Origin of the sequence: Acetobacterium sp. UBA5834, from assembly GCF_002435675.1 — a bacterium.
Lineage (GTDB): Bacteria > Bacillota > Clostridia > Eubacteriales > Eubacteriaceae > Acetobacterium > Acetobacterium wieringae.
Window position 1 is genome coordinate 1 of sequence record NZ_DJGY01000022.1, and the last position, 56418, is coordinate 56418.

Sequence of the window (56418 nt, forward strand, 5' to 3'; positions counted from 1 at the left end):
TATGAAAAAGCCTAATAATTTCACGTTGAGACGGTCGTATTGATGTCACGGGTTTAGAAATAGACCGCTGAAAAGCCCGAAACATAGGTAATTACGGGGTTTAAAGATTTTTGAATATAACCAATCTGCCAGAATCCCTTTAAATATTGATAATCGAAAAAATATCAATGGTCAGGTTGAGTTGACGGGATTATTTTTGGATAGGTTGTGTAGACAGCATTGATTTTACAAATATGAATATAGATTTTGATACAATATAGGCCGCCTTGTAATGAGGTGGCTTTTTCTGTTTGGACAGAAATGTCTTCATGATTGGGTTTGAAACCTGTGTCGATGTTCTCATATTTTTAGTGGTATCAAGAAGTTTAGTTGTCTTCTCACATTATTGTGAGGTTTTCTTCATTTGCGGTTGGTTTTGTGTTATAGTATTTGTAGTATTATTAGATGTATACAATGAAATATCAACGCTTTCATTGCCAAGGGAGAATAATGTATGAGGAGAATTTCAGAACTTACAAAAAGAGATATTTTTGATCTGACGATTCACGGTTTTCAGGAAACTGTACTCGTTCAAGATTTTCATCCGGACTTTAAAGAATTCTATAAGGATGAAGAAGCTAAATATGAAATGAATTTATATGGTCGCCTTGATGAAATTGCATTTTTAAAGCGATTGTATCCTTTAGATGAAATGGAATCATATGATAGTAGATTTTCAAATGCTGAGGATGATATATGGCAACACACAGTAAATAATGAAGACTATGAGATAAATTGGATATTTCAAGATGAAAGATTCGAACTGCTTAATGGCGATGACTCAATATTTCTTAATTTTATATCTGAAATTTTTCATCCTTCAGTTAGAAATGAAAGAGAGCCTTGGGAAGTTTTTCTAAAAAAGTTCAATGTACTACTTGGATATGATGGATATGAATTGTATGAGACAAAGAAAATATCTGGAAGGTCGGTTTATAGTTGGCGGTCGATTAATGATAACCTAATAATGGAGAAGCAAATTTCAGACATAAAAACAGAATTTAACTCCGATTACGTAAGCAGCCAAGTTACATTGATGTATGAATTAATTAATACGGCACCTAATTCAGCAATTGGTAAGGCAAAAGAGTTATTAGAAATTTGTTGTAAAACAATATTAGATCAACGCGAGGTAAGCTATGCAACTGAATCTACAGTTATTCAGCTGATGAAATATACCTGTGATACTTTAGAACTAAATGCAAAGAAGATACCCGAAGAAGTCAAAGGCAACGAAATTGCTACCAAAATTTTGGGAAACCTTTCCAACATTTCACAGGGTATGTCGGAACTTAGAAATTTATATGGCGATGGGCATGGTAAGAATAAGGATTTTAAGACGTTGCCGCCAAGATACGCTCACTTAGCGGTTGGTGCATCAGTAACAACTGTTCATTTTCTTTGGGAGACATATAAAGTTAGAAATGAAAAAATTATAAAAAATATCGAGTAATTGAGATTATTAATTTCTTAATATGATCATTAGCTATGATAAATTGTGGTAACTTTTGATCGACAAGAAGATAAATAAAACCGATTTAAAGGATAAAGCCGGTATTACTTATAATATTATCGCTCGCCTCAGTAAAGGGAAAACAGTGAGTATGGAGGGTCTGTATAAAATCTGCAAGTGACTCCAGTGTAATATCGGTGATATCATGGAGTTTAAATTCGATTGACATCATTTAAATAAAATGAAGGGGACTGAATTCATGGGGAAAAGACAATTGTCAGAAGAAGATATCAAAGCCAGATACATAACACCAGCGATTACTAACGCTGGATGGGATATTAAAAAACAAGTAAGGTTAGAGTATGCCTTTACCGCCGGTAGGATTATCCTGCGTGGCAATATCACGGCCAGGGGCAAACAGAAACGGGCGGATTATGTTCTTTTTTATAAGAACAATTTTCCATTAGCCATTGTGGAAGCCAAGGACAATAATCATTCAGTCGGTGCTGGCCTTCAGCAGGCGATTGATTATGCCAAAGCCTTAGATATTGATTATGTCTATGCATCCAATGGCGATGGCTTTGTGGAACAGAACTTAATCACCGGTGAAGTCAAACAACTTGATTTAGCAGCGTTTCCGTCACCAGAGGAATTATACAAGCGTTATCGAATCGATAAAGGCATCAGTATGGCAGAAGAAAAAGTCATGCTTGAGCCTTATTACTATATCCCAAATTACAAAACCCCAAGATACTACCAGCGGGTAGCGATCAACAGAACCGTAGATGCCGTAGCCAAGGGGAGAGAACGGATACTGGTGGTCAGCGCCACCGGAACCGGGAAGACCTATATGACTTTTCAGATTATTTACCGGTTATGGAAGTCCGGCCTTAAGAAAAAAATCCTTTTCCTGGCAGACCGGAATGTCCTGATTGACCAGACCATTTCTGGGGATTTCAAACCTTTTGGTGGCAAGATGACCAAGGTGCAAAATAGAAACCTGGACAGCTCCTATGAAATCTATCTGGCCCTTTATCAGCAGCTGGCCGGCGATGACGGCGAAGAGGCTTTTTTGCAGTTCAAGCCAAACTTCTTTGACCTGATCGTGATTGATGAATGCCATCGCGGCAGCGCCAAAGAAGAATCCGCATGGCGCAAGATACTGGACTACTTTTCATCAGCGACCCATGTGGGCTGTACTGCCACACCCGTTGAAACAAAAGAAGCATCGAGCTCCACTTATTTTGGCGAGCCGATTTATGAATATTCCCTTAAACAAGGCATTGATGATGGCTTCCTGGCTCCTTATAAAGTGATCCGCATTGGTCTGGATCGTGACCTTGAAGGCTATCGGCCAGAGGCAGGCAAAGTGGATATGAATGGCTATGAGATTGAAGACCGGGAATACAACGCCAAAGATTTTGACCGAAAATTAGTCATTGATGACCGTACCCGCGTGGTCGCATCGAAAATCACAGAATTTCTCAAAAAAACAGACCGGTTCAGCAAGACGATTGTATTTTGTGTGGACATTGAACACGCCGAACGCATGCGTCAAGCACTAATCAATGAAAATAAAGATCTATACGCCCAAAATGACCGCTATATTATGCGCATTACCGGGGATAATGATATCGGCAAGGCCCAGCTGGAGAATTTCATCGATGAAGAAAGCACCTATCCGGTCATCGCCATAACGAGTAAGTTAATGACTACCGGTGTCGATGCCAAAATGTGTAAACTGATCGTGCTGGAAAACAACATCAACAGCATGACCGAATTTAAGCAGATCATCGGTAGGGGCACACGCCTTTTAGAAGACTATGGCAAGACCTACTTTAGCATCATGGACTTCCGTAATGCCAGCCGACTCTTTGCTGATCCGGGCTTTGATGGCGAACCGGAAGTGGTCATTGACCTCGGTTCGGATGATCCCGTCGATGATCCGGGAACAGAAGATGGAGCTGAAGAGGATACTGGACAAGACACCGGCAACGATGGTGTTAAAGAAGATAATGCCGGCTACGGCACTGGCGATACGCCGCCCTTTAATGATGACGGTGAGGATAAGCCGCGAAAATATTATGTCGGCGATGTTGTTGTTAAGGTTCTTTCAGAACGGATTCAGTACGTCGATAAAGATGGGAAACTCATTACTGAAAGCCTGATTGACTACACCAGGAAAAACATCCTCCAGCAGTATGCCCGTTTGGATCAGTTTCTTCGCACCTGGACAGCAGCCGAGAAAAAACAAGCCATCATTGATGAACTTCAAGATGATGGTGTGCTGCTTGAAGCCGTAAGGCAGGAATTGGGTAAAACGGAGCTGGATGACTTTGATCTAATCTGCCACATTGCTTATGATAAAAAACCACTAACAAAACAAGAACGGGCAGCGAATGTGAAGAAAAGGCATTATCTATACAAATATTCGGATGTCGCAGAACAAGTGATTGCAGCACTTCTTGATAAGTATGCGAATGATGGCATTAAAGAGATTGAAGAAACAAAGGTACTTCAACTGGAAGAGTTTGCTAAGATCGGCAGTCCAATGAAAATTGTCAAAGCCTTTGGTGGTAAAGAAGCCTATCAAAAGGCCGTACAGGAATTAGAAAACGAGATATATTACGCATAAATAGATAAGGCAGGTAGATAAAATGGCAATTGGTAACTTTGTAAAGAGAATTCAAGATGTGATGCGAAACGACTCAGGTGTCAACGGGGACGCCCAGAGAATTGAACAAATCGTGTGGATTCTATTCTTAAAAATATATGATGCAAAAGAAGAAGCATGGGAGCTTTATAATGATCATTACACGTCAATTATCCCAGATGGTCTCAAGTGGCGTGATTGGGCAGTCGATAGAAAAGATGGCGAAGCCTTAACGGGCGATGCGCTCCTGGACTTTGTCAACAACACCCTTTTTCCAACCCTGAAGAATCTGGAAATAGATGAAGAAACCCCCATGAGTCAAGTCATTGTCCGTTATGCCTTTGAGGATGCCAACAACTACCAGAAAGACGGTGTTCTTTTAAGACAAGTGGTCAATGTCATTGATGAGATTGACTTCACCGAATACAAGGAACGCCATGAGTTTGGGTCCATCTATGAATCCTTCCTTAAGGATCTTCAAAGCGCCGGTAATGCCGGTGAGTTTTACACCCCAAGAGCGGTGACAGACTTTATGGTGAAAGTTGTTAAGCCGGTGTTGGGTGAAAAAATCGGCGACTTCGCCTGTGGTACCGGCGGGTTTCTAACTTCAGCTTTAAAGGAGCTGGAAACTCAGGTAGAGAATTCCCTTGAGAACCGGGAAATCTACAATAAATCTGTTTATGGGATTGAAAAGAAGGCCCTGCCACATATGCTTTGTGTCACCAATATGCTGATTCATGATCTCGATGATCCCAATATCCTTCACGGTAATGCCCTGGAGATGGACTACAAAGATATGCGAAAGATGGAACCATTCGATGTGGTTTTAATGAATCCACCCTATGGCGGCAGTGAGAAAGACAGCGTCAAGTCAAACTTCCCGACGGAGCTCAGAAGTTCCGAAACGGCTGATCTTTTTATGAATGTGATTATGTATCGACTTAAGAAAAATGGCAGATGCGCAGTGATCATTCCCGATGGCTTCCTGTTTGGAACAGATAATGCGAAGTTCAATATTAAGAAAAAGTTATTCAGTGAATTCAATCTTCACACCGTAGTGAGAATGCCACACAGCGTTTTCGCCCCTTATACAACCATTCGTACCAATATCCTGTTTTTTGACAATACCGAACCGACTAAAGAAACCTGGTTCTACAGAATGGATATGCCGGAAGGCTATAAAAACTTCTCCAAAACCAGACCGATGAAGCTGGAACATTTTGGTGCGGCCCTGGCGTGGTGGGATAACCGGGAAGAAATCGAAGTGGATGGTTTCCCCAAGGCAAAGAGATATACTACCAGCGAAATCATTGAAAGATGCTACAACATCGATCTCTGTGGATTTCCCCATGAAGAAGAAGTGATCCTTGAGCCAATGGATTTGATTCAAGTATATCAAGAAAAGCGGGCATCACTGAATGATGAAATTGATCATGTGTTAGAACAGATTACTGCAATGCTTGGTGGTAATTAATGAAGGCCCAGGACATAAAGAACAGTATTCTTCAACTTGCGATACAGGGGAAACTGGTCGAACAGCGGGCAGAAGAAGGTACTGCTAAGGAATTATTAGAAAAGATAGCAGTTGAGAAGAAACAGCTGATTCTGGAAGGTAAGATAAAAAAGCAGAAGGCTCTGCCAGCGATCAAGGAAGATGAGATTCCATTTGATATTCCAGAGAAATGGGAATGGGTTAGGTTATCTGAAATAATAGATGTACGTGACGGAACGCATGATACGCCCAAATATGTTGCAAACGGTATTCCTTTAGTGACGAGCAAAAATTTAAAGCAAGGCGAGATTGACTTTGATAACGTTAAGTTAATATCCTTGGAAGAATCAAAAAAAATTAATATGCGATCAGGTGTTGATGATGGCGATATTCTACTTGCAATGATCGGCTCAATTGGAAATCCTGTGCTTGTCAAAAAGACCAGAGAATTCTCTATCAAGAACATGGCATTATTTAAACCAATAAAAAGTGCGTTGTTCAATATGGAGTATTTACTTAACTTTTTACAGCTTGAACAAGAAAGAATGAAAAGAAAAGCTGCTGGTGGCGTACAATCATTTGTTTCATTAACATTTCTGAGAAATTACTTAGTCCCACTCCCACCACTGGAGGAACAAAAACGTATTGTATCAAAGATCGAAGAGCTGATGCCTTATGTCGAAAAATACAATGTAGCTTATTCTGAAGTGGAGAAGCTGAATAAAAAGTTCCCGGAAGATATGCAAAAGTCGATTTTACAATATGCTATCCAAGGCAAGCTGGTTGAGCAGCGAAAAGAAGATGGAACGGCAGAAGAACTTTATCAGCAGATTCAAGAAGAGAAGAAAAAGCTGATTGAGGAAGGAAAGATTAAAAAAGCCAAGGCGCTTTCCGAGATTACAGAGGATGAGATTCCTTTTGATATTCCGGAGAGTTGGAAGTGGGTTAGGTTGGGTAATCTGCTAAATAAATTAACTGACGGTACCCACAGCACCCCTAAGTACACTGTTACTGGAGTTCCGTTTATATCTGTTAAAGATGTAAGTGGAGGTAAGATGGATTTCTCCAATACCAAATTTATCTCTCAAGAAGAACATGACTCTTTATATAAAAGGTGTAATCCTGAAAGAGATGATATTCTCTTAACAAAAGTAGGAACTACAGGGATACCCGTAATTGTAGATAGCGATCAAGAGTTCAGTCTATTCGTTAGTGTTGCACTTTTAAAATTTAATACAGATTTGATTTTTAATAAATATTTTATGTATGCTATAAAAGCCCCTGTTGTACAGATTCAAGCTAGGGAAAATACCAGAGGCGTGGGTAATAAAAATTGGGTTATGAGAGACATTGCTAACACAATTCTTCCATTGCCTCCGTTAAATGAACAGAAGCGTATTGTTGATGAACTAGAAAAACTTCTACCTTACACAAAGCAACTCGTGAAATAGTTGAATTTCGCTCACTAGGATGGTTGGATCTTTACCACTTCTCGAAATGGTAACTGCGCCTGGGTCTTACGTGAAAAATCCCATAGTTTGATAGGGTAGATACATTAAATTAGCGCCACATAACCGTAAAGCCTTGATATTAAAAGGTTTATGGGTTATGTGGCTAATTTATTTAGCTGCCCCTGGATATGACAGTTTTCTCTATGCTTCCATCATCATCTCATAATGCTGTCCTTTCTTTAATTAAGAATTATTTCAAAAGTTTCTTAAAAAAGTTATTGTATTTTATCAGTTGTTGAGATACAATAAAGACACAGATCAAGCCTTAACCGTCCGCGGTGAGGCTATTTTCATTTAGGGGATGTTGTTTTGAAACCATTTCATACTTTAGACGAGCAAGTAGAAAAACTTAAATCTAGAAAACTCATTGTAGATGATGTCGATTTTGCGAAGAGTATACTTTCCAAAGAAAACTACTATAATGTAGTCAATGGATATAAAAAGCCATTTTTGAAAAGAGATCTTGGAGGGGCATTACTTCAACCGGAAGAATATGTTGAAGGTTGTAGATTTGAAGAACTATATAGCTTATATTGTTACGATAGGGACCTGAGGATGTTATTGTTAGGTGTATTGCTGAAATTTGAAACCCATTTCAAAACATCGTGTGCATACAATTTCTCAGATGAATATAGAGACTCATATGCATATCTAAACGTAGGGAACTATTCTCAGAAAAAAGAGGACCTTACTAAGGTATTGAAAAATATCTCTGTACTCTCTAGTGAGTTGAACAAGAATACTAATGGCAGTAGAGCAAAAAGTGTATACATCAGCCACTACATTGAAAATCATAAATGTGTTCCTTTATGGGTACTAGTAAATAGCCTAACAATTGGGAATATGTCATATTTTTACTCGGCCATTGACGAAAAAATAAGAGCGAAAATTGCTAAAGGATTTAGCAGTGATTTCAAAAAAGAATATGATTCCAATGAGAAAGTCGACACTAGTGAAATGGCCCAAATAGTAAAAGCCGTTAATCTGTTCAGGAATGTATGCGCCCATGAAGAAATACTATTTTTGTTTAAACTAAATACAAAGCTTAAATCAACCCTATTCACAAAGTATTTCAAATCTGAAGCGATCAATCAGGAAAAAATAGAAAAAAGTGACCTGTTTGCTCTTGTGGCTGTTTTGAAATTGGTTACGCAGAAAGAAGAGTATATAAGCTTTATTGACAATATAGATACTTTATTTAGTATATATCGCGAGAAATTTAAATCTGTGAATTTTGACAAAATAATTTTTCTATCCGGATTCCATCCAAATTGGAAAAATGAAATTCTGGAATCGATATAATATAATTTGGGATCTGTCAAGATTTGATCTCGGCAGACAGCTTCGAAAGGTAAACTTTTCGATATGCCACTATTTCACCAAAACATTCGCTTGGGGATAACCCGAAAAGCGTGAAACAAGTGCCACATAACCTTTTAAACCCTGATTTTAAAGGGTTTACGGGTTATGTGGCTATTTTTTTAATTCTTTTTTAAATTATCGGATTTAGCAGTTTATATAATAGTGATGCTGGAATAACCGCTAATGAAAGTCACAGAATGGCGGCTCAAGGCTTTGGAACACTACCTGCAGCGGTCCAGTGGTTGGCTTTTTATAATCTCTCCAAAATTCAATTTTTCTATGCACCCATCATCATTTTATAATGCTGACCTTGATCCATCAGATCAAAGATCATCTTGAAGGTTTCACGGCTCTGCCTGATATCAATACATTCATCGACATAATTGATTCCGTCGTTGAAGCCGAGCGCATTTGCACTGATGTAGGAGAGCATTGCTGAAGCCATTTGATATTGGGTATAATCTTCTTTACCATTTGCATCAACAGAAATGAAATTATTTTTATTATCATTACTTAAAATAGTTTTGCGAAGAACGGCACCGTCATATCCACACAATTGCAGAAAATAATATTCCAGGATTCGGCGGATAACGTTCATCAGTGGAATCGGTGAGGTGACCATTTTATATTCCTGCCACAAAGAAGCATAGGAGTTTTGAACCGGGTTATAATTGATCCGCTCGGTTTGAACATCCGGGTTCGTTTTAGCACAGAGACGAATTGACGATTTATTGTCGACTTTGCTGATCAGGTAGAAGTTGATATATAAATAGTGCTTTACTTTGTTGTAGGTGATTTCGCGGTGGAAATAGGTATTATGAGTGAGAATGAAAATCTGCTTGATAAATCTACCCTTCGCGACAGGATCACCGCCTACGGCATTGTTTTCACAGATTTCTATCATTTCACGGACTAAGGCACTGACGATGAACAAAGAACTACTGTCCATGCTGGAAACCGGGTCGTCGATGACCACAATGCGATCAAGTTGGCCACCGTCAGCGCTTTCACTGCCTTTGACAAGATGATAGAAGTAGAGGAAAGCAATGAAATTCCGCTCGCCTTCGCTGAGGTTTTCAGCAATAGATTCATCGGGGCGAATCACTTCATAAACATTAGGGGTGTCTTCTTTTTCCCTTAGGCTGAATCCCTGAAAGCCGGAATCTCGAAGCAAAGTATTAACATTATCAATGGTCGTAAGGGTGTTTACGATATTTTTGTTAAGTTCCGCAATTTCCTTACCAAGACTGACAACAGTTGCCTGGTGCTTTAAAATCTCGGCAGTAAGGGATTGGATTTCTTTTTCTAGGGTGCGTTTACTGGCGGTATAGTGTGCAATTTCATCCTTAAGAATAAAGGCAATCAATTCCCACACAAAGGTTTTGCACTCCGCTTGCTTCTTTGGTTTTTCAGCAAAGACTGAGTTATTCTCATTGATTAGATTATTAAATCCAGTAATAATCTGAGAAATTTCCTGGAGCAGCGTGGTAGTGTCCTCAATTTCGACAACTTTTGAAGGATCAGATTTTTTTTCATCAATGAGTTGAATATTTGAGGCAATTAAACCTTTCAGGGCAGCCAGCTTATCATTGTAAACGGTAAGGTCAATTTCGGGGTATATTTCCTGAGGTATTGATTGCAAAGGTATAAATAGCGTGTTGGCTTCATTCCTGTATGCGGTGTGAAAATCAGAAACGGTTTTGATCGAGTCTTGATATTGTGTGTCAAAACAGGCCTTAATATCCTCTTCAAAGCTATCTGGTAATTTTTGCTGACAATAAGGGCACTTGTCGTCTGGAGGGGAATTATAAATTTCATGGCCTTGTTGGACCCAGGTTGTCGCATTGATTGCTTTGACAAACTGGGCAAACGGTGTATCTGAACTACTTACGATAGATTCAGTAAGAATGTGCCTTCCTGAAAGGTTATCAAGAATGGCCGGGTCTGCTATTGGATTGAACAAATTATATTTTTTTGCATCCGCTGAATAGGTTGTATCATATAAACGTTTAAGAGTTTCCAGGTTGTGATCTTTCTTATTCTTTATTTCAAGTACTGCCTCAGCAAAAAGTTTCGCTTTCATTTTACCAGATAGTGCTTTTTTGAAAGTAGTACGTAAATCGGAGGTTTTATCCCAACAGGATTTTTGAAAGTTAATAAAAACCTGCTCTAAATCAGCTTTTTTTTGGGTTTCATCTTCAATCGCTTTATTGAAAGCGGCAGAGGATTTAATTTTTTCAGCAGTTTTTTCCTCAACTTGTTGTTGGGTAAGAAAGTTTATTTCATTAACCGTAAAAACTCCCGGCAAATTATGGTAAGTATGAAAGTTGGCATTGATGAAATCCTGGTTGTATACTTGGACGGTATAATCAGATGCAGATTTACCAGGCTTCCAGCATACACCATTGTCAATTTTTATTGCTTTGCCAATGGTCGATTTTCCAGTTCCGTTGTTGCCAAAGAAAAAATTTACAAGCGTGGGCTGAATCGAAACACAGCAACCTTTATAGGTCGTATCATTAAGTAAAAGCTCCGTAATTTCGGAAGGCATTTTTTCCCGCATAAAGTCCTCCTTATTGATTTAGGCCCATCAGACTGATATTGGCATCGGTTAGTTCCTCGATCAGATTGATACGTTTAATTGCCCAGTGGGTATGGTTCATTTCAGTGATGGCCCTATCCATATCTTTCATACCAAGGTTAAAACCAATGTCACTGATTTGTTGCATTGGTATTGGCCATACGAGTTGGCATTTGATTTTAATCCCATTATCCTGTTTACGGACATCATCAACAAAACCAAATATGGCTTGTTGTTCATCGCCTGCTTTAGCGTTATAATTATCTGCCTCTGGCATAAAAAGCGAAGGGAAGGTTTTAATTTCCTGGATGGCTTGTGCTGAAAGCGATGCATATTGGTTTCGCAAATCTTCTGATGAGTAGCCACGACAAAGTGATCGCTCGCTTGAAATGACAAAGTGATTTTGTTCGAAGATTTCACCACCGATTACGAAAAGGTTATAGAAGTTTTGATTGATTTTTCGAGAGGTTGGTTTTAACATTCCGCCTGGTAGTTGCTGTACATAAGGGAAGTTTAAAATTATTTGCTGGGTAACATTTTTTGCATAATCGACATGAACGTTTTTTTCACCGGTTTGATTTACCACAGTAGAAGCTGCCTTAGTGGCAGTGAAGTTTTCTAATTCATTCTTCATTCAAATTACTCCCATCATATTTTCAGATTTTCTACATAATCAATATGAATATTATTCTCCCCGTATTGATTCACAACGGTGGGGTTATTGATATACTGATTTACAATTTTTGTAGAGGAAGTGTCGGCTCTTTCATCGTCAATCGCATCCATATCTGGAGTTGAAAAATCGGTTTGAGTCTGTTGCGTATCTGCAACAGGCTCTTTTTCTTTTTGCAGATTAGTGACTGAGATACGGCGTTCAATGTCTGAAATAATGCCGTCATCAAAGGTGCCTACTAAATAGGTATCACGGGTAGGGTAAAAGGCATCATAAGTAGGTTTGCCGTGTTTGTTTTTGGTGGGCCTAGTAATTAGATAATGTAGGACACCAAGCAGGAAAGGCTGTAATTCAAAGGCAGTACAATTAATGATCTCAGCCTTGGTCATGGCAATTTCATTTTTATAAATGTAGAATACATCAGAGTCTGCGATTGAGGAATCTTTTTCGATTACAGCCAGCAGTGATTTAACAAGCCAGACCATGCGCCCGGGATTCTCAGAAAAAATACATGAGTCTGTAAGATCAATCATTCGATTAAGGACAGAAATGTACCTGTTCTTAAAGCTATCATCGAAACCAAAAATAACAGGAGTTTGATCGAATGGTACATTTTTACCACCATTAATCAGACAATTTCTGTACTCGGATACAGATTTTCTAAAAGGACCTCTGGTTGAATCAGGGAGTATTCCGGTTACAACGCGTATCAAGTTTGCCATCAGTACAGGATCTGAAATTCCATTATATCGATTATTTACCTTATCACTAGCAGTACCCTCGTATTTTACCTGTATCAACAAGGCAAAAAAAATGCCACCGCAAAGGTAAGGTACAGAGTCGTTAGCCATATGCTCCCTCGTTTCTGTTATCAGTAAGCAAAGTAACTGAAGTAAGCGACAGTAACTATTGCAAGTAACTTAAGTAACTATAAATTAATCCTTAGAGAAGAAAAACCTCTGAGGATTTTTTATTTTATCGAATGAAAAAGTGTAAATTGACACATTTTAGATACTATTATATCACAAAAAAATAAAAAAATTCGAAACTACAGAAATTTACACTCGAAATGATAATAAATAGTTCGACAAGTTAAATTTTGTCTTGAACGAAAAAATCCGGAGATTGAATCTTCTCATAAAAAATTATCTCAAAGCCTGAGATGCGCATTAGGGCGGCGGGATACATCAAGAGTCTTGAACACAGCTTAGCTGTGGACAAGCTACTGATGTACCCACCGTGCTTTATTATGCCATTTTTAGGTATTGGAGTCGGTGTGTATCAGTGCATTGGCTCTTTTTGTTTCCTTGTCGCCCAAACCATCCAGGGGAAAGGCAAGGAACTTTATGAGAAAGTTTAAAACCCCAGAGAAGAATCGGCCCAGCTACACCTATTACCCAGCCCGAGGGATAAAAATTGAAATAAACCCCGGCGAAAATGGAGTGACCAATGCACTGATTAATATGCTCCACGATTGGGATGATCAGGAAGTCGATGCGAAACGCAGAGAAGACTACCATGCTCCAGTCCATCTCGAATCATACCAGGTGGCAAGTGATGAAGATGCCACCGACCGCAATCCCTTTCTGATTGACACGGAACCAAACCCGCTGGCGTGCCTTATTCAGTCAATTGATGCCGATGAGCACGAGGATCGATTGGCAAAATTAAGATCAGCGATTGAAACTCTCCTTCCGCAGCAGAAAGCTTTAATTCAAAAAGTGTTTTATGAAGGCTGCACGTACGTGGATATCGCAGCCGAAGAAGGTGTCAGTGAAGCAGCGATTCGAAACAGGCTGAAAAAGATATTTAACAATCTCCGCAAAAAAATCTGAAAAAGGGGGTTCGAATCCCCCCAGATTTTCGCATATGGACAGAGGAATGATTAACATTCCCGGAAAGGAGCGACAAAATAATGAGTCTGAAACACAAAGTGTCAATTAGTATTGCACAACCAGACGGCAGAACATCTTCCGTTATTAAAAGTGGGTCAATGCAGGTTCGAAACAAATTGCTGACATTTTTGTTTGGCGAAAAAGTAAATGTGCTGGTACTCACTCCCGGAGACTCTGTTGAAACGGTGGAAATCCATCAGATTGGAGGTAAAGGCCATGAGTCGAACAAAACTACTGCTTGACGTTATTTCCGATGTCCGATCCCTGGCTGACAGCCTGCAGGCAGTTGCTGATGCGATGCTAGAAAATGAGCCAGTTGAAGTGGCAAGTCAAACTGTTCCTGCGGAAGAACCGATCGTTGCGAAGCTTGAAGAAGCGGCAGAAATCAAACTGGAAGATGTGAGAGCTGTACTTGCTGATAAATCCCGCATGGGCCATACTGCATCGGTAAGAGAACTGCTGACGAAGTACGGGGCATCCAAGCTGTCGGAGATCGATCCGGAAAAATATCCGGCACTGCTAAAAGATGCGGAGATGTGGTAATGAAAAAGCAGCAAGTGATTATTGGCAAAGGGACACAAACTGTTGAACGGAGCCATGCCTTATTATCAGCTTCATCAAGCCATCGCTGGATCCGATGCCCGCCATCTGCCAGACTCTGTGAAAATTTCGAAGATAAGGGCAGCGACTATGCAAAACAGGGAAGCGAAGCTCACAGCCTTTGCCAGTTTAAACTGGAAGCGATGCTTGGCATGGAAACAACAGATCCATCGGGAGATCTTTCTTTTTACGATGAGGAGATGGAAAACTGTGCCGAAAATTATGCCCTCTATGTGATGGAGCAGGTGGCTAAAGCCAAAGAAACCTGTGCTGATCCGGTGGTATTAATTGAACAACGATTGGATTTTAGCAGGTGGGTTAAGGCTGGATTCGGCACTGGAGACTGTGTCATTATTGCTGATGGTACACTGTCCGTAATTGACTATAAGCACGGGAAAGGAATCCTGGTGGAAGCCGAGAAAAATCCACAAATGCTTTGTTATTCACTTGGGGCAGTTGAGATGCTTGATGGCATATACGATATTAGCTCAATTAATATCATAATTTTCCAGCCAAGGCGGGAAAATATCAGCACCTATACGTTGTCGAAAGCCGAACTATTGCAGTGGGCTGACGATGTTCTCGCTCCAGCAGCCCGGCTTGCCTATGCAGGTGAAGGGGATTTTGAATCTGGAGAACACTGTTATTTCTGTAAGGCAAAAGCGACCTGCAGAAAACGTGCCGAATGCAACCTGGAGCTTGCCCGTTATGATTTTGCGATGCCTTCCACCCTGGAAGATGATGAAATTGAAGCGATTCTACTAAAAGTGGATGATCTGGTGTCCTGGGCATCGGACGTCAAGGCGTTTGCCCTACAAGCAGCGATTTCTGGTAAAGAGTGGGCAGGATGGAAACTGGTCGAAGGCCGAGCCAACCGCAAGTATATTGATGAAACGGCAGTTGCGGATGCTGTTGCTGCAGCTGGGGTTAACCCCTATGAACAGAAACTGCTGGGTATAACCGCAATGACATCGATACTTGGCAAGAAACGATTTGAAGAAGTCCTCGGCCAACTCATCTGCCGACCCCAGGGCAAACCAACACTCGTGCCGGAGAGCGACAATCGACCGGCAATGAATACAGCCAAAAATGATTTTATAGAAGAATAGGAGAAAACTTATGTCAAATGTAAAAAATGCAAATCCCATGAAGGTAATTACCGGACCCGACACCCGCTGGAGTTATGTGAACGTCTGGGAGCCAAAGAGCATTAATGGCGGAACCCCGAAATACAGTGTCAGTCTCATCATTCCGGAGTCCGATACAAAAACCGTGACAAAAATCAAAGCTGCAATTGAAGCAGCTTATAAAGAAGGCGAATCTAAACTAAAAGGTACAGGGAAAAGCGTTCCAGCATTATCAGTGTTAAAAAAACCACTGCGACGAGGCAATGAAGAAAGATCCAATGACCCCGCCTATGAAAACTGCTATTTCCTCAATGCCAACAGTACCACTGCTCCCGGCATTGTTGATGCTGATCGCCAGGAAATCATCGACCGATCTGAAGTCTATAGTGGCGTTTATGGGCGGGCCAGTATTAGTTTCTATGCATTCAATACCAACGGAAATAAAGGCATTGCCTGCAACTTAAACAACCTGCAGAAGATTAAGGATGGAGAAAATCTGGGTGGAAAAGCACGTGCTGAGGACGATTTCGCAACCGAAGACGATGATGACTTCCTGGCCTAAAACGGATAAATAATCAGTATGGTGAAATTGGTCAGCAAAAACAAATATAGAAAGCAGGTAAAACAATGGTTAATCAGATTTTAACAGTTCTATTGGTGGGACTCGCCGTTATTTATATGAGCGGCAGTGCGTATATGTTTCTAACCTTCATTCGTGACGATATCCGTTCCGAAGGAAAAAAGAAGAAAGAACAGCAAAACCAGTAGCAAAAAACATCACCAGGCGGCAGTGGGATTAATCCCAGCCGCCTTTGTTTATAAAAGGATGGAGATTTGGAAATGAAAAATTTATCAATTGATATTGAGTCGTTCTCTGATGTGGACTTGTCAAAAGGTGGTGTATACAAATATTCAGAGTCACCTAATTTTGACATTCTGCTTTTCGGCTATGCGATGGGTGGCGGCGAGACCCAGGTGATTGATCTGGCCAGTGGTGAAGCGATACCCCCACAAGTGATTGCCGCACTGGTGGATGACACCGTGATCAAATGGGCCTTCAATAGTCAGTTCGAGCGGGTCTGCCTGTCGGTATGGCTGAGACGGAATTATCCCCAGGATTTTTGTAGTTACAGTATTGTATCCGATACAGTCAGCGGTTATCTGGATCCGTCGGCATGGCGATGTACGATGGTCTGGTCGGCCTATATGGGGCTGCCACTGTCGCTTGAAGGGGTTGGTGCGGTACTGGGCCTGGAAGATCAGAAGCTGAAGGAAGGAAAAGATCTGATCCGGTATTTTTGTATGCCATGCAAAAGCACCAAAGCTAATGGAGGCCGTATCCGCAATATGCCGGAGCATGACAGCGAAAAATGGGAACGCTTTAAAAGTTATAATCAGCGGGACGTTGAGGTTGAGATAGCTATCCAGAAAAAACTGGCTAAGACGCCTGTGCCTGATTTTGTCTGGGATGAGTATCATCTTGATCAGGAAATCAATGACCGGGGTATTACCCTTGATATGTCATTTGTCAAACAGGCGATTGCGATTGATCAGCTTTCTCGAGAAAAACTGACAATAGAAATGCAAGAACTCACCAATCTGGATAACCCCAATTCAGTACAGCAAATGAAAAATTGGCTGGCTGATAACGGTTTGGAAACCGATACACTTGGAAAAAAAGCTGTCGCTGAAATGTTAAAAACGGCTCCGGAACACCTGGCAGAGGTGCTTTCGCTGCGTCAGCAATTGGCTAAATCCTCGGTGAAAAAATATCAGGCCATGGACCAGGCGATTTGTCAGGATGGCCGGGTGCGCGGAACCTTTCAATTCTATGGCGCTAACCGGACGGGACGATGGGCGGGCCGCCTGATCCAGCTTCAGAATCTCCCCCAGAATCACATCCCCGATTTGGAACAGGCTCGAGCCCTGGTTCGAAGCGGAAATGAGGATGCGCTTTCAATGCTTTATAATTCAGTACCGGAAGTACTATCAGAACTGATTCGGACCGCCTTTGTCCCAAGAGATGGCATGAAGTTTATTGTTGCCGATTTCTCAGCGATTGAAGCGAGAGTATTATCCTGGCTGGCGGGTGAAAGCTGGCGGATGGATGTTTTTGCAGATAACGGGGACATCTATTGTGCAACCGCAGGTAAAATGTTTCACTGCAATGTGGTCAAACATGGAGAAAATAGTGATCTCCGGCAGAAAGGGAAGCAAGCCGAGTTAGCCTGTATTGCAGAAGGGCAACTTGTCTTAACGAATGATGGTCTGGTGCCGATCGAAAAGATTTTAATCGATCATAAACTTTGGGATGGTAAAAAATGGGTGAGTCATGAAGGAGTAGTTTTCAAAGGAGAAAGAGAGGTCATAACCTATGACGGTCTTACAGCAACCGCAGACCACCTCGTGTGGGTTGAGGGGCAATCGCAGCCGATACAATTTGGAATCGCCGCCGCCAGCGGCGCACATCTCATACAAACCGGAGATGGTGGGACAGCAATTCGGTTGGGTGAAGATTATTTCATCCGAGAAACGATGGAACAAAAAAATGAATTATTGTTATGTGCTGACCCAGTGTACCGGCTGCGGAAGCATTCAGTGGCAACAGTATTGCAATTTAAAAAGCGGGAAATCAAAAGGATGTCAAAGTTGTTCTCAGCCAAGGCAGATTCCGCTCTGGTTGGATCGAAGACTTGCGGCAGCAAAACAACGTTGCGAAAATCCAAACGATGGAGGTTATCACAATTACGGTGCGAGAGGAATAAAATTCGCTTTTACAAGTGTTACCGAAGCCGGTCTTTATTTAATAAAAACATTTGGCTTGCCACCAAAAGAGTTGGAAATCGACCGGATCAACAACGATCTGGATTATGCATCGGGCAATCTTCGTTTTGTGACACATTTGGAAAACAACAGAAACAAAAGATGTACAGTGCTTAGTCATTTTTCTCAGGAATATTGGCCTTATGTAAGAAATGTGGTCGTTCGCAAATTATCGGTGGGATTAAGCAGGGACGAAATAATCCAGGATGCAGAAACAGCAGTATTCGAAAAAAGAAAAAATTGGAGATTAATCAGTGCAAGGCTCGACTTTATGACATACGAAATGCCGGACCACATCACCGTTTTACCGTATCGGGGAAACTCGTCCACAACTGTGGGTATGGCGGATCAGTAGGCGCTCTAAAGGCCATGGGAGCGTTGGAATCTGGGATGCAGGAAAATGAGCTGAAACCTCTGGTGGATGCCTGGCGTCAGGCCAATCCCAACATCGTCCGTTTCTGGTGGGCGGTGGATCGAGCGGTTAAAGAATGTATCAAACAAAAAATACCAACAGAAACCCACGGTATTTACTTTTCTTATCAGAGTGGATTTTTGTTTATCACCCTTCCTTCCGGCAGAAAACTGGCTTATGTAAAACCCCGGATTGGGGAGAACCGTTTTGGCGGGGAATCGGTGACCTATGAAGGGGTGGGTGGCACAAAGAAGTGGGAGCGGATTGAGAGTTATGGGCCAAAGTTTGTTGAGAATATCGTCCAGGCAATCAGCCGGGATATTTTGGCCGAAGCGATGAAAAGACTCCGATATTGTTTTATTGTGGCCCATGTCCATGATGAAATTATTATTGAGGCGGATATGCGTATGTCTCTTTTAGCCATCTGTGAGCAAATGGCAACAACACCGACCTGGGCTAAGGGACTGCTGCTCCATGCCGAGGGTTATGAATGCAGTTTTTATAAAAAAGATTAATATTTCTTAATCATGGGGGTTCGATTGATGCGGATTCTTCGCTTATAGGCAGAGGTGATGATACCTCTGTCTATTCTATTTCAGGAGGTAATTCGGATGAACGAATTAGTCAAAATCAGTTTTGACAGTGAGCGGCCCACAGTAAACGGCCGGGATTTACATCAGACACTACAGGTGAAAACACCCTATGATAAGTGGTTTCCAAGAATGTGTCACTATGGTTTTGTCGAGGGTTCAGACTTTTCGACATTTTTGTCGGAAAGTAATGGTGGAAGACCTGCCATCGAACATCAGCTGACACTGGATATGGCCAAAGAAATCTGTATGATTCAGCGCAGTGCAATTGGCAGGAAATGTCGCCAGTATTTCCTGGAACTGGAAAAAGCCTGGAATAGCCCGGAAGCGATTATGGCAAGGGCATTGCAATTTGCCGATTCCCAGCTGGCGTTGATGCGATCTAAAAATACAGAGTTGGCAGATACGGTAGCCATCCAGAATCAGCAGATTATCGAAATGAAGCCGAAAGTCAGTTACTATGATGTGGTTTTAAACTGCAAAGATCTTATCACAATATCAGTCATTGCCAAAGACTTTGGTAAGTCTGCCAGATGGATGAACCGCTATCTTCACGACAAAAAAGTTCAGTTCAAACAGGGCGAAATCTGGCTGTTGTATCAGAAATATGCTGAAAAAGGCTACACCAGCACGAAAACTCACAATTACGCCGGGTCGGATGGGGAACAGCACATCAAGCCTCACACCTACTGGACCCAAAAGGGACGATTATTCATCTATGATCTGTTAAAAGCAGACGGTATCATCCCACTGATTGAACAGGAAATGGAGGAAGCTTATGAATAAAGAATCAGTTAATCAGTCTGAAACGAGCATTGCAGCTGGTCTAACCGAATTGCTCGATTGGTTGTTACCGTTAAAGCTGACGCAATCGGCAGAGCTTGAAGCGACGATGGTCAGAGGTTTTATTGATGAGAATGGCCAGCTATGGCTTGAAACCGATGAGTTGGGCATTTTCTCAGTTGAGTTTTTTATAGCCCTTGTGATGGCAGAAAATTTAAGCGGTGGTTGCGATGAGCATCAGTAAGAAAAACGGCGAGGGCTATTATGACCCAACTGCCTATGACGCACTGAGCAATGTTATGAAATCAGAAGATCCTAAAAAGGGATCCGACTATAAACCGCTGGTATATGTCTGTTCGCCGTACTCTGGCGATGTGGATCAAAATGTCAAGAACGCCCGACAATTTTGCCGATTTGCCCTAGAGAGAAACTGCATTCCCCTGGCACCCCATCTGTTGTTTCCACAGTTTATGGATGATGATAACCCGGTGGAGCGGGATATGGCAATGTTTATGAATTACGTGCTGCTGGGCAAGTGTGATGAATTATGGGTGTTTAGCAGTCAGGTCACAAAGGGGATGGAACAGGAGATTGCGGTGGCTACAAAACGCAACCAGAAAATCAGATGGTTTGGGCGGAAAGCGAAGGGAGGACAGCAGAATGCGTGAGTTGCCAATCGCATACGGCAACAGCTGCTATGCGAAAAAATGGTCAAACAAGAAAATACCCTTTGATGATTTATGCCAAAGATTGGAGCATACCGTGCGTACCTCGGAAACGGTGGAAGAATACCCGAAACTCCCCAAGACTGAACGGGATAGGACCAAGGACAAGGGCGGCTTTGTCGGCGGCAGCCTTAAAAACGGCAGCCGTAAACGGGATTCGGTAGCCTGTCGGTCGATGCTGACCCATGATGCCGACCATGCGGATAAAGACTTTATTGAGCGCTTTGAGATGTTGTGCAAATATACCGCCTGTCTTTATACCACCCATGGTCATACCCCGGAAGCACCAAGAATCCGGATTATTATTCCCATGACCCGGGATGTAACGCCGGATGAATACACGGCCATTGCCAGATATTTTGCCGAAGAGTGGAACATGGACTGTTTTGATGAATGTTCCTATCGTCCCCATCAGCTGATGTATTGGCCCACCACCCCGTCAAACGGAGAGTATATTTTTAAGCGCATCGACGGGGAGTGGCTTGATCCGGACAAATTTCTCAGCTCCCGCCCCAACTGGCGTGACTGTTCGCTACTGCCAACCTCTTCACGGGAAAGCAGGGCTTCCGATCACAAGCAGCGTCGCCAGCAGGATCCGCTTGAAAAAGCCGGTGTGGTCGGAGCCTTCTGCCGGGCTTATAGCATCCAGGAGGCCATTGAGACATTTCTTGGTGATGTCTATGAAGCGTCAGCGGTGCCGGGCCGGTATGATTATATCCCAGCTGACAGCAGTGCCGGGGTGGTGGTGTACGATGATAAATTTGCTTATTCCCACCACAGCACCGATCCAGCCAGCGAAAAGGAACTCAATGCCTTTGACCTGGTGCGCATTCATAAATTCAGTGATGCCGATGAAAAGAAGTCCTTCCGCCTAATGGCTGAGTTTGCGGTGGCCGATGATGCAGTGAAATCGGAACTTTCAAAAGCGCGGGAAGCGTTGCTGGAGGAAGATTTTGCCGACACGGATGACTGGACAACCCGACTAAAATACCAGCCCAAAAGCAGTGTGCTGGATAATAGCGTCTGGAATGAAGTGCTGATTCTCAATAATGACCCTGATTTTTCAAATTTTGCATTTAACGAAATGGCCAATAGGATCCAGATTACCGGAGCTGTTCCATGGGATCGACCAAGCGGAAATCCATTCTGGAGGGATGCAGATACAGCGCAGCTAAAAGCTTTAATTGATGTACGCTATGTTTCGTTTTCAAGCAGAAACCACGATGTCAGTTTTGTGAAGGTTGCCGATGACCGGCATTTCCACCCCATCCGTGACTACCTTGATAAACTCCCGCAATGGGATGGAACGAAACGATTGGAGAATCTGCTGATCCGATATTTTGATGCGGCAGACACCCCATATATCCGGGCAGTTACCCGCAAGACATTTGCAGGGGCGGTGGCGCGAATCTATAAACCCGGCACAAAATTTGACTGCATTCCTGTCCTCGACGGCGACCAGGGGATCGGCAAAAGTACATTCTTTAAAGATCTGGTGGGCGAAGAATATTATTCGGATACGCTGTCACTCACCGATATGAATGATAAATCCGGGGCTGAAAAACTGCAGGGCTTCTGGATTGTCGAAATTGGCGAACTGGCTGGGATGAAAAAAGCAGATATTGAAAGAGTCAAAGCCTTCCTTTCGACAACCGATGACAAGTATCGGCCCAGCTATGGTAGAACCGTGGAGAGCCATCCAAGGCAGTGTATTATTATCGCATCCGTCAACGGAGAGCGTGGCTATCTGCGCGATATTACCGGTAATCGCCGTTTCTGGGTGGTGAAGTGCAACCGTAAAGAGCAGATTAAGACCTGGAATTTCTCAGAAGTCGAACGGGACCAGATCTGGTCTGAGGCAAAGCACTATTATCAAAGCGGCGAGAAACTGTTTCTTGAGGGCGAGATGCTACGTGCTTCTGAAGAAGCCCAGCGTGATGCCATGGAAGTGGACGAGCGCCAGGGCATGGTGGAGGAATACCTCGATACGCTGCTGCCAGAAAGCTGGGAAAGCATGGATGCGTATGCCCGCAGAAATTATCTGGCCGAAACGAACGCACCAACAAGCCCGTTAGGAACGGTGGAACGTCAGACGGTCAGTAATGCAGAAATTTGGTGCGAATGCTTCGGGCGGGGTCTTTCTGATCTAAAACCATCCGATTCCTATGCGATAGCGGCGTTGATGGCAAAGGTGGATGGTTGGGTAAAAACCGGAAAAGTCAGAAAGCGTCCCATCTACGGCAAGCAGCGCCTTTATGAAAGAAGTTGTTGTCAGTTGGAAAACGTTGATAAATAGAGGGTTTGACGGTGATAAGCAACAACTGTAACAACTATATCCCTTATATTAGTTATCGGCTTTAAATAATAGGGAATAGGTTTGTTGTGCCTGTATACGCCCGCGTAGAAATTATAGGAAATGGTGTTGCCAGTTGTTGCTTGTTGCTGAAAAAAGAAGGATGGAATGTATGAGAGAAAAAACAATCGAACGAAAACTGGTAGCAGCTGTAAAAAAGATGGGCGGTATCTGCCCGAAGTTTGTATCTCCGGGCTTAGATGGAATGCCGGATCGGTTGGTGCTTTTACCCGGTGGGAGACTGGCATTTGTCGAAGTGAAGGCTCCCGGTAAAAAACCACAGCCATTGCAAATGGTAAGGCATGAGATGTTAAAACGTCTGGGCTTTGCAGTTTATGTTCTGGACGATGTGGGAAAAATTGGAGAGATGCTAGATGAAATTATCAATTAAGTGTGATTGGTGTGGAAAAGAATTTGTGAGAGATTCTGCTGCTCTCAAAGGTAAGAAACATCATTTTTGCAGCAGACGGTGTCTTGCTGATTTTAGCAATAAAACAAAAAATCCAGATGGGTATGCTTCTCTGAAAGCTTTTTCGAACATCAGTAAAAATATGAAACAGATTAATCAGAAACTGAATTCTACAAGAATGACTAAGGAGACCAAAGAAAAGCTGCGTAATGCACATCTTGGCAAAGGAGAATGTAAGGGTTATTCAAAAATTTACAGTAGACTTGCGCACCGAGTAGTAGCAGAGAAAATGTTAGGTCGATCGCTTAAGCCAGAAGAAGTTGTACATCATAGGGATGGAAACAGATATAATAACGATCCTGAAAATTTAGTGGTATTCCCATCAGTTGGTGACCATACAAAATTTCATAATGAGTACAGATGGTTTTTGCGCCAAATAGAAAAACTAGAGGTGGAAAATGTTGAAACGGAGTGACTTTCATTTTTATCAATTTTATTGTGTAGAGTATATTAAAAGCAATGATATTGCTGCGATTTTCTTAGATTGTGGATTAGGGAAAACTTCCATCACACTAACTGCAATAAATGATTTACTGTTTGACAGCTTTGAAGTTCATAAGATATTGGTCATTGCACCTCTTCGTGTAGCCACTGTGACTTGGGGAGCGGAGATTCAAAAGTGGGAGCATCTGGATCTTCTGAAATATTCCATAGTAGTAGGCACGGAATCCGAAAGACTGACTGCACTAAATAGACAGGCGGATATTTATATTATCAACCGTGAAAATGTGCAGTGGCTAATTGAAAAGAGTGGTATCCCTTTCGATTTTGATATGGTAGTCATTGATGAGTTATCCTCTTTCAAGAATCATCAGTCAAAGCGGTTTCGAGCCTTGATGAAAGCTAGACCGAAAGTTAAACGTGTGGTTGGTCTAACCGGAACGCCAAGCTCTAACGGCCTGATGGATTTGTGGGCAGAGTTTAGACTGCTTGACCTAGGGGTTCGTCTCGGCAGGTTCATTGGTCAATATCGCACCACCTATTTTAAGCCAGACAAGCGTAATGGCCAGGTCATCTTTTCTTATAAACCGCTACCCGGTGCTGAAGAAGCGATTTATTCCAGAATTTCAGATATTACAATCTCCATGAAATCGACGGATCATCTAAAAATGCCAGAACTGGTTTCGTCTCAATATGAAGTGCAGCTGTCGGATTCTGAAAAAGAGCGCTATGAGGAATTAAAGCGCGATCTGGTACTTCAAACAACAGATGGTGATATTACTGCGGCCAACGCCGCCGCCCTTACTGGCAAGCTCTGCCAGCTGGCCAATGGAGCCATTTATTCTGATGATGGCGATACTATCGAATTCCACGACAGGAAGCTGGACGCTTTGGAAGATTTAATTGAAGCAGCCAATGAAAAGCCGGTACTGGTGGCCTACTGGTTTAAGCATGACCTTAACCGCATCAAAAAACGATTTACCGTCAGGGAGATCAAATCCAGCCAGGACATCGCTGATTGGAACGCCGGAAAAATTCCGGTAGCTGTGATCCATCCGGCCGCAGCTGGCCATGGACTAAACCTGCAGACCGGTGGATCAACCCTAATCTGGTTTGGGCTGACCTGGTCTCTTGAGCTATACCAGCAGACCAACGCCCGCCTATGGCGTCAGGGTCAAAGCAGCAAAACCGTGATCATCCTACACCTTATCACAAAAGGCACCATTGACGAGCAGATCTTAAAAGCCCTATCTGAAAAGAACCTGACACAGCAATCACTGATTGATGCAGTGAAAGCTGATCTGAAAATCTGAGACAATCAATGACAATCCGAGGAAACTATTATTCGGAGGTACGATTATGGAACCCTATCAAAGTTTAGTCAATGCGCTTATTATTCAGGCAGTTAAAGACTACCGAAAAGCAATTCGATTTTTGAAGCATCATCCCCACACACCAGAGCTTGATAACGATCCTCAACAAAATACGCTGCGAGATAAAGTTATCAAAAATGAGAATGAACGAGATGCTGCTGAGCGCTTCTTTCGGTCTGGATGGTTTGAGATGCTCTCCTCCCTGGATGGCGAGGTTCTGTTAAAAAAGGTTTGTGAAATGGAGGAGGGCTGAGATGACCGCTTTGGATTTTTTAAGCCAAGCTTACCGGTTGGATCTTCGCATCGACAGTAAACTGGAACAGATTAATTCTTTAAATGAACTGGCGACAAAATGCACCGCTACCATCAGCGATATGCCCCGCAGCCCCAACCAGAGCATTTCTTCGATGGCGGATACCGTTGCAAAGATCGTTGACCTTCAAATAGAAATTGACCGGGACATTCATCAGTTGATCGACATCAAGCGGCGGATTGTTGCCAGCATTAAAGCTGTGGACAATAAGGAATTCCAGACGTTACTTGAGCTTCGGTTCCTTTGCGGTTGTACCTGGGAGGAAATTGCCATCAAGATGGGCTTTAGCATCCAGCACACCTATCGGATGCGTGATCGAGCTTTGAAGAAAATCGTCGTCAACGAAAGTGGAGAGTAAATGAGAGTTGATGTTAATACCCAATGTGGTATAATGGTATTGTGAAAAAAGTAGGCGCAGGCCACCACGGGAGAAATCTCATGGTGGCTTTTCTTATGCCCAAAACGAGGTGAACATTATGCCGAGAAAACCTAAGCGTCCCTGCAGCTACCCCGGTTGTAAAGAATTAACCAATGGCCGGTTCTGCGAGGAACACCAGAAATTATCGGAGCAACATTACAATAAGTATCAGCGTGACCCAGAGACCCGGAAACGTTACGGTTGGTCATGGAAGCGCATCCGTGATCGTTACATCAGAAACAATCCCCTTTGTGAGATGTGTTTAAAAAAAGGAAAGCTGACCCCAGCCCAGGAAGTTCATCATATCAAACCGTTGTCAAAGGGTGGTACCCATGACGAAAAGAACCTGATGGCGTTGTGCAGCAGCTGTCACTCCACCATCACGGCTCGGGAAGGTGGCCGGTGGGGGTAGTCAAATCGCTAAAACGTGTTGCAAATGCAACGGGCATGGGGGCACGTGCGAAAAGTCGCAATTTCAAGAGACCATATAGGAAAAAGCAAAGAAAGGACGGTGTATTCAGATGGCCAACGGTCACGGCGGTTCCCGAGTTGGAGCCGGAAAAAAGAAGAAAGCATTAGTGGATAAACTGATGGACGGTAACCCTGGTAAACGTAAACTGACGGTATTGGAATTTTCTGACACCGCCAAGCTAGAAGGCCAGGACATGCCGCCACCTAAAGAATATCTTAGCGCCACCCAGAAAAATGGCAAGCCGCTGATGGCGGCTGACGTTTATGAAATTACCTGGCAATGGCTGGCCGAACGGGGCTGCGCCCAACACGTTTCAGCGCAATTAATCGAGCAGTATGCCATGGCGGTGTCCCGTTGGATTCAGTGTGAAGAATCAATTACTGAGTTTGGCTTTCTGGCCAAGCATCCCACCACCGGGAATGCAATCCCATCACCCTTTGTTGCGATGTCTCAAAGTTTCATGAAATTGTCAAATAATCTCTGGTATCAGATATACCAGGTGGTCAAAGAAAACTGCGCCCAGGAATTTAAAGGCAGCAATCCCCACGATGACGTGATGGAACGACTGCTCACTGCTAGACGCGGTGAATAAAATTAGGAGGAACCAGAATGGATATTCAAAAAATACCGGTAAAGAAAATTAAACACGCAAAATATAACCCGAGGAAGAATCTCAAACCCGGTGATGCCGAGTATGAGAAGCTAAAGCGATCTATTAAAGAATTCGGTTACGTCGAGCCGGTCATCTGGAACCAGCGCACCGGCAACATCGTTGGTGGCCACCAGCGCTTTAAGGTACTGACCCAGTTGGGTGAAAAAGAAGTGGATTGCGTGGTTATGGATATGGATGATGAAAAAGAAAAGGCTCTAAATGTCGCCCTGAATAAGGTTTCCGGAGATTGGGATATGCCGCTGTTAACAGATCTGCTAAAAGATCTTGATGATAGCGGCTTTGATCTTTCCCTGACCGGTTTTGATCTGGCTGAAATCAATGAACTTTTTGAAGTGGCGTGTAAAAATGATGTTGATGAAGATCAATTTGATATTGATAAAGCACTGGAGGAAGATTCTTTTGTGCAACAAGGCGATGTGTGGCTTTTAGGCCGGCATCGCCTTTATTGTGGGGACTCCACAAATGAGGAAGATGTCAAAATACTGATGGACGGTAAATTGGCGAATCTTTGTATTACTGATCCTCCCTACGCCTGTAACTATACCGGTGGCACTGGAATGAAGATTATGAATGATAACCTCAAAGGAGAAGCTTTTTACAGCTTCCTGTTTTTGGCTATTAAGAATGCCTATAATTCTCTTGCCGATGGGGCGGCGATTTACATTTTTCATTCTGATGCAGAAAAGGTTAACTTCTTCAATGCCACGGTTAATGCAGGATTTCATTATTCAACCACTTGTATTTGGGTAAAAAATGCTCTGGTGCTTGGCCGAATGGACTATCAGATGCGGCACGAGCCGATTATCTATGCCTTTAAAGATACCACGAGGCACAAATTCTATGGTGACCGTAAGCAAACCACAATATGGGAATTTGATAAACCTTCGAAATCAAAGTTGCATCCTACAACAAAACCATTGCCACTTATTGCCTATCCGATGAAAAATTCATCTCAGACAAATGGCATCGTACTTGACTTGTTTGGAGGAAGCGGTTCTACGCTAATAACCGCTGAACAGCTAGATCGTATTGCCTTCCTTATGGAACTGGACCCCAAATATGCATCTGCAATTGTTAGAAGGTATACTGCTTACAACGGCGATACGAGCGATGTGTTTGTTATTCGCAACGGCAAAAAATTAGATTGCAAGGATATCTATATACCAACAGAAAATGATTTAGTGTTAAAAGATGTCCGTGTTGATAATACGCAGAAAGGGAGAAAAAAAGGCAGCAGTGATGAGTAATATTTGTTACCGATTTCCAGCCGGAGAAGACGTTGGTTACGGCCAACTTCCAGATGGGACAGAGTTTAAGTTTGACGCTATTTATCATGAGAAAATAAAAGATGTAAAATTTTACCGAAGTGAAAAAAATGCACCCAATAGAAGAACTTACATCGTTGACCGCTGCGGCAAAAAAATCCATGCGTATTTACTTGGTGAAACACAAGGTTATGAAGTGGATCATATTAACCTGGACACCTTTGATAATCGAATGTGTAATCTTAGAGTGTGTACGCATCAGCAAAACCAATGCAATCAGCCGTTGCAGAAGAATAATACTTCTGGAATTACTGGGGTAAGTTTTTATGCACCCAGAAATAAGTACCGGGCAAGAATCAAAATCTGTCAGCATGATATTCATCTTGGATATTATGAAACCTTTGAAACGGCAGTCCAGGCACGAAATATAGGTATGGCATGTATGTTTGGAGAATATGGGATTTACAATGATACAGGAAATCCTTCTAAATGGTTAATCGAAAAAGTCATAAATATCTGTAAACGCTTTGTGAATTTATCAATTTGCGAAGCGTTTATTTTATCAGTAAGCGCTACAACGAAACCGTCAATTCCAATCAAAGAATTTCAGTTCTGCGAAAGAAGAAGGCCTTCCCGTATACTGGACTTTTACCGGTCGAATAACTCACCAACTTTGCAAAATACGACTTGCTAATTAGTACCTTTTGAGTCAGGAAGCAAGCGACCAGGAAGAAGTTGCAAAATACGACTTGCTAATTAGTACCTTTTGAGTGATATATAGACACAACAAAACTACATTTAAAGGAGATAAGATCATGAAAAAAGGTACATTACTTACAATCGGAAACGGAAAGAAAATCTATCAGGTGGTTGGCCGCTATGGTAAAGACATTGTCCTTGCGGCCACGAGCGAAAATGGTGATGAAGTGTTAATCTATGGACCTACAGAACTACAGGGGCTGATTGATGAAAAGCGCTTTGAACTGGTTGTCGAAGGTAAAATGAAATGTGGTGGCAAGAAATGAAACCTCAAAATTTAGCACCTGTCAAAAAAGGCGATCGAGTTCGGCTGATTTACATGTATGACCCTTACTCGACTCTGCCTGAAGGGGCCACTGGTACCGTGGACTGTATCGACGACATCGGCACCATTCACGTTTCATGGGATTGTGGCAGTCGCCTTGGGTTAATCGCTGGGGTTGATTCCTGGTTGGTGATTGAGAGCAGCAGTGCAGACGAAGGGGCGAAAGGTGAAAGACCATGACAAAAAAATACCAATTTACAGACTGTGATCGAAAAATCTTAGTAGCAGCCATTGGTGAAATCCTCCAGGTTCAGCCCGTCTACCAAGGGGTGCCATCCTTTGCCTACACCATTGGCGACTTTGAAGTTGATAAGCAAGGTACCCTGATTGTTGCTGAAGCGACTGCTGAAACGGCGGTAAATAGCCTACTTGAAAGCCTGCGGATAAGTGGATTCATGTATGAAATAGAAAAAACAAAAACTGAAATCCAAACCGAAGTCGAAACCCAAACTGATACCGAAAACCATGACATCCTGACCATTGAAATGCCTAAGGAAGGCTTCACCGATGAAGCCATGACTAACCTTGAAAACCTGATCAAAGGCAAAGGTGAGCTGATTAAAAAAGCCCTTGGCGTTGAAGCCCTACCGGTTGAGCTGTCCGTTGATACCATTTCCTTCCCCTGGTTTAAAGCCGATGCTGATCCCGAAGCCATCCAGGCCTACACCCGGTTCATTGCCGCCATTTGTGAGATGGCCAAAACGCAAAAGCGCATCTCGGCTACAGTAAAGACCGTCAACAATGAAAAGTATGCCTTCCGGTGTTTCCTGCTGCGGCTTGGCTTTATCGGGGATGACTACAAAACCAACCGCAAGATTCTGCTATCAAAGCTGTCAGGCAGTTCGGCTTTTAAAAGTGGTAAAAAAGCCGACACGGAGTAATTCTTTTGTGTTTCTTCCGAATTGACTTGCTATTAATGTCGTTTAGAGTGATATATGTACATGCAAACGGAACAAATACACTTTAAAGGAGAAGGAAACAATGTTAAGAGCAAAATTCGGAATCGAGATTGAATTTACCGGGATTACCAGAGAAAAGGCCGCAGAGATTGCCGCCAGCTTCCTAAACGGCACCTACGAGGAAGGTGGTACCTACTACGACACCAAAAAGGTCACTGCCCCGGATGGCCGGGTGTGGAAGTTCATGAGCGATGGCAGCATCAACTGCCAACGCAAATCACAAGGCCGCAGGGTCGCCGCTGGCAGAGACTACAGCGTTGAGCTGGTCAGCCCGATTCTTTCCTATCGGGATGACATTGCTACCCTGCAGGAGCTGGTGCGGCGGCTCAGACGCGCAGGAGCCTTTACCAACAGCTCCTGCGGTATCCACATCCATCTGGATGGCAAAGACCACTCACCCCGCAGTATTAAAAATTTCATCAACATCATCGCCAGCAAGAACGACCTTTTTTACAAAGCCCTGGAGATTGCTCCTCAGCGCATGGTCTACTGCAAAAAGATGGATGGCATCCTGATTGAAAAACTGAAAAAACAGAAGCCTACTACCATGGCCGAGCTTGAAGATATCTGGTATGACGGCTACAACGACAGCCGCCGGACTCACTACCACAACAGCCGCTACCATTTCCTGAACCTGCATAGCTTTTTTACCGGCCACCACACAGTCGAGTTACGGGGCTTCAACAGCATCCTCCACGCCGGAAAAATCAGAAGCTACATTGTTTTGGCCCTAGCCATCAACAACCAGGCCTTAACCCAAAAATGCGCTTCTGCCAAGAAGCCCCAGGTTGAAAATGAAAAGTTTGCCATGCGCACCTACTTAAACCGCATCGGCTTTATCGGTAGCGAGTTTGCCAACTGCCGTGAGCACTTAACTGCGGCCCTTACCGGCTCGGCAGCATGGCGGTATGGGGTGGCATGAGCTGCCCCCGGTTTAAAAGGAGGAAAAAGACATGAAGAATAAACTGTATTTGGCCTATGGCTCGAACTTAAATCTGGCCCAAATGACCAAACGTTGCCCCACTGCCCGGGTTGTCGAAACACTTACCCTCAACGGCTACCAACTGCTGTTTAAAGGCCCCCACGATGGCGCTGTGGCCACTATTGAACCCCAACAAGGCAGCCGGGTGCCTGTGCTGGTCTGGAAAATCACCCCCGAAGATGAAGCCGCCCTGGACCATTACGAAGGCTGGCCGATTCTTTATCGAAAAGAAACCATCACCGTCGCTATCGGTAAACGGCTTACCAAAGCCATGGTTTATTTGATGAACGAGAACCGGCCCTTGGGGCTGCCAAGCTGTTACTACTACAGCGTCATTCTGGAAGGCTACAAAGCAGCCGGGTTTGATCTTGGCATCTTGCGGCAGGCGGTCAGTGATTCAACCGAAATTTATACGGAATAGTAGCAATAAAATAATATAGTGTGCTTTAAAGGCGATATAACTTGCTATTAGTGTCACTTAGAGTTAATATGTACACAATAAAGAAAAGGAGGCAAACGCCATGAAAGAAGAAAGAATTAGCCAAAAAGACTACGAGAACCTTTTGAAAATCGCCAAACAAACACTACCGGCGATCAGAGAAAGAGGAGACCTTGAAACAAGGGACCACGATGCAGAAGACTTCATTGAAACCTCGGTTTGGAGCCTTAAGGAAGCCTTGATACAGGCTTTTGAAAGCGGAAGAAAACAAAAATAACAAGCTTCAGAAAAAGGCTGAAAACTAGCCTTTTTCTCGTAGCGATTATTGTCCTTTGAATTGAATATAAACTTTATACGCAGCTCTGCAAGGGGGTGCTTTTTTGTTGTCTTTTTTTATCGGCAACGAGGAAAGGGAAAAACATGGATCTTGAAATAGGAACCATGGGTACCGCTGTGGCCCAATTACAAAACGATTTGAATTTCTGCGCTTATGACGCTGGACCGGTTGATGGCGACTTCGGAAGGAAAACCGAGGAAGCCGTACTGGCGCTGCAAGCCTATCATGGTTTAGAACAGGATGGCATTTATGGCGACCAATCCGATGCCGCCCTAATGGGAGAAGTCCGGATAATTCAGGAAGCGCTAACAAAACATGGCTACCACCTCGCAATCGATGGCGCTGTCGGCTCAGAAACCCTGGCGGCCATCACAGATTTTCAGAAAAAGAATGGGCTGACTGTTGACAGGATTGTTGGCAACGAAACCCTGAAATCTCTAGGTATTGAAATACCTCGGGCTGTCAATCAGTCAGAAACGGTTGTACCTTCACCAACGGTTAAACCGCTGCCAGCCGGAAACGGCAAGGGTCAGTTGGTCTGCATCAACCCCGGCCATGGTGGATCCGATCCCGGAGCCTGCGGCAACCTGCAGGAGAAGGACATGAACCTGGTGGTGAGCCTGAGACTGGGTCAACTGCTGCAGGAACGGGGCTTTGAAGTCGTTTACACCCGAGTCGATGATCGCTGGATGGCTTTGAGTGACCGTCCAGCCATTGCCAATGCCAACAATGCCGATATTTTTGTCAGTATCCATCACAATGGATCAGCCAGTCCAGAATCCAGTGGTACCCTGGTCATTTGTTACCCCGGTAGTACCAATGGATTAAGACTGGCACAGCTGGTGCTCAATGGGATGTGCAATCGCATGGGGTTAAGCAACCGTGGGATTATCCAGCGTGATGATTCTGATGTCACTTACTCCCTGATGCCAGCAATTATCACCGAAGGGATGTTTGCCACCTCACCCAGCGACTGTCATTTCTTTAGTAATGGTGGTGCGGAGCTGGAAGCTCAAGGAATTCTAGAAGGAATCCTGGCCTATTTTAACAATTAAGAACATCAGTATTTCAAAGAAAGGAGCTGGCCACCATGCGCCATTTGGATATTTATCAGCAAACCCTGTTTAAAAAAGAAACTTCTATCTACGATCAAAACCGAGCCGATCTGGCGGTTTCATTTATCAATTGCCTTAAGCATACCAAAGGCCAATGGCATGGCCAGCCCTTTGAATTGATTGATTGGCAGGAGCAGATCATCCGGGATGTCTTTGGGATTCTAAAACCCAATCAGGCCCGGCAGTTTAACACCGCCTACATCGAGATCGCTAAGAAGCAGGGGAAGCAGTTGGCGCTTGATACAATTATTCCAACGCCGAACGGTTATACAACAATGGGTGATATTGCCGTTGGTGATACTGTTTTTGACGAGAAGGGCCAGCCTTGCTGTGTGGTTGCAAAAAGTAAGATCGATTTTTTCGAACAAGCTTATCGTATTACATTTAAAGATGGTGAAGTTATTGAAGCAGGGGAAAACCATCAATGGGTAGGGGAATACACTTATGGCAAACGCAAGAAGCGGATGATGACAACCGGTGAAATTTTTCGCATGCCCAAAGATAAAGGGTGTACTCGTTTTAGAATTCCGGTTGCCGATTGCATCAAAAACGACACGGCTGACTTGCCAATAGAGCCATATTTGATGGGTTATTGGCTTGGTAACGGCAATGCCGTCAAACCTGAAATCACGATAAAAACCGAAGACGTCGCCGGTGTGCTAAAGCATATCATCCCCTTTTACGAAGTCGTCAGCACGTGGAAAAATGTCGGTGATAGTCTGGTTTTTCGGATACCCGCACTCAGACCAATACTATTAAAAAGCTATCACGAAAAGGTAATACCGATTGATTATTTACGTTCTTCGAAAGAGCAACGAATACGATTGCTTTGGGGACTGATGGATTCCGATGGTTCGATCAATGTTAAAGGCCAGGCGATTTATACATCAACCGAAAAAGCCTTATCAGAAAGCGTCAGCGAGTTGTTATGGGGTTTGGGAATTAAAAATGCGATTACCGTTGCACCCTCAACGCAAAGAAAAGATTGGAGACAAAAAAGTAAAGAATGTGGCAGAATTGCCACCGGAGAAACACTATACTATGTAAAATTCACCGCTTTTAGTGACATTTCGGTCAGCGGATTGTATCGGAAACAAGCCAGATCTGTAAAGCGAAACCCTGAAACACGAAGTCACTACCGATACATCGATAAAATTGAGCCCATAACCAATAACGGAATGCAGTGCATTCAAGTGGATAGTCCGTCTCATCAATATCTGGTGGGGCGCTCTTTTTTGCCAACCCATAACAGTGAACTGGCGGCTGCGGTAGCCCTGCTCTTAACCTGTGGCGACTACGAGCATGGCGGTGAAATCTACGGCTGTGCTTCGGATCGTCAGCAAGCCTCGATTGTTTTTGATGTGGCCGTCGATATGGTCGATCAATGTCCAGCCCTTAAATCCCGAATCAAACCAATCTTATCCCAAAAGCGACTGGTCTATAAACCGCTGGGTAGCTTCTACCAGGTATTGTCTGCGGAAGCATATACCAAGCATGGACTTAACGTCCACGGCGTTGTCTTTGACGAATTACATGCCCAACCTAATCGAAATCTCTATGACGTCATGCTCCATGGCTCCGGTGATGCCCGAAAGCAACCCCTCTACTTTTTAATCACCACCGCTGGAACCGATCGACATTCCATTTGCTGGGAAGTCCATCAGAAAGCCGAGGATATTTTGGCTGGACGGAAGATTGATCCCACCTTTTATCCAGTAATTTATGGTGCTGGAGAAAATGAGGACTGGACCGATCCCAAGGTCTGGCAAAAAGCCAATCCATCAATGGGCATCACCGTTGACATCGAAAAGATCCAGGTTGCATGTGAAAATGCCAAGGAAAACCCGGCTGAAGAGAACCTTTTCCGACAGTTGCGACTCAACCAATGGGTCAAACAATCCGTCCGGTGGATGCCGATGGAGAAGTGGGATCAGTGCGATCAGATGATCGAACCGGACGATTTGCTTGGCCGAGAATGCTATGGCGGCCTGGATCTTTCCAGCTCGATTGACATCACCGCCTTTGTCTTGGTCTTTCCCCCGAAGTATGATGATGAGAAATATGTCATCATGCCCTTTTTCTGGATTCCTGAAGAAAACATCGAACAGCGAGTCCGTCGGGATCACGTCCCATACGATGTGTGGGAAAAGCAAAATCATATGCAGACCACTGAAGGAAATGTCGTTCATTACGGTTTTATCGAAAACTTCATTGACGCATTGGGCACCAGGTATAACATCAGAGAAATCGCCTTTGACCGCTGGGGCGCGGTTCAGATGGTGCAAAACCTGGAAGGATTAGGTTTTACCGTCGTTCCCTTTGGACAGGGATTTAAGGATATGTCGCCACCAACAAAAGAGCTCATGAAACTGACGCTGGAGGAGAAGATCGCTCATGGCGGACACCCAGTTCTGAGATGGATGATGGACAACATCTTTGTTCGGACTGATCCGGCGGGAAACATCAAACCGGATAAAGAAAAATCCACTGAGCGGATTGATGGCGCCGTGGCCACCATTATGGCGCTGGACCGGGCAATACGCTGCGGTGGGAATATGGGTGGCAGTGTTTATGATGAGCGAGGGATATTAGTTCTATAGTTGTTTGCAAATTATTCTTGACAAAATTCCACAATAGGAATACAATAAAGACAATTCCAGATAAGGAACATATAAAGAATACATTTGCGAAGGAGATTAAATTTGGAAAAGGAACGATATGCATCTGTTCGACCTAATGCTGAATTACTAATAATTTTTGAATCAATTAAAAGAGTTGAGTGTGCACAGGATAGAGATAGACAAGCAATTTTTGACAGAGCAATGCGATATGTTGTTGGTTTAAAGGATAAGAATATCCTTAAGAGCATCATGAGAAAAAAAACGGAGGTCATAAAAATAGAAGACATACCTGCATCTTTGAAAGTGAGGGTTAATGAAGAATTATTTGAAAAAACAGTTAAAGTATTTCGTGAAGTTTTCAAAATTGAGAGAGTAAAAACCCGTTATCTTATGGAAGTGACATTGATGGCTTATTTGAGTTACATTGAAAAAGAAATGAATTTTTCTAATGAACCAGAAAAAAACAAAATTGATATTTTACATCCCATTAGGATTAAACTTGAAGAATGGATTAATTATGAGATTAATAGCCCCAAATGTTCCTATGCAGGAAATGAAACGGTTCATGATATTTTTAGAGCTTTGAACGATACTGATTGTAAATTGACGGGTGGGAATTTATTAGCTGATACCATATTTTCTCTTTGGAACCCATTAAAAATGGTGTTAGATTTTTTGAATTCAGGAGAAACGTTTTACAAAATTGATAAATATGGATCAGATAAGAATTTTTATTTAAAAAAGATAAAAAATAATCTTGATAAATATTTACCTGTCGAAAACGAGCTGGTTAAAGAATTATGTATATTTGCTAAATTGTCAATGCAAAGGGAAAATGTCATGCTTTTACCAGATAGAAAGATGCAATCAAGAGGAAAATGTTTTTTAGATCAAATGCCCAAAACGCTTTTTGAGTGTTTTGGTAACGGAAAGTATGCTTCATACTTTCAAACAGAGGATGTCACATCGTGGATTAAAAGAGAAAAGCTTGAAATGTTTTTTTATGATAATGAAGTTGATAAAGATAAGATTAAGCCACTAATTAAAAGAATGAAAGCCAATGAATTTGAATGGTTAAAAGATGGAGAAGAATTACATGAAATGATTAAAAGCTTTAACAACATTTTAATATTGAGACAGACGGAATTTAATAGATAATGAATTTATTTATAATTAAGGCATCTCACCCGAGGTGCTTTTTTTACGCCCATTTTTAAGGAGGAACCCATGAGTCGATTAAGAGACCTATTCCATTCCCGCGATAAGCCAAAAAATTATCTGGATAACAACCCCTTCAGTTTTTTCTTCGGTGGAACAACCGCTGGGAAAACCGTCAATGAACGAACAGCCATGCAGACGACAGCCGTATACTCCTGTGTGCGGATCCTGGCCGAAACCATCGCCAGCTTACCGCTTCATACCTATCATTACACTGACAATGGCAAAGAAAAAGCTGAGGAGCATTCTTTATATCGGCTCCTCCAACATGAACCAAACCCTGAGATGACTTCTTTCGTGTTTCGAGAAACACTGATGAGTCATCTTTTGCTTTGGGGCAATGCTTATGCTCAGATTATTCGGGATGGAAGGGGACAGGTGTTGGCGCTGTATCCCTTAATGCCAGACAAAATAACGGTTGATCGAGCCGCCAATGGTGAGCTTTTTTACAAATATCAGAGTGATAAGGGCGAAGTGGTGATGCGAAAAGAAATGGTTCTGCATATTCCTGGCCTTGGTTTTGATGGTTTAATCGGTTATTCACCGATAGCCATGGCCAAAAACGCCATCGGGATGGCCATTGCCACCGAAGAGTATGGTTCTAAGTTTTTTTCCAATGGAGCAAATCCCGGGGGTGTTTTGGAGCATCCTGGGGTGGTCAAAGATCCCAAACGGGTCCGGGAAAGCTGGAACTCGGTCTATCAGGGCAGCAGCAACGCCCATCGGATCGCCGTTTTAGAAGAAGGGATGCGGTTTACCTCCATAGGAATCCCCCCGGAACAGGCCCAGTTTCTGGAAACCCGCAAGTTTCAGATCAATGAAATCGCCCGGATTTTCAGGATTCCACCCCATATGATTGGAGATTTGGAGAAGTCCAGTTTTTCCAATATTGAACAGCAGTCGCTGGAGTTTGTCAAATATACCCTGGATCCCTGGGTGATTCGCTGGGAACAATCGATGCAGAAAGCCCTGCTGAGTGACAGCGAAAAAAGCCAATACTTTATCCGCTTCTCGGTGGATGGTTTATTACGTGGGGATTACGCTTCCCGCATGGCCGGGTATGCCACCGGGCGACAAAACGGCTGGCTATCCACCAATGATATCCGGGAGCTGGAAAACCTCAATCGGATCCCTGAAGATTTAGGTGGCGATCTTTACCTGATTAACGGTGCCATGACAAAACTAGAAGATGCTGGTGCCTTTGCAAATACCAACACAAATGAAAGTGAGGAAACAAATGAAGAAATTTTGGAATTGGATTAAAAATGAAGATGGTTCACGGACCCTGTACCTTAATGGTGCCATTGCGGAGGAAAGCTGGTTCGGTGACGAAATAACCCCCAAGCAGTTTAAATCAGAACTTGTCTCCGGTGAAGGCGACATTGATATCTGGATTAACAGTCCCGGAGGTGATTGTATTGCGGCCAGTCAAATTTACAACATGCTGATGGACTATAAGGGAAACGTCACGGTCAAGATTGATGGGATTGCGGCCAGTGCTGCCTCTGTCATTGCCATGGCCGGAACAACGGTCAAAGTCTCACCGACAAGTTTGATGATGATTCACAACCCCTTGACGGTGGCGATTGGCGACAGCACGGAAATGAAAAAAGCCATTCAAATGCTCGATGAAGTGAAGGAAAGCATTATCAATGCCTATGAGCTTAAAACCGGCCAACCCCGGGCGAAACTGTCAAAGCTGATGGATGGTGAGACATGGCTTAATGCCAATAAAGCGTTGGAACTTGGTTTTGCCGATGAGATGCTCTTTGAGAGAAACGAGACACAGGATGACGTGATGAATTACAGTTTTTCCCGGCAGGCAGTGACCAACTCCCTGCTAGATAAGCTGATACCCCAACCAATAACCCCTGTAGGAATACCGATCGACGTGTTTGAGACACGATTAAATTTGATTAAATAAGTGGAGGAAACTGATATGAAAAGAATTTTAGAATTACGTGAAAAACGGGCCAAAGTCTGGGAAGATGCGAAAAAATTCCTGGATGAAAAAAGAAATCAGGATGGTCTGCTTGCAGCTGCCGATATTGAAGTCTATGAAAAAATGGAAGCCGATGTGGTAAATCTCGGTAAGGAAATCGATCGTCTGGAGCGTCAACAGACCTTGGATTTGGAGTTTGCAAAACCGATCAATACTCCGATTACCGGGAAACCCGACGGAATGACTGAGCCCAGAACCGGTCGTGGCAGCGATGAGTACGCGGCATCCTTCTGGAATGCCATGCGCAATAAGAGCCTGAGCTTTGAAATTACCAATGCGCTGCAAATAGGCAGTGACAGTGAAGGTGGTTATCTGGTTCCCGATGAGTTTGAACGCACCTTGGTGGAAGGTCTGGAAGAAGAAAACATCTTTAGAACCATGGCCAAAGTCATCGCGACTTCCAGTGGGGACCGAAAAATCCCAGTTGTGGCCACTAAAGGATCCGCATCCTGGATAGAAGAAGAAGGAGCAGCTCCGGAGAGCGATGATTCGTTTGGACAGGTTTCCATCAGTGCCTATAAACTGGGAACCCTGCTTAAAGTATCTGAAGAACTATTAAATGATTCCATCTTTAACCTGGAAGCCTATATTGCCAAGGAGTTTGCCCGTCGGATCGGAGCTAAAGAGGAAGAAGCGTTTTTTATCGGGGATGGTGTCGGCAAACCAACCGGGATCTTCAATGCCACTGGCGGTGCCCAGGATGGGATCACGGCGGCCAGTGCCACCGCCATTACGGTGGATGAGATTATGGATCTGTTTTATGCCCTTAAATCTCCCTATCGGAAAAGTGCCACCTTTATTCTCAATGATGCCACCGTTAAGGCCATCCGCAAACTCAAAGATGGCAATGGCAACTATATCTGGCAGCCATCGATTACCGCAGGAACCCCGGATACGATTCTCAACCGCCCCGTTAAAACCTCGGCCTATGTTCCAAACATCGCCGCGGGCGCTAAAACCATCGCTTTTGGTGACTTTAGTTATTATTGGGTAGCAGATCGCCAAGGCCGGTCTTTTAAGCGGCTCAATGAGCTTTATGCCACCACTGGCCAGGTCGGCTTTATGGCCACTCAGCGGGTTGATGGCAAGCTGATCTTACCAGAAGCCATTAAGACCCTGAAACAAAAGGCATAGGTGGACCATGAGTTATACGACAAAGAACTATACAACCGACGGCGGCGATAAAACTGTGATTAGCGGCACCCTCGACATTAAAGAGGGTGCTATTTTATTGGGTTTACCCCAAGCCGCCAATCAAGCCGATAGCTCCGCTACGACCATTGCGGGACTGGTGACAGATTTTAATGTCCTGCTTGCAAAGCTTAAAGCAGCCGGTTTAATGAAAACTGAATAATGAAATGAGGTGGCAGACATGCAGACACTCCTGGAAAAAGTCAAAGCCAATCTGATTCTTGACCACAACGAGGATGATGCGCTTCTACAAAATCTAATCTTTACTGCCACAGCATATGCGGAAAGCTATCAGAAAAAGGAAGATGGCTTTTATGCAAAGCATGATATGCATCCCACCACCGAACAGGCGGTGATTATGCTGTCCTCCCATTTCTATGAAAGCCGGGATGGCAGCACCGGGGGCTTTTTTGCTGACAATGTTCAGGCCAGCAGCCAGGTTTGGTTAGTGGTCAATGGACTGCTTAGCATGAATAAAGATTGGCAGGTGTAACATGAGTTTTGGAAAAATGAATACCATGATCGATCTGATCACCACCCAGCCGATCAAGGATGCGGAAGGGTTTGCAAACAAAGGCGATACCACCATTGCATCGGTGCGAGCCTACAAAGAAGATCGCCATGGCAATGAAAGCTGGAAAAACAGAGCCATTTTTACCAAAGCTTCGGCACTTTTTAGATTTAGAGCCATTCCCGGCATTGCTGTTAAAACCAACATGATAATCGTCTGCGATACCGGACGCTACAACATCGTCTCTGCTGAGGATGTAAAAAATCGAGGGATGTACACCGAAGTGCTCTGTGAAAGGATGGAAACCAGTGGCTAAAATTACGATCAAAATGCCGGACGATTTTCTGCTTAAGATCTCTGCCCTGGCTGAAAAGTCCGATGAAATCATTCCGAGAGTTTTGAAAGCCGGTGGTGATGTCGTACTTGAAAAAGTCAAAAGTAATCTCAGTGCGGTCATTGGCAGTGAAACGAAACTTAAGAGTCGCTCCACCGGCGAGCTGGAAGCGGCCCTGGGGATATCCCCGGTGAAAAAAGACAGTGTTGGTAATTACAATCTTAAAATCGGCTTTTCCGAACCCCGATCCGGTGGTGAAAGTAATGCCAAGATCGCCAATATTCTGGAATACGGCAAAAGCGGCCAATTACCGAAGCCTTTTCTCAAACCGGCAAAAGCTAAGTCGCGAAAGGCTTGTGTTGAAGCGATGAAAAACAAACTAGAAAGTGAGATCGAAAGCCTATGAACAGTCTAATCGAACTCAATCAGATCATTAGTGGACTCAATATTTCGGTGGAAACCGGGAAATTTTCGGAAGAACCCGCCTATGAGTATATGGTGGTAACCCCGCTGACTGATACCTTTGCACTCTATGGCGACGATCTACCCCTGCGGACGGTTGAGGAAGTGCGGATTTCGATCTTTTGTAAGAATAATTACATTGCTTTAAAAAACAGACTCATTAAAAGTCTGCTCAATTCAGGCTTTGTCATTACCGATCGGCGCTATGTCGGTCATGAGGATGACACCGGCTATTACCATTATGCCATCGATGTGGCAAAAGACTATGAAGTGGAGGAAGAATAATGGCACAAATAGGACTTAAATATCTCATCTGTTCAAAACTGACAGAAACCGAAACCGACACCACCTATGCAGAAGGTCGAATTATGGCCTATGCGATTAAAGCGGATATGAATATCGAGGTCAATGAAGGGGTGCTACGCGGCGATGACCGGATTATTGAAAATGTCAAAGAGTTTAAATCCGGGAAGCTGACTCTCAACGGGGATCATCTCGATTATGAAACCCGTGCTCTGATTCTCGGACATACCCTAACCACCATTGAAAGCGGCACCAATAAAAAAATGACTGCCAAAGGCTCTGATGATGGGGCTTTTGTGGGAGTCGGCTTTTATGCCACCAGTATTAAAAATAACATCCGTGGTTTTCGAGCGATCTGGCTCACCAAGGTAAAATTCGGAGTCCCCTCTGAGAGTATGGAAACGCGTGGTGAAGCCATCAACTTCCAGACTCCGACCATTGAAGGAACGATCCTGACCAATGTTTTAGATGTCTGGAAAGAAGAAGCCACCTTCCCGACTGAGGCTGAAGCAAAGACCTGGCTAAATACCATGGCCAGTATTGGAGTGACACCATGATGATGGATACTGATCGAACAGCCGTCGTTACAATCGGTGGCGTGGAATATCCGCTTATTTTTACCACCAAAGCCACCAAGGAAATCGCCAAACGTTATGGCGGCCTTGCCAATCTGGGTGAAACCCTAATGAAGAATGAAAACTTTGAAATGGCGCTGGATGAGGTAACCTGGCTGATCGCTCTGCTGGCCAACCAAAGCATCCTGATTCATAATCTTCAGAATGACGAAAAGAAACCGTTACTCACCGAAGAAGCCGTCGAGCTGTTAACCACCCCGCTTGAGCTGGCTGATTATAAAAATGCCATCACCGAAGCCATGATCAACGGAACCAAACGCCATATTGAAAGTGAGGATAATACTTTTGATGGTGAACCCCTAAAAAACGTGAAAGTCGAGTAGATGATGACGCTTTGTTTACTCGACTTTTATATTATGGAACCGTCCATTTAAACCGATCAGAAGAACAGGTTTGGTTGATGCCCCTGGGTCATCTGCTTGATCTTTGGACCTGTCATAAACAGTTCTTGGGGATCGAGAAATCGAAACGAGAATGGACCATTGATGAGATTGTTCCATAAGATATTTAGTGTTTTAATCTTAATGATCATCGTTCATATGGTGGTTTTTTCATGCCTGAAATCAAGGAGGTGATGCATTGTGGCAGATAATTTTGGCTTAAAAATTGGGGTTGAAGGCGAAAAAGAGTTTAAGAACGCCCTCCGGGATATCAATCAATCTTTTAAGGTGCTAGGCAGTGAAATGAAGCTGGTCGAGTCCCAGTTTGACCGACAGGATAAAAGTATCGAAGCGGTCACCGCCCGGAACCAGCTGTTAAACAAAGAAATGGATGCGCAGAAGGATAAGATCAAGGCCCTGGAAAAAGCTCTGGACAATGCCGCCACCTCCTTTGGTGAGAATGATCGCCGTACCCAAAACTGGGCGATCCAACTCAACAACGCCAAAGCGCATCTCAATGGGCTGGATCGGGAAATCAGGAAAAATGAAAAAGCCCTGACTGAAATCGCAGATGAGTTTGATGATGCCGAAAAACAGGCCGAACAGTTCGGCAAGTCCCTTCATGATACTGCCACTAAAGCAGAAAGCTCCGGCGGTAAATTTAGTGCGTTAGGCGGGACGCTAAAAGGCATCGGTATCGCCATGGGCACAGCTTTTGTCGCCGTTGGTACCGCAGCCGTTTCCTCGGCCAAATCTTTAACCGATATGACAGTAGGAGCCGCCGCCTATGCCGATGAAATCCTGACAACGGCTACGGTAGCCGGAGTATCGGCTGAAAGCCTGCAAGCTTACAAATATGCCGCAGAGCTGGTGGATGTCTCGATGGAAACGCTCACTGGCTCCATGGCCAAACAGATCCGGTCGATGTCCTCAGCTCGGGATGGTTCAGCCGATATGATCGAAGCCTATGGCCGTTTGGGGGTGGCCATTTCCAATGCAGATGGCTCGCTCCGTAATGGCGAAGACGTTTATTGGGAGACCATCGATGCCCTTGGCAAAATGGAAGAAGGGGCTGAGCGGGATGCCCTGGCCATGAAGATTTTCGGGAAATCAGCCCAGGAATTAAATCCACTGATTGCCCAGGGATCGGCAGGAATTGCTGAACTTACCGACGAAGCCAAACGGATGGGCGCTGTGCTGAGTGATGAAACCCTGGCCCAGCTGGGGAAATTTGACGACAGTGTCCAACGCTTAAAATCCGGCAGCGATGCAGCCAAGAATGCCCTCGGCACGGTGCTGCTGCCCCAGCTTCAGATCCTGGCCGATGAGGGTGTGGCTCTGCTGGGTGATTTTACCAAAGGCCTTCAAGATGCTGGCGGCGACTTTACCAAAATATCCCAGGTCATTGGCAGTACCGTTGGCGGGATTGCCGATATGGTTCTGAGTAATATGCCAGCGGTGGTACAGGTTGGGATGGATATTGTTGGGGCGGTTGGCAGTTCACTACTTGCTAATCTGCCGATGCTGATTGATACCGCCAACCAATTAATCTTCACTCTTTTAGAGGGTCTGATCTCAGCCCTGCCGCAACTCACCGATGGCGCTCTGCAACTGGTGCTGGCTTTAACCCAGGGGATTCTCGATAATCTTCCGGCTATTTTAGAAAGTGCCATGGTGATGGTGGCCACCCTGATTACCGGGATCGCTGAGGCGCTGCCAGAACTGGTACCAAAGATCGTCGAGTGTGTCATCCTGATGGCTCAAACCCTGATGGATAACGCAGGGCTCTTAATTGAAGCCGCATTAGCTTTAATCATGGGATTGGCTCAAGGGCTGATCAACGCTTTACCGATTTTGATTGAAGCCCTACCGCAATTGATCAATTCGTTTATCAACTATTTTGTCAATAACCTACCACTGATTATTGAAACCGGGATCAACTTAATCATATCCCTGGTCACCGGACTGATTGCCGCCATTCCCACACTGATTGCGGCGCTGCCTGAAATTATTATCGCTCTCGTGAGCGGTCTAGGACAGGCAGCTGAGGCGATCTATGATGTGGGGATCAACATCGTCAAAGGCTTATGGGACGGGATCATGTCCATGGGACAGTGGCTTTCAGATAAGGTCACCGGTTTCTTTGGTGGCGTTACGGACGGTGTCAGAAATCTCTTAGGGATGCACTCACCATCGACAGTGTATGCGGATATTGGAGAAAACATGGGTGCTGGCGTTGGGATTGGTTTTGTCAGAAAAATGGCGACGGTCACCCGCGATATGCTCGGTGCCATTCCCACCACCTTGGATGTAAATACCCAATCAAACGGGTTAACCGGGAGAACATCAGCTGGAAACAGCTCAACCGGTATGCTGGATGGTGGCAGTACCGCACCGATTTATATCTACACCACTGTCGAGCTGGATAAAAAAGCAGTGGGCCATTCCATCACCCCGATTGTTTCTCGGGATCTGGCCTTTAGTTTGAGAGGAGGTAAAATCTGATGGCAGTTTGTGACATTACCAATGCTTCCGGGGCAGTCTTACTATCAACCTTCAATGCGACCTATGCCAACAGTCTTTATACGCCGGGTGATTACAGCCCATCTTATTTCTGGCCGGAAAATGCTGCGAAGCCGATCTATTTTAAAACCAAAGAACGATTCAGCAAGCTGGCTGTGGAATGCTATTTTAAAAATGGCAAGCTCACCGATATTGAAGCGTTAAAAAAAGCCCTGAAAAAATGTGTGGTGACCATTAACAATCGCTTTATTGAAGGCCAAAGCTTTGACTGTATGTTGGTAAGCACCCAGATCAATCAAGTCTCAAGCCGCCATTATAGTGCTGTGTTTGTTTTTGATTGTGTGATGATAACCACTGGGTAGAAAAAGGTGAAATGATGATATTAAGCTTACTCAATCAAAACAAAACGCCGATTGGTGAACTGGACCAGCTGGATAATTGTTATATCACGGAACTGCTGGAAACCGGCGAAGATACCCTATCCTTCGAAATCTATGTCAAACATCCGCTGTATAAAGATCTGATCGAAGAGAACCTGATTTTGACCGATCATAACCGCTATGTCATAAAAAGTATTGATGAACGGGGCCAAACCACCATCATCGGTTGTAGTTTGGATTTATCGGACTTTATGGTGGCCGGTTATCATCAGTTTCTATTAGAAGATATCACCCTGACTGGACTTTTGACCCAGCTACTTGTTGGGACAAGCTGGACGGTTACTGGTGCTGAAAATATTACTTCGACAAAAACCGTATCCCTGGAATCCGGAAATACTCTGAATTTACTTCGACTGGCTGAAAAAACCTATGGTGTGATCTTTCGCTATGATTGTATTGGGAGGGTTATCCGCGTCACGACGACTCAAGGATATACAAATAAAGGCGTTCATTTTTCCGACGAACTCAACATCAAAGAATGCGAACTCCGGGGTGACAGCTTTGATCTGGTTACCCGGCTGTATGCTTTTGGCAAAGATGGGCTTTCTTTTGAGGATATCAACGGCGGCAAAGCCTATGTCGAAAATTTTCAGTACACCAGCAAGGTGATCACCCAGGTCTGGGTGGATGAGCGTTATGAATTAAAAGAAGAACTGCTGGCGGCAGCTCAGAAAAAAGTGGCTGGTTTATCGATCCCCAATCGGGTCTATACTGCATCGGTGGTTGATCTGGCCAGCCTGTTGCCGGATGACTATGGAAACCTGGCCATTGCCATTGGCGATAAGGTCACTTTGATTGATCGGATTCGTGGGATTGAAGTGGAGCATCAGATTGTCAAACTGGTCAGCTATCCCGATACTCCAGAAAAGAATGTTGCTGAGTTAGGGCGGGTGGCTACCGACTTTGAATCGACCATCACCAAACTTAAAACGGAGGATATCAAAGAAGCGATTGATAAAACCGTCCCGCCAGCAGTGAATGAATACATGAATGAATACTTTGGCGGTCAAAAATGGCTTTGTGTTGAAGCCTATCCGGAAGTGATGGATCAAGGCACCTTGTACTTAAAATACGTTTCCGGATAAATGAGGTAAGCGATGGGAATTAAATTTAACGGTCGTGAAATCGAGAGCCTCAAAGCAAATGACCTTACGATCATTGAGGCGATGATCAATGGTCGGATTGTATGGCCGGAAGAAAGCGATTTTCACTGGCAGCCCAACCCCGATATGGTCTGGGCCAGAAGCCAATGGGAAGCCTTAGCACAAGGTCGAATCGGCTATCTGCGGATGCACTATGCCAAAGACCTGGTCAATGATTTCTTTTATGAAGCAGGCACCGTTGTCACTTCTGATGGACAAACCTATCAGAATTCAGCGGCGTCGGATGGGATTGAGCACATCTGGGATTATTCCAACAGCCGTATCAGCGAGGTGTACCCGAATACAAAAGTCGTCTGGACGATGGTTTTCCCCATCAATCCAGCGATTTATCCCGCTACCCTTGAATATGGCGAGACCTATTTCTGCTTTGATGGTGTCACAGCGGATTGGTATCCCTTTCTCTGGACAGACATCGCTTACTTTGATCTGTTAAACCAGGCATCCGTTTTTATTGACGATAGCAGTGTGGCGCTTTATCTCGGATTTTTTAATGAATGCCGAAAGCTCCAGGCTGTCCCTAAAGAATTCACAATGAAACTTAGCGCCTACCGCTTGCGGGGGATTTTTTCTGGTTGTGCCGCTTTGGTGTCGGTGCCATACCTGGATATGACCAACGCTGTGTATGGAATGGGAATGTTTGAGGGCCGAACCAATCTTAAAGAGTTGAAATTGGTCAATGTCAATATTTCCATTGACCTATCGCCCTGCATCAATCTAACCAAGAGCAGTCTGAGAAATGTACTGGCGGGGCTGACCAATCGTACGGGTCAAGATAAGCTGGCCATTGGTTTGGGCGCCGCCAATATCGCAAAGCTTTCTCAAAGCGAACTGAGTGTGGCAGTTAATAAAAATTGGGACGTGGTGGAGACCATCACCGACTGGCCAGTATTTCCAGAGGATGAATAATACCTGAAGGGAGAATTTTATGAAGAATTATAAAGTGACCGTCAAAGAGAAGCATCTTTTTTATGATGAGATGATCGTGAGTCAATACGATCATTTGGTTCAGTGTTTGGTATTTGAGATTCCCAGAATGAATGATGGCCTGAATGTGGATGATTTTAATATTCATATCGAAACCGAACTTGGTCGTTTGACCGATCGGATTCTGATGATACCGGTAATCGATGGTGATTTTGTTCGTTTTATTTGGATACTGACCGCTACGACAACCCAGGCATCCGGGCTTTTGGCTTTTGAAATCCAGCTGGAAGGTAAATCAGATCCCGGCATCCCGGTCTGGCAAAGTGAAAAAGGATTGATCCGGATCAACCAATCAATTAAGGCTGATACACCCCAACCACCCATCGAACCATCACTCCTTTTGCAATGGGAGCAGCAAATGGTAAAACTGGGTGAAGACGCCCAATCGGTAATGGAAAAAGCCGATCATGCCAGCAGTGAAGCATTAACCGTTGTGGAGCGCGCCAATGCCGGGGAGTTTATTGGCGCAAAAGGCGATCCCGGCATTCCGGGTGATGCTGGTCTTCAAGGTCCAGTCGGTGAAAAAGGTGAACCTGGATTGGAAGGCCCCCAGGGACTACACGGTGAGATAGGCCCCCAGGGCGTTCCGGGAATTCAAGGCCCCAAAGGGGATCCGGGCGATGCTGGCCTTCAAGGCCCCGCTGGTGAAAAAGGTGATCCTGGGTTACAAGGCCCCCAAGGGATACCGGGAGAAAATGGTGCTCAAGGAGAACCGGGCTTGCCAGGGCCAAAAGGCGATCCCGGCATTGACGGACAACCAGGAGAACAAGGCCAAAAGGGCGACAAAGGAGACCCTGGAATCCAAGGTCTGCAAGGCGCAAAAGGAGATCAAGGACTTCAAGGGCTGCCGGGTCTCACCGGTGAAACTGGTCCTCAAGGCGAGCCAGGGATCCAAGGCCCGAAAGGTGACCAAGGCATTCAGGGAATCCAAGGCCCGCCCGGTGCTAAAGGAGATCAAGGGATTCAAGGCTTGCAGGGCTTGACAGGCGAAACGGGACCTCAGGGTGAGCCAGGGATTCAAGGTCCCAAGGGTGATAAAGGTGATTCTGGAATTCAAGGACTGCAGGGTCTGACGGGAGAAACGGGTCCTCAAGGTCCGAAAGGTAATCAGGGCGTTCAGGGAATCCAAGGTCTGCTCGGCGCAAAAGGGGATCAAGGGATCCAAGGACTGCAGGGTTTGACCGGTGAAACTGGACCTCAAGGGGAACCAGGCATTCAAGGTCCCAAAGGCGATCCGGGTGATCCCGGAATTCAGGGACCGATTGGCGAGCAAGGGATTCAAGGTATTTCTGGCGAAAAGGGCGATACTGGTGATGTAGGGCCGATTGGCCCAGCCGGTGCTGCAGGTTATTCCCCGGTCAAGGGGGTGGACTATTTTACTGAAGCTGATAAAGCCGCCTGGTTTGATCCTTTGGGAACACGGCTGGACGCAGCTGAATCTGCGATTGACTCCATCACAACCCAATTGGGTACCCTCAATGATCAATTGGAAGGAGCGTTAAATGGCAACTAAAACCTTAAGTGAAAATATTCAAACGGCCATCACCGATCTTTCCAATATTAAAACCGCACTGGTCGGTAAAGGTGTCACCATTCCATCGGGAACGCCTACTAATAGTTTTTCTGGACTAATCGATGGTCTGCTAATCGGCACCCCGGCCAGTGCGGAGTTTAATATTCATTTTGGGGATGTCGCTCCAGAAGATACGACAAAGCTGTGGGTCAAAAGCACTCCGGTTTCAGATATTAAACTTGATAGCGACATTTCCAGTGTCCTCAATGCGACTACCCGGGTGAATGATGTCCTTGATGCTGCCACCAATGAAATTGTCAGTGGTGTCGGGGGTTGTGCTGAGCGGGTTGGTAATCTGGTTTATCTCTTAGGGGGTTATACCATGAGTCCTAAGATCCTGACTTATAACCTGGATACCCTCGTAACCGTATCAACGGGTGTGGCGATGCCATCCAATTACTTTAGATATGCAGCTACGGGGCTGGTTGGCGATTTCATCTATTTATTGGGCGGTCTAAAGTATTCAACCATGTCACTGGACATCTACAAATATGATATCCTTGAAAAAACGATGACAAAGCTAGCGGTTGCCATTACTAATGATGGCAATCATGGCTGGCAGTCATTTGCCTATGCGACAGTTGGAATGCGAATCTATTTATTTGGTGGCTATAATTCAACCAGTTTTTCCAACTCCAATATTGTCACGAAAGCGTATTACTTTGATACGGTATCGCAGACATTTACAATGATTGCGGCGCCATCAAATCATTTTATTGAAGCTGGTACTGCAGTTATTGGGACGGACATTTATCTGATCGGCGGTCGCAATTCAAGCGGCACTGCAACAACACGGATTACTAAATATGATACCCTTCTTGATACCTATACGATCGTGGCATATTTACCTGCAGCATACACCAACTGTCGAGCCGCAGCTGTTGGGACGGATATTTATATTTATTGGGATAAAAGTATTTTTAAGCTGGATACCCTGACGAATACCCTTTCAACGGTTTCAAGCGGACTGGCCTGGGATTTTAATGGCGGCACCATTATTTCTTATGGCACCGACGTTTTTTATTTCTGCGGCAGTGGTGCTGCCAACCGGGTGATAAAAACCACTGCTGATGTCACCTTGGAATCGAACCATCTGCTGATTTCCAGTCTCACATCCGGTCATCGCATTGCACTCTTTAACCAGCATGGCATTGACATAAAACTCCCGGTATCCAACGTGTATAAAGGCGATGCCAACAACAAAGCTCAAAAGGTCGAAGCCTACTATTATAATAACGCCCAGTGGAATCTGATCTAAAACAATTGTGAAGCCTTCGGGCTTTTTTTAATAGAGAAAAATACATTTAAAGGAGAAACTAAAAATGGAATATCTTGATAAGATTAAATTAGTTGTCGTCGTGGCCTTTACTGCTCTTTCAGGCTGGCTAGGCATGTTGGCCGTACCGGTCATCTTGCTTTTTGTCCTGGCCACCTTTGATTATATCACCGGTTTAGCTGCAGCCAAGTATCGGGGCAATAAGATCTCGAGCTACAAAGGCTTTCAGGGCATTATGAAAAAGGTCTGCCTATTTTATCTCATCGCAGTGGGTGCGATCCTCGATTACACCTTACTTTACGCCAGTCAGTATATCGGGGTCGATGCTCGAGTTAATTTTGTCATCGCATCATTTGTGGCGGTGTGGCTGATCTGCAATGAGATCATCAGTATCTTAGAAAACATGAAGGATATGAATGTCAACTTTCCGCCGTTTCTGGAGAAGCTGACCCAGAATATCCGCACCCAGATGGAGAGTGAAACAGATATTGATAGTGGAAAGATAAAATCAGGGAATGAGGATAATGCCGATAAAACCGGATTGAAACAATAAAATTGGTCAAGGTATCACGCAACCGTGAGGGAATGTTTCAGCCGGATGCCGCAAAGGTTAAGTTAATAACAATATTCTAGCAGTGCCCACTAAGGAGTTTTTCCTGGTGGGCATTATTTTTTTGTCCGGGGGTTCGATTCGTATGGATTTTTCGCTTATCGGTAGAAGGAAACAGATTAATCCTTCGGATGGGAGGAACAACCATGCAGGTAACAAAAATCACAGATGATCAGCCGATACCGGTAGTTGCCATAAAAAGATTCACAAAAGAAGAAATTCAACGGGAATACGACTATTTTCTTGCCCAGAAAATACTGGAAACGCTGCTGGCGGAAGGGCTGATCACCAGGGGCGAATTCGATCAAACAACTGTATTGAACCGCAGGACATTCTTACCTTATTTAGCTGAGATAATGCCCTGAATTCGTTGCTATTAAAGGCTTTCAGAGGTAACATGTGACCTACGGAAGGTGAGGTGAGTTGATGAAAAAGATAACAAAAATCGAACAAAACAGGGATTTCAAGGGGAAGAAAAAAATTCAGGTTGCAGCGTATTGCCGGGTATCAACGGCAAGTGACGAACAGCTGGTCAGCCTGGAAAATCAGAAAGTCCACTATGAGCATTACATCAAGGCAAACGGGGACTGGGACTATGCTGGCATTTATTTCGACAAGGGTATCACTGGGACAAAGAAAGATAAAAGGGATGGGCTGCTATCCCTGATTGCTGACTGCGAGTGTGGAAAAGTTGATCTTGTGATCACAAAATCCATCAGCCGATTCTGTCGAAATACGACCGATTGTCTGGAACTGGTCAGAAAACTTCTGGATTTGGGCGTACATATCATTTTTGAAAAAGAGAACCTGAACACCGGCTCAATGGAGAGTGAGTTGATGCTTTCGATTTTGAGTAGTCTGGCTGAAAGTGAATCGGTGTCGATTTCTGAAAATGAGAAGTGGAGTGTCAGGAAGCGCTTTCAAAACGGGACGTTCATCATTTCCTATCCGCCTTATGGCTATCAGAATGAGGATGGGGCGATGGTCATTGTACCTGATCAGGCTGAAATAATTAGAGAAATCTTCGCATCCGCATTATCGGGAAAAGGGACTGGAGCCATTGCCGACGATTTGAACGCAAGAGCAGTCCCCGCTAAAAAAGGCGGAAAATGGACTTCAGCAACAATCTGGGGGATTATCCGGAATGAGAAGTATATGGGGGATGTGCTCTTTCAGAAAACATACACAGATGATCGTTTTAACCGGCATAAGAATTATGGCGATCAGGATCAGTATCTGGTGCAGGGACATCATGAAGCAATTGTCAGCCATGAGGTTTATGAAAAGGCCAATGCTGTGATGAAGCAGCGGGGTAGAGAAAAAGGGATCAGTGATCAGACTGAAAAATACCATAACCGGTATGGCTTTTCAGCAAAAATAAAATGTGGGGAATGCGGCAGTAATTACAAGCGCCGAATTAACTATAAACCCAGTGGTTCTGAAATTGCCTGGTGCTGCTCCAGACATATTGAAAATGCAGACGAATGCTCCATGAAGTATATTCTGGATGATCGGATAAAAGCCGCTTTTTTAACGATGATGAACAAGTTGATATTTGGACAAAAGCTTATCTTAAAACCGTTGGCAAACAGTCTCAAAGGCCAGAATGACAACAGTCGGTTTGAAAAAATTAATGAGCTTGAGATAAAACTGGAGAAAAATATCGAGCAGCGACAGGTACTGACAAATCTGATGGCAAGCGGTTATCTGGATCCGGCGCTTTTCAATAAGGAAAGCAATGAATTGAGTCGGCAGGGAGAATTATTGTGTGACGAAAAGGAAAACCTGATCCGCTTCATCGGCGGAGATATGTCTCGGACGGAGGAATTGAAGAAGCTGATAAAATTTGTCTCAAAAAGTGAAATGCTCACCCAATATGATGATGAATTGTTCCTTTCCTATGTGGAAAGAATAACGGTGTTGTCGCGAAAAGAGCTGGTTTTCGAACTGAAATGTGGGCTGAAATTGAGAGAAAGGCTAGTGAAATAGATGGGGCGAAGCATACCTTACGGTTACCGGATCGAAGATGGCCAGGCTGTAGTGGCTGAAGAACAGGCGGCCAGAATCAGAGAATTTTTTAATGTCTATATTTCCGGCATGGCACTGACTGTTGCTGCCGAAACAGCCGGATTAAAACTGCATCATGGCTGTGCAGGAAGGATGCTGCGGAACAAACGCTATCTGGGCGATGCGTATTATCCGGCAATCATTGATAAAGAGATCTTTGAAAAAGCAGAAGAAAAGCGCATGGTAAGAGCCAGATCACTGGGGAGAATTCGTGAGCTGAATGATCAGAAAATGCCGGAATGTTTGATGAAATTCAAGATGCCGAAAGTGATTGATAAATTTGCGGATCCTTTCAAACAGGCGGAATACGCCTACAGTCTGATCGAAAGTGAGGTGGCAGTAAGCGATGGAATTAAGTAGAAATGTAACGGTTATTCCCGCAAGAAGACGGGTGGGGAATACGGTCAATCAGCAGGCGAAACCGAAATTAAGGGTAGCCGCCTACTGTCGTGTTTCGACGGATAGCGAGGAGCAGGCGACCAGCTACGATGCCCAGGTGGCCCATTATACCCAGTTTATTGAAAAAAACAGTGAATGGGAACTGGCCGGAATTTTTGCAGACGATGGCATCAGCGGTACGAATACAAAAAAGCGTGAAGAGTTCAATCGCATGATTGAAGCGTGTATGACAGGAAGCATCGACATGATTATTACCAAGTCCATCAGCCGATTTGCCAGAAACACCCTTGACTGCTTAAAGTTCATTCGGGATCTTAAAGAGAAAAATATACCTGTTTTCTTTGAAAAAGAGAATATCAATACGATGGATTCCAAAGGGGAAGTGCTGCTTACCATTATGGCGAGTCTCGCCCAGCAGGAGAGCCAGTCGCTTTCACAGAATGTCAAAATGGGGCTTCAGTACCGCTACCAAAACGGCGAGGTGCAGGTCAACCACAACCGATTCCTTGGATATACCAAAGATGAAGATGGGAATTTGGTTATCGATTCAGTGGAAGCAGAAGTGGTAAAGAGAATCTACTGTGAATACCTACAAGGAGCAAGCCTTGCGCAGATTGGTAAAAGTCTAGAGGCAGATGGCATTCTTACAGCGGCAGGTAAAGCAAGGTGGAGGCCAGAAACTTTGAAGAAAATACTACAGAATGAGAAATATATAGGTGATGCACTTTTACAGAAAACCTACACGGTGGATTTCCTTACCAAAAAGCGAGTGAAGAATAACGGAATTGTTCCTCAGTATTATGTGGAAAACAGCCACGAAGCCATCATACCCCGCGACCTTTATATGCAGGTGCAGGAGGAAATGGTAAGGAGAGCGAATCTTCACAGCGGTGAGAACAGAAAGAAAAGAATCTACAGCAGTAAGTACGCATTATCTAGCATCGTTTACTGCCCAAGGTGCGGAGACATTTACCGGAGAATTGCATGGAACAATAGGGGGAAGCATTCCTTTGTGTGGAGATGTGTCAGCAGGGTGGAACATGGTCCAAGCTACTGTGATGCACAAACGGTTCAGGAAACGGAACTACAAGAGGCTGTTGTAAAAGCTATCAATATAGCACTTGGGGGCAAGGATGATATGCTTATAGCCTTGGAGCAGAACATTGCATCGGTACTTGCTTTGGAGGACGAAGGTTCTATGGAAAGCATCAATGCCAAACTGGAAGAATTGCAAAAGGAACTGCTGAAACGAGCCAATGCCAAAAAGGATTATAATGACCTTGCTGATGAGATAGACCGTCTGCGAGAATTAAAGCAGAATGCTATGGCAGAGAATGCGGAACGAGAAGGCTTGAAACAGCGAATTGCCGAGATGCAGGAGTTTCTTGCAGAACAGGTGGAGCAGATAGAGGAATATGATGAATCTCTTGTGAGACGAATGGTTGAAAAGGTAACAGTTTATGAGGAAAAATTCTCGGTGGAATTTAAGTCAGGCACAAGAGTTGATGTGAAAAGATAAAAGAATAGGTTACAGGAATTAGCACCTTGCAGAAATGCAGGGTGTTTTCTGTTGCGAAAACTTCGTTTATCTATTACGTTGGGGTAATTGGAATTAATTGAAATTTCCAAAAAATTGTAGTACAATAAGTTATCTGATTTGTGAAATAAGTTGAGAGCAAACAAGCAGAGGTGTAGAATATGATTAAAAATAATATAGAACTAGATGTTAAAGTTAAGTGTATAGAGAATGGAACCACACAGGCAAAAATAGCGGAAGACGTCAATACTACGAAATCCTATGTGAATCGTATCATCAAAAAACAGGATGGTGTGGTAAACAAGACATTTGTGCAGATGATGGAGGCTCTTGGATATGATATAGTACTGACTTATGTGAAAAGAGAAGGGTAAGGTGGTGGATTACGGTGGAACTATTATTAAATGATGTATTGAATTTGACAGCGGCAGAAATAGATAATAGCAGAATCGAGTTGAATATGACGGAAGGTTCTGGAGGTATTGCATACATTGATAAGTGGTTATCTCTGGGGCAGGATGAAAAGGATAGTGGCATCACTGACTGTTCTTACTGGGGATGGTATGGAAATAAAAAGAATTTTAATATTGGACAGACAGTATTTAGCTTTATTAAAATGTCTTATGATGAGTGGCTCTTCATTTCTGCAGCTGAAATAGTAGATGTCCCTGTTGGTAGCAGAGCGAGAGTAAAAATTATTAAACGACTTATACCGCTGTTTGGACGGCTAGTTATGAAATATAAAAAAGGCAACACTGGAATTGTCAATAATAGTTC

61 protein-coding genes and 1 pseudogene are annotated in these 56418 nt (G+C 44.0%); 59 read left to right on the forward strand and 3 right to left on the reverse strand.

The window, feature by feature from the left end:
* Positions 1 to 493: 493 nt before the first annotated feature.
* The 6 genes from B3F51_RS04870 (at position 494) to B3F51_RS04895 (ending at position 8450) form a co-directional block, all read left to right on the forward strand.
* Positions 494 to 1492, forward strand: coding sequence for an abortive infection family protein (locus B3F51_RS04870; protein ID WP_286945769.1), 999 nt, complete (start codon positions 494 to 496; stop codon positions 1490 to 1492).
* A gap of 55 nt (positions 1493 to 1547) precedes the next feature.
* Positions 1548 to 1673, forward strand: a complete 126-nt coding sequence (locus B3F51_RS04875) for a helix-turn-helix domain-containing protein (protein ID WP_286945771.1) — start codon at positions 1548 to 1550, stop codon at positions 1671 to 1673.
* A 78-nt stretch (positions 1674 to 1751) separates the two neighbouring features.
* A complete protein-coding gene (gene hsdR / locus B3F51_RS04880; protein ID WP_286945772.1) occupies positions 1752 to 4127 on the forward strand; it encodes an EcoAI/FtnUII family type I restriction enzme subunit R in 2376 nt (791 codons plus the stop codon).
* Positions 4128 to 4149: 22 nt separating this feature from the next.
* Entirely contained in the window at positions 4150 to 5619 is a 1470-nt protein-coding gene (locus tag B3F51_RS04885) for an HsdM family class I SAM-dependent methyltransferase (protein WP_286945774.1), read from the forward strand.
* A complete protein-coding gene (locus B3F51_RS04890) occupies positions 5619 to 7088 on the forward strand; it encodes a restriction endonuclease subunit S (RefSeq protein ID WP_286945776.1) in 1470 nt (489 codons plus the stop codon). The genes B3F51_RS04885 and B3F51_RS04890 overlap by 1 nt, the downstream gene beginning before the upstream one ends.
* A gap of 369 nt (positions 7089 to 7457) precedes the next feature.
* On the forward strand, positions 7458 to 8450 hold the full coding sequence (locus tag B3F51_RS04895; protein ID WP_286945777.1) for an Abi family protein: 993 nt from the start codon (positions 7458 to 7460) through the stop codon (positions 8448 to 8450).
* Positions 8451 to 8787: 337 nt separating this feature from the next.
* Here the strand turns inward: B3F51_RS04895 and B3F51_RS04900 are convergent, their stop codons facing one another.
* The 3 genes from B3F51_RS04900 to B3F51_RS04910 are packed head-to-tail and all read right to left on the reverse strand — an operon-like array spanning position 8788 to position 12615.
* Complete coding sequence (locus B3F51_RS04900; protein ID WP_286945779.1) at positions 8788 to 11073, reverse strand: AAA family ATPase; 2286 nt, start codon at positions 11071 to 11073, stop codon at positions 8788 to 8790.
* Positions 11074 to 11083: 10 nt separating this feature from the next.
* Positions 11084 to 11725, reverse strand: coding sequence for a hypothetical protein (locus tag B3F51_RS04905; RefSeq protein WP_286945780.1), 642 nt, complete (start codon positions 11723 to 11725; stop codon positions 11084 to 11086).
* A gap of 14 nt (positions 11726 to 11739) precedes the next feature.
* Positions 11740 to 12615, reverse strand: coding sequence for a hypothetical protein (locus B3F51_RS04910; protein ID WP_286945782.1), 876 nt, complete (start codon positions 12613 to 12615; stop codon positions 11740 to 11742).
* A 495-nt stretch (positions 12616 to 13110) separates the two neighbouring features.
* On the opposite strand from B3F51_RS04910, the gene B3F51_RS04915 reads away from it, so the two are divergent.
* The 53 genes and pseudogenes from B3F51_RS04915 to B3F51_RS05175 form a co-directional block, all read left to right on the forward strand.
* The gene (locus tag B3F51_RS04915) at positions 13111 to 13599 is read left to right on the forward strand and encodes an RNA polymerase sigma factor (protein ID WP_286945783.1); all 489 of its coding nucleotides are present in this window, start codon (positions 13111 to 13113) and stop codon (positions 13597 to 13599) included.
* A gap of 80 nt (positions 13600 to 13679) precedes the next feature.
* Complete coding sequence (locus B3F51_RS04920; RefSeq protein ID WP_286945786.1) at positions 13680 to 13901, forward strand: hypothetical protein; 222 nt, start codon at positions 13680 to 13682, stop codon at positions 13899 to 13901.
* Positions 13876 to 14202 carry an rRNA biogenesis protein rrp5 gene (locus B3F51_RS04925; RefSeq protein ID WP_286945788.1) on the forward strand — a complete coding sequence of 109 codons (327 nt, stop codon included), beginning with the start codon at positions 13876 to 13878 and terminating at the stop codon, positions 14200 to 14202. The genes B3F51_RS04920 and B3F51_RS04925 overlap by 26 nt, the downstream gene beginning before the upstream one ends.
* Positions 14202 to 15368 (forward strand): DUF2800 domain-containing protein, encoded by a 1167-nt coding sequence (locus tag B3F51_RS04930; protein ID WP_286945790.1) that lies wholly within the window; start codon positions 14202 to 14204, stop codon positions 15366 to 15368. The genes B3F51_RS04925 and B3F51_RS04930 overlap by 1 nt, the downstream gene beginning before the upstream one ends.
* A 10-nt stretch (positions 15369 to 15378) precedes the next feature.
* Entirely contained in the window at positions 15379 to 15948 is a 570-nt protein-coding gene (locus B3F51_RS04935) for a DUF2815 family protein (RefSeq protein WP_286945791.1), read from the forward strand.
* A 65-nt stretch (positions 15949 to 16013) separates the two neighbouring features.
* Positions 16014 to 16154: a hypothetical protein gene (locus tag B3F51_RS04940; RefSeq protein ID WP_286945793.1), complete on the forward strand. Its 141-nt coding sequence runs from the start codon at positions 16014 to 16016 to the stop codon at positions 16152 to 16154.
* Between the two features lie 72 nt (positions 16155 to 16226).
* The gene (locus tag B3F51_RS04945) at positions 16227 to 18326 is read left to right on the forward strand and encodes a DNA polymerase (protein WP_286945795.1); all 2100 of its coding nucleotides are present in this window, start codon (positions 16227 to 16229) and stop codon (positions 18324 to 18326) included.
* A 219-nt stretch (positions 18327 to 18545) separates the two neighbouring features.
* Positions 18546 to 19136 (forward strand): annotated as a pseudogene (locus tag B3F51_RS04950) (hypothetical protein); the annotation flags it as partial.
* A 96-nt stretch (positions 19137 to 19232) separates the two neighbouring features.
* Positions 19233 to 19997, forward strand: a complete 765-nt coding sequence (locus B3F51_RS04955) for a phage antirepressor KilAC domain-containing protein (protein ID WP_286945797.1) — start codon at positions 19233 to 19235, stop codon at positions 19995 to 19997.
* The gene (locus B3F51_RS04960) at positions 19990 to 20238 is read left to right on the forward strand and encodes a hypothetical protein (protein ID WP_286945799.1); all 249 of its coding nucleotides are present in this window, start codon (positions 19990 to 19992) and stop codon (positions 20236 to 20238) included. The genes B3F51_RS04955 and B3F51_RS04960 overlap by 8 nt, the downstream gene beginning before the upstream one ends.
* Positions 20225 to 20662, forward strand: coding sequence for a DUF4406 domain-containing protein (locus B3F51_RS04965; RefSeq protein ID WP_286945801.1), 438 nt, complete (start codon positions 20225 to 20227; stop codon positions 20660 to 20662). The genes B3F51_RS04960 and B3F51_RS04965 overlap by 14 nt, the downstream gene beginning before the upstream one ends.
* Positions 20655 to 23015 (forward strand): virulence-associated E family protein, encoded by a 2361-nt coding sequence (locus B3F51_RS04970; protein WP_286945802.1) that lies wholly within the window; start codon positions 20655 to 20657, stop codon positions 23013 to 23015. Before B3F51_RS04965 ends, B3F51_RS04970 begins: the two co-directional genes overlap by 8 nt.
* Before the next feature lie 169 nt (positions 23016 to 23184).
* Entirely contained in the window at positions 23185 to 23463 is a 279-nt protein-coding gene (locus tag B3F51_RS04975; RefSeq protein ID WP_286945804.1) for a VRR-NUC domain-containing protein, read from the forward strand.
* Positions 23447 to 23956, forward strand: coding sequence for an HNH endonuclease (locus B3F51_RS04980; RefSeq protein WP_286945806.1), 510 nt, complete (start codon positions 23447 to 23449; stop codon positions 23954 to 23956). The genes B3F51_RS04975 and B3F51_RS04980 overlap by 17 nt, the downstream gene beginning before the upstream one ends.
* Entirely contained in the window at positions 23940 to 25295 is a 1356-nt protein-coding gene (locus B3F51_RS04985) for a DEAD/DEAH box helicase (protein WP_286945809.1), read from the forward strand. Before B3F51_RS04980 ends, B3F51_RS04985 begins: the two co-directional genes overlap by 17 nt.
* 46 nt (positions 25296 to 25341) lie before the next feature.
* Positions 25342 to 25608 (forward strand): hypothetical protein, encoded by a 267-nt coding sequence (locus B3F51_RS04990; protein WP_286945811.1) that lies wholly within the window; start codon positions 25342 to 25344, stop codon positions 25606 to 25608.
* Between the two features lies 1 nt (position 25609).
* On the forward strand, positions 25610 to 26026 hold the full coding sequence (locus tag B3F51_RS04995) for a hypothetical protein (RefSeq protein ID WP_286945813.1): 417 nt from the start codon (positions 25610 to 25612) through the stop codon (positions 26024 to 26026).
* 118 nt (positions 26027 to 26144) lie between these two features.
* Positions 26145 to 26498, forward strand: a complete 354-nt coding sequence (locus tag B3F51_RS05000; RefSeq protein WP_286945815.1) for an HNH endonuclease — start codon at positions 26145 to 26147, stop codon at positions 26496 to 26498.
* Positions 26499 to 26607: 109 nt separating this feature from the next.
* Positions 26608 to 27150, forward strand: coding sequence for a P27 family phage terminase small subunit (locus B3F51_RS05005; RefSeq protein ID WP_286945816.1), 543 nt, complete (start codon positions 26608 to 26610; stop codon positions 27148 to 27150).
* A gap of 17 nt (positions 27151 to 27167) precedes the next feature.
* Positions 27168 to 28478 carry a site-specific DNA-methyltransferase gene (locus B3F51_RS05010; RefSeq protein ID WP_286945817.1) on the forward strand — a complete coding sequence of 437 codons (1311 nt, stop codon included), beginning with the start codon at positions 27168 to 27170 and terminating at the stop codon, positions 28476 to 28478.
* Positions 28471 to 29190, forward strand: a complete 720-nt coding sequence (locus B3F51_RS05015) for an HNH endonuclease (protein WP_286945819.1) — start codon at positions 28471 to 28473, stop codon at positions 29188 to 29190. Before B3F51_RS05010 ends, B3F51_RS05015 begins: the two co-directional genes overlap by 8 nt.
* A 121-nt stretch (positions 29191 to 29311) precedes the next feature.
* A complete protein-coding gene (locus tag B3F51_RS05020) occupies positions 29312 to 29521 on the forward strand; it encodes a hypothetical protein (RefSeq protein WP_286945821.1) in 210 nt (69 codons plus the stop codon).
* Positions 29518 to 29760: a DUF4314 domain-containing protein gene (locus B3F51_RS05025; RefSeq protein WP_286945823.1), complete on the forward strand. Its 243-nt coding sequence runs from the start codon at positions 29518 to 29520 to the stop codon at positions 29758 to 29760. Before B3F51_RS05020 ends, B3F51_RS05025 begins: the two co-directional genes overlap by 4 nt.
* A complete protein-coding gene (locus B3F51_RS05030; RefSeq protein WP_286945825.1) occupies positions 29757 to 30461 on the forward strand; it encodes a virulence protein in 705 nt (234 codons plus the stop codon). The genes B3F51_RS05025 and B3F51_RS05030 overlap by 4 nt, the downstream gene beginning before the upstream one ends.
* A gap of 100 nt (positions 30462 to 30561) precedes the next feature.
* Entirely contained in the window at positions 30562 to 31461 is a 900-nt protein-coding gene (locus B3F51_RS05035) for an amidoligase family protein (RefSeq protein ID WP_286945828.1), read from the forward strand.
* Between the two features lie 31 nt (positions 31462 to 31492).
* Complete coding sequence (locus B3F51_RS05040; protein WP_286945831.1) at positions 31493 to 31942, forward strand: gamma-glutamylcyclotransferase family protein; 450 nt, start codon at positions 31493 to 31495, stop codon at positions 31940 to 31942.
* 100 nt (positions 31943 to 32042) lie between these two features.
* Positions 32043 to 32237, forward strand: a complete 195-nt coding sequence (locus B3F51_RS05045; RefSeq protein WP_286945833.1) for a DUF6900 domain-containing protein — start codon at positions 32043 to 32045, stop codon at positions 32235 to 32237.
* 143 nt (positions 32238 to 32380) lie between these two features.
* The gene (locus B3F51_RS05050) at positions 32381 to 33352 is read left to right on the forward strand and encodes an N-acetylmuramoyl-L-alanine amidase (RefSeq protein ID WP_286945835.1); all 972 of its coding nucleotides are present in this window, start codon (positions 32381 to 32383) and stop codon (positions 33350 to 33352) included.
* Positions 33353 to 33387: 35 nt separating this feature from the next.
* The gene (locus B3F51_RS05055; RefSeq protein WP_286945836.1) at positions 33388 to 36012 is read left to right on the forward strand and encodes a terminase TerL endonuclease subunit; all 2625 of its coding nucleotides are present in this window, start codon (positions 33388 to 33390) and stop codon (positions 36010 to 36012) included.
* Between the two features lie 102 nt (positions 36013 to 36114).
* Positions 36115 to 37191, forward strand: a complete 1077-nt coding sequence (locus tag B3F51_RS05060; RefSeq protein WP_286945838.1) for a hypothetical protein — start codon at positions 36115 to 36117, stop codon at positions 37189 to 37191.
* A 69-nt stretch (positions 37192 to 37260) separates the two neighbouring features.
* Positions 37261 to 38514, forward strand: a complete 1254-nt coding sequence (locus B3F51_RS05065; RefSeq protein ID WP_286945840.1) for a phage portal protein — start codon at positions 37261 to 37263, stop codon at positions 38512 to 38514.
* Positions 38489 to 39175: a head maturation protease, ClpP-related gene (locus tag B3F51_RS05070; protein WP_286945842.1), complete on the forward strand. Its 687-nt coding sequence runs from the start codon at positions 38489 to 38491 to the stop codon at positions 39173 to 39175. The genes B3F51_RS05065 and B3F51_RS05070 overlap by 26 nt, the downstream gene beginning before the upstream one ends.
* Positions 39176 to 39190: 15 nt before the next feature.
* Positions 39191 to 40387, forward strand: coding sequence for a phage major capsid protein (locus B3F51_RS05075; RefSeq protein ID WP_286945844.1), 1197 nt, complete (start codon positions 39191 to 39193; stop codon positions 40385 to 40387).
* 7 nt (positions 40388 to 40394) lie between these two features.
* A complete protein-coding gene (locus B3F51_RS05080) occupies positions 40395 to 40607 on the forward strand; it encodes a head fiber protein (protein WP_286945846.1) in 213 nt (70 codons plus the stop codon).
* A gap of 18 nt (positions 40608 to 40625) precedes the next feature.
* On the forward strand, positions 40626 to 40937 hold the full coding sequence (locus B3F51_RS05085; RefSeq protein ID WP_286945848.1) for a head-tail connector protein: 312 nt from the start codon (positions 40626 to 40628) through the stop codon (positions 40935 to 40937).
* Between the two features lies 1 nt (position 40938).
* Positions 40939 to 41271, forward strand: a complete 333-nt coding sequence (locus tag B3F51_RS05090) for a head-tail adaptor protein (protein ID WP_286945850.1) — start codon at positions 40939 to 40941, stop codon at positions 41269 to 41271.
* The gene (locus tag B3F51_RS05095) at positions 41264 to 41695 is read left to right on the forward strand and encodes an HK97 gp10 family phage protein (protein WP_286945852.1); all 432 of its coding nucleotides are present in this window, start codon (positions 41264 to 41266) and stop codon (positions 41693 to 41695) included. The genes B3F51_RS05090 and B3F51_RS05095 overlap by 8 nt, the downstream gene beginning before the upstream one ends.
* Positions 41692 to 42036, forward strand: a complete 345-nt coding sequence (locus B3F51_RS05100) for a hypothetical protein (protein ID WP_286945854.1) — start codon at positions 41692 to 41694, stop codon at positions 42034 to 42036. Before B3F51_RS05095 ends, B3F51_RS05100 begins: the two co-directional genes overlap by 4 nt.
* Complete coding sequence (locus B3F51_RS05105; protein WP_286945856.1) at positions 42036 to 42611, forward strand: major tail protein; 576 nt, start codon at positions 42036 to 42038, stop codon at positions 42609 to 42611. The genes B3F51_RS05100 and B3F51_RS05105 overlap by 1 nt, the downstream gene beginning before the upstream one ends.
* On the forward strand, positions 42611 to 43012 hold the full coding sequence (locus tag B3F51_RS05110; RefSeq protein ID WP_286945881.1) for a hypothetical protein: 402 nt from the start codon (positions 42611 to 42613) through the stop codon (positions 43010 to 43012). The genes B3F51_RS05105 and B3F51_RS05110 overlap by 1 nt, the downstream gene beginning before the upstream one ends.
* 258 nt (positions 43013 to 43270) lie before the next feature.
* Positions 43271 to 45574, forward strand: coding sequence for a phage tail protein (locus tag B3F51_RS05115; protein ID WP_286945858.1), 2304 nt, complete (start codon positions 43271 to 43273; stop codon positions 45572 to 45574).
* A complete protein-coding gene (locus B3F51_RS05120) occupies positions 45574 to 45954 on the forward strand; it encodes a hypothetical protein (protein ID WP_286945860.1) in 381 nt (126 codons plus the stop codon). Before B3F51_RS05115 ends, B3F51_RS05120 begins: the two co-directional genes overlap by 1 nt.
* Before the next feature lie 11 nt (positions 45955 to 45965).
* Positions 45966 to 47117: a phage tail spike protein gene (locus B3F51_RS05125; RefSeq protein WP_286945863.1), complete on the forward strand. Its 1152-nt coding sequence runs from the start codon at positions 45966 to 45968 to the stop codon at positions 47115 to 47117.
* Between the two features lie 12 nt (positions 47118 to 47129).
* Positions 47130 to 48101 (forward strand): hypothetical protein, encoded by a 972-nt coding sequence (locus B3F51_RS05130; protein WP_286945865.1) that lies wholly within the window; start codon positions 47130 to 47132, stop codon positions 48099 to 48101.
* A 19-nt stretch (positions 48102 to 48120) separates the two neighbouring features.
* A complete protein-coding gene (locus tag B3F51_RS05135; protein WP_286945867.1) occupies positions 48121 to 49692 on the forward strand; it encodes a hypothetical protein in 1572 nt (523 codons plus the stop codon).
* Entirely contained in the window at positions 49682 to 51010 is a 1329-nt protein-coding gene (locus B3F51_RS05140) for a Kelch repeat-containing protein (protein ID WP_286945869.1), read from the forward strand. The genes B3F51_RS05135 and B3F51_RS05140 overlap by 11 nt, the downstream gene beginning before the upstream one ends.
* Before the next feature lie 64 nt (positions 51011 to 51074).
* The gene (locus B3F51_RS05145; protein ID WP_286945870.1) at positions 51075 to 51581 is read left to right on the forward strand and encodes a phage holin family protein; all 507 of its coding nucleotides are present in this window, start codon (positions 51075 to 51077) and stop codon (positions 51579 to 51581) included.
* A gap of 203 nt (positions 51582 to 51784) precedes the next feature.
* Positions 51785 to 52003: an SHOCT domain-containing protein gene (locus tag B3F51_RS05150; protein ID WP_286945872.1), complete on the forward strand. Its 219-nt coding sequence runs from the start codon at positions 51785 to 51787 to the stop codon at positions 52001 to 52003.
* Between the two features lie 61 nt (positions 52004 to 52064).
* Positions 52065 to 53627, forward strand: coding sequence for a recombinase family protein (locus tag B3F51_RS05155; RefSeq protein WP_286945874.1), 1563 nt, complete (start codon positions 52065 to 52067; stop codon positions 53625 to 53627).
* Positions 53628 to 54065 carry a recombinase gene (locus tag B3F51_RS05160; protein WP_286945876.1) on the forward strand — a complete coding sequence of 146 codons (438 nt, stop codon included), beginning with the start codon at positions 53628 to 53630 and terminating at the stop codon, positions 54063 to 54065. It begins immediately after the preceding gene.
* On the forward strand, positions 54052 to 55623 hold the full coding sequence (locus B3F51_RS05165) for a recombinase family protein (protein ID WP_286945877.1): 1572 nt from the start codon (positions 54052 to 54054) through the stop codon (positions 55621 to 55623). The genes B3F51_RS05160 and B3F51_RS05165 overlap by 14 nt, the downstream gene beginning before the upstream one ends.
* A 179-nt stretch (positions 55624 to 55802) precedes the next feature.
* Positions 55803 to 56015, forward strand: a complete 213-nt coding sequence (locus B3F51_RS05170; protein WP_148637646.1) for a helix-turn-helix domain-containing protein — start codon at positions 55803 to 55805, stop codon at positions 56013 to 56015.
* A gap of 14 nt (positions 56016 to 56029) precedes the next feature.
* Positions 56030 to 56418: hypothetical protein (locus B3F51_RS05175; protein ID WP_286945879.1), on the forward strand; the 389-nt coding region annotated here is incomplete at its 3' end.

What these genes read in the sequence shown, in the direction of transcription:
- B3F51_RS04925 (WP_286945788.1), top strand. Translation starts at nt 13,876, where the DNA reads ATGAGTCGAACAAAACTACTGCTTGACGTTATTTCCGATGTCCGATCC.
- B3F51_RS04915 (WP_286945783.1), top strand. Translation starts at nt 13,111, where the DNA reads ATGAGAAAGTTTAAAACCCCAGAGAAGAATCGGCCCAGCTACACCTAT.
- B3F51_RS05005 (WP_286945816.1), top strand. Translation starts at nt 26,608, where the DNA reads ATGGCCAACGGTCACGGCGGTTCCCGAGTTGGAGCCGGAAAAAAGAAG.
- B3F51_RS04960 (WP_286945799.1), top strand. Translation starts at nt 19,990, where the DNA reads ATGAATAAAGAATCAGTTAATCAGTCTGAAACGAGCATTGCAGCTGGT.
- B3F51_RS04920 (WP_286945786.1), top strand. Translation starts at nt 13,680, where the DNA reads ATGAGTCTGAAACACAAAGTGTCAATTAGTATTGCACAACCAGACGGC.
- B3F51_RS05015 (WP_286945819.1), top strand. Translation starts at nt 28,471, where the DNA reads ATGAGTAATATTTGTTACCGATTTCCAGCCGGAGAAGACGTTGGTTAC.
- B3F51_RS05110 (WP_286945881.1), top strand. Translation starts at nt 42,611, where the DNA reads ATGATGGATACTGATCGAACAGCCGTCGTTACAATCGGTGGCGTGGAA.
- B3F51_RS05065 (WP_286945840.1), top strand. Translation starts at nt 37,261, where the DNA reads ATGAGTCGATTAAGAGACCTATTCCATTCCCGCGATAAGCCAAAAAAT.
- B3F51_RS05020 (WP_286945821.1), top strand. Translation starts at nt 29,312, where the DNA reads ATGAAAAAAGGTACATTACTTACAATCGGAAACGGAAAGAAAATCTAT.
- B3F51_RS04935 (WP_286945791.1), top strand. Translation starts at nt 15,379, where the DNA reads ATGTCAAATGTAAAAAATGCAAATCCCATGAAGGTAATTACCGGACCC.
- B3F51_RS04945 (WP_286945795.1), top strand. Translation starts at nt 16,227, where the DNA reads ATGAAAAATTTATCAATTGATATTGAGTCGTTCTCTGATGTGGACTTG.
- B3F51_RS04890 (WP_286945776.1), top strand. Translation starts at nt 5,619, where the DNA reads ATGAAGGCCCAGGACATAAAGAACAGTATTCTTCAACTTGCGATACAG.
- B3F51_RS05105 (WP_286945856.1), top strand. Translation starts at nt 42,036, where the DNA reads ATGGCACAAATAGGACTTAAATATCTCATCTGTTCAAAACTGACAGAA.
- B3F51_RS05035 (WP_286945828.1), top strand. Translation starts at nt 30,562, where the DNA reads ATGTTAAGAGCAAAATTCGGAATCGAGATTGAATTTACCGGGATTACC.
- B3F51_RS05135 (WP_286945867.1), top strand. Translation starts at nt 48,121, where the DNA reads ATGAAGAATTATAAAGTGACCGTCAAAGAGAAGCATCTTTTTTATGAT.
- B3F51_RS04980 (WP_286945806.1), top strand. Translation starts at nt 23,447, where the DNA reads ATGAAATTATCAATTAAGTGTGATTGGTGTGGAAAAGAATTTGTGAGA.
- B3F51_RS05080 (WP_286945846.1), top strand. Translation starts at nt 40,395, where the DNA reads ATGAGTTATACGACAAAGAACTATACAACCGACGGCGGCGATAAAACT.
- B3F51_RS05125 (WP_286945863.1), top strand. Translation starts at nt 45,966, where the DNA reads ATGATGATATTAAGCTTACTCAATCAAAACAAAACGCCGATTGGTGAA.
- hsdR (WP_286945772.1), top strand. Translation starts at nt 1,752, where the DNA reads ATGGGGAAAAGACAATTGTCAGAAGAAGATATCAAAGCCAGATACATA.
- B3F51_RS04995 (WP_286945813.1), top strand. Translation starts at nt 25,610, where the DNA reads ATGACCGCTTTGGATTTTTTAAGCCAAGCTTACCGGTTGGATCTTCGC.
- B3F51_RS04905 (WP_286945780.1), bottom strand. Translation starts at nt 11,725, where the DNA reads ATGAAGAATGAATTAGAAAACTTCACTGCCACTAAGGCAGCTTCTACT.
- B3F51_RS05000 (WP_286945815.1), top strand. Translation starts at nt 26,145, where the DNA reads ATGCCGAGAAAACCTAAGCGTCCCTGCAGCTACCCCGGTTGTAAAGAA.
- B3F51_RS05120 (WP_286945860.1), top strand. Translation starts at nt 45,574, where the DNA reads ATGGCAGTTTGTGACATTACCAATGCTTCCGGGGCAGTCTTACTATCA.
- B3F51_RS05170 (WP_148637646.1), top strand. Translation starts at nt 55,803, where the DNA reads ATGATTAAAAATAATATAGAACTAGATGTTAAAGTTAAGTGTATAGAG.
- B3F51_RS05045 (WP_286945833.1), top strand. Translation starts at nt 32,043, where the DNA reads ATGAAAGAAGAAAGAATTAGCCAAAAAGACTACGAGAACCTTTTGAAA.
- B3F51_RS05055 (WP_286945836.1), top strand. Translation starts at nt 33,388, where the DNA reads ATGCGCCATTTGGATATTTATCAGCAAACCCTGTTTAAAAAAGAAACT.
- B3F51_RS05100 (WP_286945854.1), top strand. Translation starts at nt 41,692, where the DNA reads ATGAACAGTCTAATCGAACTCAATCAGATCATTAGTGGACTCAATATT.
- B3F51_RS04870 (WP_286945769.1), top strand. Translation starts at nt 494, where the DNA reads ATGAGGAGAATTTCAGAACTTACAAAAAGAGATATTTTTGATCTGACG.
- B3F51_RS04955 (WP_286945797.1), top strand. Translation starts at nt 19,233, where the DNA reads ATGAACGAATTAGTCAAAATCAGTTTTGACAGTGAGCGGCCCACAGTA.
- B3F51_RS05075 (WP_286945844.1), top strand. Translation starts at nt 39,191, where the DNA reads ATGAAAAGAATTTTAGAATTACGTGAAAAACGGGCCAAAGTCTGGGAA.
- B3F51_RS05090 (WP_286945850.1), top strand. Translation starts at nt 40,939, where the DNA reads ATGAGTTTTGGAAAAATGAATACCATGATCGATCTGATCACCACCCAG.
- B3F51_RS05025 (WP_286945823.1), top strand. Translation starts at nt 29,518, where the DNA reads ATGAAACCTCAAAATTTAGCACCTGTCAAAAAAGGCGATCGAGTTCGG.
- B3F51_RS04940 (WP_286945793.1), top strand. Translation starts at nt 16,014, where the DNA reads ATGGTTAATCAGATTTTAACAGTTCTATTGGTGGGACTCGCCGTTATT.
- B3F51_RS05070 (WP_286945842.1), top strand. Translation starts at nt 38,489, where the DNA reads ATGAAGAAATTTTGGAATTGGATTAAAAATGAAGATGGTTCACGGACC.
- B3F51_RS04900 (WP_286945779.1), bottom strand. Translation starts at nt 11,073, where the DNA reads ATGCGGGAAAAAATGCCTTCCGAAATTACGGAGCTTTTACTTAATGAT.
- B3F51_RS05165 (WP_286945877.1), top strand. Translation starts at nt 54,052, where the DNA reads ATGGAATTAAGTAGAAATGTAACGGTTATTCCCGCAAGAAGACGGGTG.
- B3F51_RS05155 (WP_286945874.1), top strand. Translation starts at nt 52,065, where the DNA reads ATGAAAAAGATAACAAAAATCGAACAAAACAGGGATTTCAAGGGGAAG.
- B3F51_RS05050 (WP_286945835.1), top strand. Translation starts at nt 32,381, where the DNA reads ATGGATCTTGAAATAGGAACCATGGGTACCGCTGTGGCCCAATTACAA.
- B3F51_RS05030 (WP_286945825.1), top strand. Translation starts at nt 29,757, where the DNA reads ATGACAAAAAAATACCAATTTACAGACTGTGATCGAAAAATCTTAGTA.
- B3F51_RS04970 (WP_286945802.1), top strand. Translation starts at nt 20,655, where the DNA reads ATGCGTGAGTTGCCAATCGCATACGGCAACAGCTGCTATGCGAAAAAA.
- B3F51_RS05040 (WP_286945831.1), top strand. Translation starts at nt 31,493, where the DNA reads ATGAAGAATAAACTGTATTTGGCCTATGGCTCGAACTTAAATCTGGCC.
- B3F51_RS05140 (WP_286945869.1), top strand. Translation starts at nt 49,682, where the DNA reads ATGGCAACTAAAACCTTAAGTGAAAATATTCAAACGGCCATCACCGAT.
- B3F51_RS05145 (WP_286945870.1), top strand. Translation starts at nt 51,075, where the DNA reads ATGGAATATCTTGATAAGATTAAATTAGTTGTCGTCGTGGCCTTTACT.
- B3F51_RS04990 (WP_286945811.1), top strand. Translation starts at nt 25,342, where the DNA reads ATGGAACCCTATCAAAGTTTAGTCAATGCGCTTATTATTCAGGCAGTT.
- B3F51_RS05130 (WP_286945865.1), top strand. Translation starts at nt 47,130, where the DNA reads ATGGGAATTAAATTTAACGGTCGTGAAATCGAGAGCCTCAAAGCAAAT.
- B3F51_RS04975 (WP_286945804.1), top strand. Translation starts at nt 23,185, where the DNA reads ATGAGAGAAAAAACAATCGAACGAAAACTGGTAGCAGCTGTAAAAAAG.
- B3F51_RS05160 (WP_286945876.1), top strand. Translation starts at nt 53,628, where the DNA reads ATGGGGCGAAGCATACCTTACGGTTACCGGATCGAAGATGGCCAGGCT.
- B3F51_RS04985 (WP_286945809.1), top strand. Translation starts at nt 23,940, where the DNA reads ATGTTGAAACGGAGTGACTTTCATTTTTATCAATTTTATTGTGTAGAG.
- B3F51_RS05010 (WP_286945817.1), top strand. Translation starts at nt 27,168, where the DNA reads ATGGATATTCAAAAAATACCGGTAAAGAAAATTAAACACGCAAAATAT.
- B3F51_RS04965 (WP_286945801.1), top strand. Translation starts at nt 20,225, where the DNA reads ATGAGCATCAGTAAGAAAAACGGCGAGGGCTATTATGACCCAACTGCC.
- B3F51_RS04910 (WP_286945782.1), bottom strand. Translation starts at nt 12,615, where the DNA reads ATGGCTAACGACTCTGTACCTTACCTTTGCGGTGGCATTTTTTTTGCC.
- B3F51_RS05150 (WP_286945872.1), top strand. Translation starts at nt 51,785, where the DNA reads ATGCAGGTAACAAAAATCACAGATGATCAGCCGATACCGGTAGTTGCC.
- B3F51_RS05085 (WP_286945848.1), top strand. Translation starts at nt 40,626, where the DNA reads ATGCAGACACTCCTGGAAAAAGTCAAAGCCAATCTGATTCTTGACCAC.
- B3F51_RS04885 (WP_286945774.1), top strand. Translation starts at nt 4,150, where the DNA reads ATGGCAATTGGTAACTTTGTAAAGAGAATTCAAGATGTGATGCGAAAC.
- B3F51_RS04930 (WP_286945790.1), top strand. Translation starts at nt 14,202, where the DNA reads ATGAAAAAGCAGCAAGTGATTATTGGCAAAGGGACACAAACTGTTGAA.